The sequence below is a fragment of the Streptomyces sp. NPDC087901 genome (assembly GCF_044742205.1).
Taxonomy (GTDB): Bacteria; Actinomycetota; Actinomycetes; order Streptomycetales; family Streptomycetaceae; genus Streptomyces.
Map to the genome: position 1 here is coordinate 1 of NZ_JBIUUC010000021.1, position 57,139 is coordinate 57,139.

Consider the following 57,139-nt stretch of genomic DNA (forward strand, 5'->3'; position numbering starts at 1 on the left):
ACTCATCCGCCGCGGCGTCCACAGGTCCGTGAAAGCCCTGGAGGGCGACATCACTGCGTGGATCGACACCTGGAACGAGAACCCGCGGCCCTTCATCTGGACCAAGACAGCCGACGAGATCCTCAATTCTCTCGCCGACTACCTCACCAAGGTCGGAACCACCGGCCAGAAAACAGAGTAGAACTAACCCACAGGATTTCAGGCGCAGGACACTAGCGCTGTGACCGGAAACGATCACCGGGTTGGAGTCGAGGCCAGTCGTGCGGGTTGGATGTGACGACATGTCTGATCGGTACGGGGAGGCGGGATGGCGCATCCGGTTCGGGTCCGCAGGCTCACCGAGCTGGAGGGGCAGAAGCTGCAGCCGATTGTGCGGCGGGGCAGCGCCAGCGGTGCGCTTTCGCAGAGCGATGACTGCTGGCCTCGGCGGGAGGGAACACTGTGCCGGTGATCGCGAATCTTGTGCAGACGGACGAGGAACATCAAGCACCTGTCGGTGATCCCGCCACTGCCCACCACGCCTCGGCGACCGGTCCGGTAGCAACGGCTCGATTCTCGCCCACTGGGCGTCAGCCAACGATACACATCAACAAACGATCAGATGATCCAGCGGCAACGACCAGAGGATCCTCATTCGGGTCGGCGTGCGCCGCCATGGCGTCTTACCGGGGAGGCAAGTTGTGCCATGTGTGTCCGCAAGTGCCTTTGCAGTACGTCTGCCTGCGGCGGGTGTCGGCGATGGAGAACACCGAGACGAGGACACGGAACGCTTTGACGTGTTCGTCGGGCGGGAGGGCTGCGAACCCGTAGCGAGGTGGGTCCATAGAAATCATTACCGAGGGGTTGGCCGTGGGCTTCACGCCGGACCGGGCAACACCTTCATGCCCGTCTGCCACCGTGATGTGGGCCTGCATCACGTAGCCGGCGACTTCCTGCAGTACAGCCTGCCGTCCCGTCGGGGAAAGGGCGGAGAACCAGGATGTTCCCTCGTCCAACGTGCAGAGGTCTTGGGCGACCTCGTTGACGACTTGCTCGGCTACACGCCGAAGCGCTCGCCCATCCTCATTGTTGGTCCCCAACATCTGCCGATCATTCCACAACGCCTAGGTCGAGAATGAGCCTGAGGCGGGCGGTGCGACTCTTCGACTGACTCGCGCCATGATCCACAGGAAACGTCCTAGAGACGGTGTGCCGCAACAATCGCTGAACTGGCGGGTGTTGTGAGAACTTCAGTGGCGTCCAGGGCCGGATGAGTGAGGTAGAACAGGCGGAGATCGTCCACTTCGCCGCCGAAACGAGGCGGCCAATGGGGCGATGGAGTGAAGTCGTCCAGGATGAGAAGGCCACCGGGAGCCAGCAGCTCGACGACCTGCTCGGGGTCGTCACGCTTGCCTCCGCCGTCACAGAAGAAGACATCGAAGGGGGCGTGCTGCTCAAGCAGCCGCCAGTCCCCGGTGAGGATGCTGACGCGGTCGTCGTCCGCGAAGAGACCAGCCGCCCGACGCGCAAGCTCCTCGTCCCGTTCCACGGTGACCAACCGGGCACCGGCGCCAAGCCCGCTGTGCAGCCAGGCGGTACCCACACCCGAGCCGGTGCCGCTCTCCGCGATGACTCCGTGGGGTTTCGCAGCAGCGGCCAGCCTGAGCAACCTGCCCACCTCAGGGATGCAGCTCTTCTTAAAACCCGCCTCGGAGGCGACACGCTCCGCGGCTACCACGCAAGACGGAACCGCACGCTCTGCCATGAGCACGAATCTCCCTTCATCCTGGACGTGAAGCTATCCGCCAGCAGAAGCGTCCGTACGGAGTTTCCCCTGCCCAGACCCGGCGAACCCTCCCGGCCAGAGCACTAGCAGCGGTCAACTAGCCTGCGGCGTCGGTTCCCAGAGCGCGCATTCGCCGCCAGCATGGGTGCGTGATGCAGGAGTGCCACATCGTCCAGACCAGCCGCTTCGCGGACCGAGGAGAAGACGTCGTCTATGCGCCGGCACGGCATCCGACCCCGGCGCTCGGTCACCCACCACGCCGTGTGGGCCCCCCGGCGGGAAGCGCGGCCGCACCTCCTCCACCCACTGGTCCAACACAGGGACGACCCAATCCATCTCCGGCACCTTGACGACGTCGTCGCCCAGCTACCAGGCCGAGGGCCACGCGATCCGCAAGGAGGACATCACCCGGCTCTCCCCTCTCAAGCACTGCAATCATCCTGAACCTGCTTGGCCGCTACAGCTTCACCGCCTCGACCCCGGCCGCCGGTGCCCTGCGCCCGCTGAGCGACGCGGAGGCGCTCGAGCTGGACGAGGACGACGAAGGCGCGGACTGAACGCCCACATCGGGTGACGGGGGCGTTCGGGTGGCCGGGTGTTCGGAAATCGCAAGCGCCGGCAGGGAGCGGATATTCCAGGCTGCCCGATATGTTCGCCTAAGCCTTGATTGATGTAGCCGACCTGGCGGCCTGCTCGATCTTCTCGCAGTAGGCTGCACGGGCTTCCCCGTCGATCTGCTGCTCGTTTTCGGCGCGCATCCCGGTTCGGCCGTCGAGGCCCTCGCGCAGGATGTCGGCGTGCCCGGCATGCCGGTTGGTCTCGCCGAGGACGTGGACCATGACGGCGAACAGGTTCGTGTTGGCATGGGGATCCGGCCACCAGGGCACGTGGCCGGGGGCGTCGAGGGGAAGCTCGTTGATCGTCGCGTCCGAGTGTTCCCACGTGCTCCGGTAGAACTCGATGATCTGATCGCGGGTCTCGCCCTCAGTCGCCCACAGATCGCTGCCGTCGTGGTCCTGCCACCGGGACAGCGATTCCGGAGAAGGGCGGTCGAAGACCTCGCCGAAGTACCTGGCCTCGACGCTGGCCACGTGTTTGACCAGGCCGAGAAGGTTGGTCCCGGTCGCCGTCAAAGGTCTGCGGGCGTCGTATTCGGACAAGCCGTCGAGTTTCCAGAGCAGTGCCTCGCGGTCCCGCCGCAGTCTCCCGTGCAGGTTGTCCTTCGCGAATTCATCGATCATGCGGCATGAGCCTTCCATGGGCTGTTCGTGGTCTCAGGATCTCTTACGTGGTCCGCAACGGCTGGCAGAGCCGAGGTTAGGACCCCTGACGCAATGAGCTACCGGGAATGACTGTCTGTCAGAGAGGCGTGAGGATGGGGTGGGGGTGGGGGTGAGTGTGTGACGGCTCGCGGCCGACCCGGCCTGCGACGGCTACTGCGCTGGAGGACCACACGCATGCTGTTCGGTGCTGTTCTCCGATCCCGTTGGGTAGTTCGGGACGGGGACCGGGGAGATGGGCGGGTGCCAGGTGAGAATCCAGCCGGCGGTAAACACCGCCGCGCCGCCTGCCAGGGCGATTGCGCCGCCTGTTCCGAAGCCTGCGGCCACCGAGCCGAAGCAGGCCGGCCCGACGCCTTGCAGCGTCATGTTGCCGGAGCCGAGCAGACCGAAGGCCTGGCCCTGGCCATCCTGTGGCAGGGCGTCGAGGAACGGCCTTTGCAGGCCGAGACCGTAGGCGAATCCGAAGCCGCAGAGCAGCAGCAGACAGGACGAGACGCCCACTCCGGGCTCAGCAGCGAAGCCGACGAGCGGCAGTCCCATCAGCAAAATCAACGGGACTACCAGGCGCTCCCGGGTGGGTGGCCGTAGGAGCCGACCCACCAGCAGGTCACCGACCAGCATGCCGACCGGCAGACAGCCCATCAGCACCGCGTACCGGCCGGGCGCGAAGTGGTGGCCTCCCGCGTAGGCGACGAGCAGGCCTTCCGCGCCCGCCACGAATGCGGGCGGTAGCCACTGCGCCAGCATCAGTCGTCGCACCGTGCGTCCGCGCAGCAGGAGGCCGGCACCGTGCAGGCTTGCCCGGACGGTCCCGCCATCGCCCCGAGCGCTGTCGGGTGTGCTGCCGAACGCTCCCGGCTGCAGCCGGGGTAGCCGGATGCGGATAGCGAGCGCGCAGCCGAAGTAGAGGGCGGCGCTTACCGCGAGCGTCCGGTGCGGGCCGAGTACCGCGACGGCCGCACCTCCCAGCGCCAGACCGAACAATTGCGCGCCGGAGGCAGCGATGTTGTTCAGTGAACGGCCCAGTACATAGGCGTCCCCCTGCAGCCACTGCGCGACCAGCCGACTCGACGCGCCGCTGAACACCGGTGTGACGAGGGCGACCAGCGCCACGACACCGAGGCTTGCCGCGATCGGCATCCGCACCAGGGCGAGCAGCAGGGCGGCGGTGCACTCCAAGGCGTAGCCGCTGGCGATGAGCGCGCGGGGCGGCAACTGGTCGGCCAGTGAGCCCAGCAGCAGCGAGCCGAACAACTGCGGGAGAAAGCCGATGCCGAAGGCCAGCGCGCTCAACAGCGCGGAGCCGGTGGCCGTGAAGACCAGCACCGAGAACGTGGTGATCCGCAGCGAGCTCGCAGTGATCGCGACTGTGCGAGTCGAGAAGAGCAGCCGGAATCGCGGCTCGGCCAGCACCTCCCGGTAGGTGGCACGGTGGTTGCCCTGCGCGGGTCCGGCGGTTGGGGTCATGACGCCCAGCCTCGCCGTGCGCCCACACCACTCACCAATGATTCGTCGCTGGACGAATCGGAACAGACGTCCCGCGGTAGCATCGCAGGGTGCTCCGCTTCGAAGTCTCCATCGAGGACCTGCTGCGCAGCCGCTTCGCACTGTCGCCCGCGATGGACCTCTGCCTACTTCTACGCTCGCTCGCCGGCCAAAACCGGCCGCTGCCGCGAGCCTGGGCCACCCGGCTCCTGCCGACCTTCGAACGGCTTCGCCGCGAGACCGAACTGAACGCCGCCCTCGCCCTGCACACCCCGCAATCCGGACCGAACTTCGTCGCCCCGCCCCCGCGCGGCCTCAACCAGACCTGGGCAGAGGACCTGGCCATGATCCGGGCCACACCGCTGGAAGCGGCACGCCACGAATTCGCCACCACCGCGACCGGCCCGTCCGCCCATGACCCCCGCGTACGCGCAGTGCTGGACTCCACGGACGCCGTCTCCAGGATCGCCGAGGCGATGGACCGGGCGTGGCACGAACTGCTCGCCACGGACTGGCCGCACCTGCGTGCGATCTGTGAGCGCGATGTCGTGCACCGGGTGGGTGTGATCGGCGAACACGGATGGGCCACGACCATCGAGAGCCTGCACCCGAGCATCGCCTGGCGCGCAGGCGGTATCGAGATCGGCTTCTTCCCTCCAGTCGGAAACGTCCGCCTCGCCGGCGACGGGCTGCTGCTGATCCCTTCGGTCTTTGTCGGGAATGTCGCCGCCCACCTGGAAGACCCCTGGCCCAGGACCTTGGTCTATCCTGCCCGCGGCACCGCCGCCCTATGGGGCGAACAGGCGACCGTCCCCCAACCGGACGCGCTGACCGCTCTGGTCGGCCGGGCCCGAGCCCGGCTGCTGGTGGCGCTGGACGCACCGGCCAGTACCAGCCACCTCGCCCGAAGCCTCGCCATGGCACCCGGCGCGGTTGGAGACCACCTCGCCATCCTGCGAGACGCGGGGCTGCTCGTCAGGGCCCGGTCCGGACGGTCGGTGCTCTACCGGCGCACCCCGCTCGGCGAGGCGCTGGTCGCCGGTTCGGGCTGAGGGCTCAGATCAGCACTGTTTTCTTGAGGGGCCGCCAGCAGATGATGTTGGCAAGGCTTAGCACGTTGTCTCCATGCCGTAGCTGCCCGGCTTGATCGAAGGTTGTTCAAGACTATGCGAGCCAGGATGTGAGGTTCTGCGTCCCCGCCCGGAGGGCTGCGGAGCCACTGTCAGGGGGTGAGCTTGTTCCTCTTCGACGGACACCAATGGTGTGGTGGTCAGGCTGCGAGTGCGGTTTCGTACCCGGCGGGGCGGAGGTAGCCGAGGCTGGCTGCTGTGCAGTCTGTGCACGTTGTACCAGCGTTCGGCGAAAGCGAAGATCGCGGTTGCCGTCGTCTGCGGTGCCGGCCCTGCAGCCCGGCGGCCCGCATCAGCCGTGCGACACGGCGGCGGCCGCACCCGGCCGCCTCGCGCTTGAGCACGGCATGCACGCGCGGGGCCGCGTAAGTTCCGCGCGATCTCGCATGGAGCTGGATAACCCGTTCGGTCAGCTCGGCGTCCCGCCCCGTACCGCGGTCTCGGTCAGTTGGAAGTCTGTGGAGACCTGCCCGACCGAGCGGTCGCCCCGCTGGCACAGCCCCACGATCTCGGCCTTGAACTCTGACGTGAACGAACGGCGAGGGCGGCGAGGCTTCTTCTTCCCCATGCTCTCCACTCTGACGGACATCCTCCCGGGGCAGAGCCCCTGATCTCGGATGTCCGTCAAAGTGGATCAAGCCCACCTGCTTCTCGGAGTGGGCCAGCACGAGTACGCCGTCCAGGTCCGCGATCACCTGCCCTGCGGCATCCGGTGCTGCGGTCTCGGCCGTGTTCCAGACGCGCTCGCGCACTTCGGCCCGCGCGGCCCGTATTGCGGAGAGGGCCTTCAGCCCGGCGGCGAGAGTCTCGATGAGGCGGGAGACGGTCGGGTCGGAGGCCACCGGCCCGAACACGGCCGGCTCGGCCCGCAGCATCCCGACATCCGCGAGGCAGTCTCCACCCAGCGCGACCGCGAGGACCAGGTCCAGCAGGGCCCTGCCCGGATCATGCACGGTACTCGGGCGCTGCCATGGCGCCAGCGCTGCCGATATCACCCGGCCCAACCCGGCCTTGCGGACCATCTCGACCAGCAGTACGCCCCCTGCCTGGTACGGACAAGCGGGACTGCGGCGACACCACCGCCCGACCGCCACCCTCGCCTCGAACACGCGCGGACGACCCGATGGGCCTCTTCACTCGAGGAGCGCTTCTTTCCACGCGCCGAAACGGACGATGCACGAGTCCCATCGCTGCAGTTCAGGAGCACTCTTCGCGATTCCGGTCACATCTCGGGCACCCCCACGCGAAAGCCCGAGGCTAGTGCTTGTAGATGTTGACGGTGTTGTTGATGTCGCCCACGGAGAAGGTGATCAGGCCACCACAGGCGAGGAGGCAGAACCCGGGGGTCGGATCGGGGGGCGTCGGAGTCGAGGTGACCTGGACGGTCACGGTGTTGTGGGAGGCATCGCACTCCGCGTTGCCGTTGTAGGTGGCGGTGATGGTGTGCGAGCCAGCGGTGGTGAACGAAGCGGTCTGGCCGGCCAGGCCGTTGGCGTTCACTGGCACGGTGGCGAGCAGGACGTCGCCGTCGAAGAACGTCACGCCGAGCCCACCGGTGGGGTCGGCGGGACAGTCGACCGTGGCCGTCAGTTGCACCGAAGTGCCTACCTCGGCGGTCTGCGGAGTGGCCGTCACCGTGGTGCCTGACGATACGGCCCAGGCGGGCGAGGCCATCCCCAGTACGGCGGCCAGGGCTGTGGCGACGACCAGTCTCCCTCTGCGCGGTGTGATGCTCACCGGTTCGGCTCCTTGTTCTGTTGCCGGGCCCGCAGATCGCGGACACCGTGGAGCTTCACGCTATGGCGGTTCTTTTGCCCCGCAGGGAGGCCGCGCCCACAAGTAGCCTGGTTGGGCCAGCAGCGCGGAGACGGCCGTCGGGCGACTGAACGGGCGGGCGGCACAAGGAGTTGTACGAGCGGCTTTTACGTCGGCTCCCTGTCGTCCGGGTCTCAGATGCCGGGCGCGGCGACCCGGGTGTAGGCCGGCCCGGAGCTGCTGCCGCCCGCCGTCGTGACGCCTACCGCGACCGGACCGGGAGGACCTGCGGGCGCGATTGCGGAGATCTGTGCGTTTGACGCGACGGTGAAGGACACGGCCGTTCCGCCGAAGGTGACGGCCGAGGCGGCGGCCAGGTTCGTGCCGGTGAGGGTGACCACGGTGCCCGCGGACGTCGGACCGGTCGTGGGCGCCAGCGCGGTCAGGGTTGGCGCGGCGACGTATGTGAAGGCGACGGGATTGCTCGTGCCGCCCGGGGTGATCACCGTGATGGGGGAACTCCCCGTCCCCGGCGGGGCGGTGGCCGTGATCTGCGTCGCCGACACCACGGTGAAGGACGCGGCGTTGGTGCTGCCGAACCGTACTGCACTGGCGTTGAGCAGGTCGCTCCCGGTCAGTGTGACCACCACACCACCGGTTGTCGGGCCCAGAGCGGGGCCGGCACCGGTGAGCGCAGGAGGCGCGGCGTAGAAGAAGAAGGCGTCCGGAGTGCTGGTGCCCCCCGGGGTAGTGACGGTCACGGCGGCGGCCCCGGCAATCCCGGCGGGTGTCACGGCAGTGATCTGAGTGGCTGAGTTCACCGTGTACGAAGTCGCCGGGATCCCGGCGAAGGTGACCGCCGTGGCCCCGGTGAACCCGGTTCCCGTGAGCGTGACACCGGTGCCGCCCGACGTCGGGCCGCTGCTGGGCGCCACACCCGTGACCACCGGCACCTGCGCCACGACATAGGTGTACGTCACCGAGTTGCTGTTACCGGTCGGATGGACGACGGTCACCGCCGCGGCACCCGCAGTGCGGGGCGGGCTCACAGCAGTGATCTGGGTGGCCGAGTTGATGGTGAAGGACGTCGCGTTGGTACTGCCGAACCGTACGGCGGTGGACCCCGTCATCCCGGTGCCGGTAAGGGTGACGGTGGTGCCCCCGGTGGTGGGTCCTTGCGTGGGATTGATGGTGCTGATCGTGGGCGGCATGAGGGTGCTCCTATGGCAGCCTGGGCGGAGCCCGGGATGATGCGCATATCCGGACCGGGCCGGGATGAACCGTCGTGCTTGCGGCGTCGGCGGAAGAGCGCCGTCTGCACTCCGAGGATCAGGCGGCCGGCCGGGATGGGGGCCTTGGCCACCGCTCGGCGAGCGGGGGCCAAGGCAGGCTGCCGCCCGGTGAGGACCGGGCGGCAGTGCGGACGACGGTCAGATACCGGGAGCCGCAACGTAGGTGAACGCGCCGGCGGCCGTGTCGGAACCGGCCGGGTTGGTCACCACCACATCGACCGCGCCGGCGGTGCCGGGCGGAGTCACCGCCGAGACCGTGGTGGAGTTCACCAGGGTGAACGGTGCAGGGGTGCCGTCGAAGGTGACCGACCCGGTGGTGCCGAGGTCGGTGCCGGTGATGGTGACCCCGGTACCGCCGGACGTCGGTCCGGAGGTGGGCGTCACAGCGGTCACTGTGGGGACGTCCACGTAGGTGTAGGACAGACCGTTGTTCGTTCCACCCGCAGTGGTCACGCTCACTCCGACGGGGCCGGCTGCAGCGCCCGCCGGCACGGCGACGGTGAGCTGGGTGTCGGAGACGACCGTCGGTGTGGCGGTGTTGGCGCCGAACGACACACCGGTGGCAGTCGCCAGACCGACACCGTTGATCGTGGCCGTGTTGCCGCCCGCCAGGGGGCCTGATGTCGGACCGAGCGAGGACTTGAACGGGGCTCCGACGTAGAAGAACGGAAGCGGGTTGCTCGTACCACCCCCGGTGGTCACGGTCACCCCGACGCTGCCGGCGCCCGAGGGCGACACGGCCGTGACCTGGGTCGGCGAAACGTTGGTGACGGCGGTGGCCGGCTTGGTGCCGAAGGTGACGGCGGTGGTGCCGGAGAGGTTCGTGCCGGTGATGGTCACCGGTGTGCCACCGCCGGTGGATCCCTGGTTGGGAGAGATAGGCATGGAGGGACTCCTCGCTGACAGGACAGGGACAGAGGACACAGCGGAACCTGGGGACCTGCGGCCACCCCTCGCGGAAGAACCTCACGAGAGGACGGACAGCTGAATCGTGCCGCCCGGTAAAGGGAGTTCCTTCGTGGGCACAAAGAAATAACCGGCAGACGCCGCCCTATACCGTGATCCCCGGATATGGGATGGGCGGCCCACCGGTTCGCTGCTTCAAGTACCCCACAGGGAGTTATCTCTGGCAAGGTGTCAGACACGGTACTTGGGTCGCTGGGCGGGATTCGGCGGGCGCTCGCGTACCACCGGCGCACGCCATGGCCCCCGCCCCGTCGGCGCAAAAAAGACCAGTCGGCACCGCGTAAGCGGTACCGACTGGCGATCCAACCCCGTTCGGGTGCCCATCGTGATCCCGGCGGACCCGCACCCTCCCCACGTGTGGAGGGAACAGCTCACCCCGGCACCACGCTTCCCGAGCGGTCCGGGCTGCCCAGGCTGGAGTGCGTCCAGTAACGCAGGAGCCCGGCATATGCCACAAGTCTCCGGTCACCGTGTCACCCGATCGGAGTATCGCGCGCGATTGGCGCACGTATAGCAGGGGATTTTTGCGTACGGCTACAGCGGACACCCACGCTGATTCCGGCTTTGGTTTCATGCGAGTGGATCCGGCCATAGGCCCGCTGTAGGCCCGCATTCGAGATACCTCTGTTCCGCAGTGGTGACCTGTGCGTTATTGCGCTGTCCCACTCGTGGGCCACTCCTCGACCATCCAGCTGGGCTCCTGACGCGAACCGGGTGCCGCCCCATTGCTGTTGGCCCGGTCGGTGAGCGGGTCAACAGCAGCCCCCGGTGTGAAGAATGGGCCTGATGAGCGGGACCTTGCGCATTCACTTCACCGACACGGACTTCCGGCTTGTGCAGTTGGCCGGCACCCTCGATCCGGTGTGGGAAGCGATCCTGGCCCTGCACGTGTCGGACATCCCGGCGAGTGAGGATCCGCTGCAGCTTCGCGCTTGGCGCAACCGGACACTGAGGAACGTCACCGGGTGACCAGTCAGGCAGATCAACAGCACCGTTCCGGCCTGCGAGACCACCGAGCGGCCACCGCCCTGGACACGAATAGGACCCGGCAAGGGCAACCGCATCACACTTTTGCCGGCCGCTCCTTCACCTACGACGCGGACGGCCGGCTCGCCACCGACGGCACCCGCGCCTACACCTGGAACGCACGCGGCAATCTCTCCGGCCTGACCAGGACCGGGCCAGAGCAGCACCTTCGGCTACGACGCCCTGGGCACCCGCTCCACGAAGACCGTCGGGGGGCGGACAAGTTCCTCACCGACGGCACCAATCCGCTCGTCGAACAGAACGCATCGGGCGACACCGCCGCGACCGTAGCCACCTCCGGCCTCGAGGATTTCCTCACCCGGACCGAGAACGGCACCACCCAGGTCTACCTGACCGACGCACTCGGCTCGGTGATCCTTGCGCAGGGCTGCGTTTTCCGCTTTCAGCGGGGCCGGTGGCTGGTCCGGTTCCTGCGTCCGGCGCCCCCGGGGCCGACTCACCGCGGCATCCCTCACCCAGTTCCGCAGGGGCTGCGGGTTGATCCCCAGATCGGCGGCGATCGAGCTGGGATCGCTTCGGGCCGCGACTCGTACAGCGCGACCGCGTCGGCCTTGGACTGAGGCGGGTAGTCCTTCATGACCACGAGATGTCCGTACTCAGATCGTCAGGATCCAGCGTCTCGTGTGTCCAATACCCGGGGTCAAGGCCCGGGTGCCTGTCCGTGGGGGCCAGACCGGGGGCCTGTGGCCGGCTTCCATCTGGAAGCTGATACTGGGGCGCTCCTGTCCGGGAGCCCGCAGCCGGACCCACCCGGGTTCGCGTTCCGCCTCCTCCCATCCCAGCAGAGCGCGATAGAAGTCGGCTAGGGCGTGTCCGGCGGATCTTGACCGGGTCCGCGATGCCTGGCACAACGCCTCGCGGCGTTACCGCAACGCTCCGCGATGCGGGCTCTCCAGCGGCCTTGCGATGCACTGCACCAGACACCGCGCCCTCTCCGCCGGCTCGCCTGGCCTTTGTGCTGCGCTTCAGCAGGCGTCGTCGAGAACGGTGGCGATCTGGTCGAGTACGTGGTGGGGCGGCGTGTAGGGCACGCGCAGATGGTTGACGAGGGTGGCGTCGGCCGCGAAGCGTGGCCCTGCGGCGAGTGCGACCCCGTTCCGGCCTGCTCGTTCGACGACCGTGTCGGCGAGGGTGGTGGTCAGTCGCAGCCACAGGGCGAGTCCGCCGGGCGGGAGGGTGAAGTGCCAGCGGTCCTCGGCGGCGGTGACGAGCAGGTTGCTGAGGTGGTCGCGCTGTCGCCGCAGTTCACGCCTGCGCTGGTGGAGCAACGGTTCCAGGTCGCCGAGCAGCTCGGCCGCGACGAGCTGCTGCACGGGGGGCGGGGACAGTGGTCCGGCCAGCGGGTGGGCCTGGAGTTTCCTGATGAGTGAGGCGGAGGCTCGGATCCAGCCGATGCGCAGTCCGCCCCAGATGGACTTGCTGGTCGAACCGATCATCAGTGCTCCCCGCATGCGGGGAGCGGAAACGGGCCTGTCACCGAGGTCGAGATCGCGCATGGTCTCGTCCACCACGAGGGTCACCTCGTGCTCCGCAGCGAGCCGGCTCACGGTTCGGCGGGCCTCCGGGGACATCAGCGCTCCGGTCGGATTGTGGAAGTCGGGCACCAGGTACGCGAGGTTTCCGCGCGCGGCGGCGAGGGCGTCCCTGAGTTGGTCCAGGTCCCAGCTTTCGGTGGTGACCCGGCAGCCGACCAGCTTCGTGCCGGGTGCCCGCAGGGCCCGTAGCGCGTCGAAGTACGTGGGGATCTCCACCACCGCCACGCGAGGCCGGAAGTGCGCCGCGAGGAGGGCGAGTGCGGCTCTGGCGCCGTTGGTGACAAGGACTTGCTCGGGTCGTGTCGCGGTGCCCTCACGGCTGTACCGGGCGGCGATGGCGGTGCGCAGCTCCGTGATGCCCGGTCCGGGCTCACCGTGGTTGGCGAGCAGGGGGCCCGCCCGCTCGACGGCTCGCCTCGTCGCCTCCAGGTAGAGCTCCTGGGGCGCGGCGGGCACGGCGCGGCGCAGGTCGATCAGGTCTCCGGCCTCGCCCGTGGCAGAGAGGGGGGCGATGCGCTGCGTGGCGGCGGCAGGGAGCTGCACGGTGCTGGCGCTGCCGTGCCGGGTGTCGACCCATCCGGCATCGCGCAGCCGGTCCAGGGCGGCCGTTACCGTGCCGCGGCTCACGCCCAGGGCTGCTGCCAGACGGCGTTCGGCGGGCAGCTCGCTCCCGGGGCGGATGCGGCCGTCGATCAGCGCGGCCCGTATCGCGTCGGCCAGCGCTGTGCTGAGCGGTGCCGTGGTGCTCCGCCAGGGGCCCAGGGCCTGGACCAGCTGGTCGTCTCCTATGCGCACTGGTCCAGTTTCCCACAATTGGACCAGTAAGCGGATGGGTGGGCTCCGTACGGTCGTGACTACGCGACGAAGGAGACGTACCGTGCACCCGCTGCTTGCCGCCGACCGCGACGCCCTGCCGTACCTGTTGGAGATGGTTCGTCAACACGCTGTCGGCCTGCTCGAAGGTATTTCCGAACGAGAGGTAGTCCCCTCAGGGCCGCTGCCGGATCCGGGCCCCCTGCCCGAGCAGGGGGCGGGGCTCCAGGCGGCGGTGGACGATTTCGCCGCCCGGTGGGAGCCGGCCCTCTCGGCGAGCGCCGGACCGCGCTATCTGGGATTCGTCACTGGGGGTGTGACGCCGGCCGCGCTGGCCGGAGACTGGCTGACCGCGACCTGGGACCAGAACGCGATGTCGTCCCTGGACGGGGCCGGACAGCACCTGGAGCGCGAGACGATCGGCTGGCTGCGGAACTTGTTCGGTCTCTCCGAGGACCACCATGGAACCTTCGTCAGCGGCGCCACCATGTCCAACACCGTCGGCTTCGCCGTCGCCCGCGAATGGCTCGGCGAACAGCAGGGCATCTCCCCGGCTGAGCAGGGCACGGGTGCGCTCCGGCCGGTACGGGTGCTCTCAGGAGCGGCACACTCCAGCGTGCCCAAGGGGCTGTCGATGCTCGGTCTGGGACGCCGGTCCCTGGTCCGGGTGCCGACCAGCCCCGGGCGGGAAGCAGTCGACCTGGCGGCCCTGGAGCACACGCTCGCCGAAGGCGAGAGCAACGGCCCGTGCATCGTGGTCGCCAACGCGGGGACGGTCAACACCGTGGACTTCGACGACCTGCGTGCCATCGCCGCGCTGCGCGAGCGCTACTCGTTCTGGCTGCACGTCGACGCGGCTTTCGGCGCCTTCGCGGCCCTGTCCCCCGGCCACGCCCACTTGGTGGACGGCCTCGACCTGGCCGACTCGATCTGCATCGACCTGCACAAGTGGCTGAACGTCCCCTACGACAGCGCCGTGCAGTTCACCCGCCGCCCCGACCTGCAGACGCGCGTCTTCCAGAACGCGGCGGCCTACCTCGGCCCGCTCGGGAACACCCCCGACATGGCCCACCTCACACCGGAGAACTCCCGCCGCCTGCGCGCTCTCGCGGCATGGTTCACCCTGCGGGCCTACGGCCGGGACGGCCACCGCGAGATCACCGAACGGTGCGCCGCCTGCGCCCGCACGTTGGGCGACGCCGTCGCGAGCGCACCCGGCCTGCGGCTCCTGGCACCGGTCCACCTCAACGTCGTCTGCTTCACCCTCGCCGAGAACCCCACCACGGAACGGCTCGCCGCCCTCGCCGCGCGGCTGTCCGACGAGGTCTTCCTCACCCCCACCGTTTTCGACGGCGTGCCCGCGCTGCGGGCGGCCTTCAGCAACTGGCGGACCACCGAAGCCGACGCCCGCCGGGTGGCCGCGGCACTGCACGCCGCACTGCCCTCCCTGTGAGAGAACTCCGCACCTCGGACCGGCGTTCCGTGCCGAACACCGGCCCGGGGTTCCCCGTATGGAACAGCGCACTCGAAGGACGCCACCACCCATGAGCAACGCCAAGGAAACAGTCCGCCAGTTCCTCCTGCAAGTACGCTCAGGACTCCACCCCGACCGAGCCGCTCACTTCATGGCCGACCGCGTCCGGGCCCATCAGATCGTCTCGGAGTCACCGGCAGTGGTGGAGCGAACGCCACCGCAGTACACCGAGCACATCCGGGAAATGCTCGCGGCATACGGCCCCTTCACGTTGACCGTGCACGAGCTCATCGCCGAAGACGACCGGGTCTACGCCCGCTGGACCCAGAACGGGCGGCACGTCGGCACCGTGGACCACTATCCGCCGACCGGCGCACCAGTCACGGCGATGACCAGTGCGGTCTACCGCGTCGAGAACGGACGCATCGTCGAGTACTGGATACAGATCGACCGGCAGGGAATCACCGCTCAACTGCGGCAAGCGGCAAGCGGACACTGACCCCGCACCGTTACGACCTCGTGCATGGTTAAGGGGGTGTCCGGTGGATCACTGGCGGAGCCACAGCCGGATCGCTGCGGCGGTGACGGTGCCGTGGAAGACGTAGGCACGTTTGTCGTAACGGGTCGCGACCGCGCCGGAGTTCTTGATCCGGTTGATCGTCCGCTCGACCTCGTTGCGGCGCCGGTAGCGGTCGCGGTCGAAGCCGGTTGGCCTGCCGCCTTCCCTGCCTCTGCGCCGGCGGTTTGCCCGCTGGTCCCTCGGTTCCGGGATCGTGTGCCGGATGTTGCGTCTTCGCAGGTAACGCCGATTTCGGCGGGAGCTGTACGCCTTGTCGCCGCTGACGTGGTCCGGTCGAGTCCGGGGCCGTCCGCCCAGCGGACGGGGAACCCGGATCCGGTCCAGGACTTCCACCATCTGCGGGGCGTCGCCCCACTGGCCCGGCGTGAGCAGGAGGGCCATGGGGCGGCAGCCGCCTTCGCCGGCGAGGTGGATCTTGCTGGTCAGGCCGCCCCGGGACCGTCCGAGTCCCTCGTCGGGGCGGTGGTGCCGAGGCGTCGTCCTACTTTTCGGGATCCGCGGACGGGCTTTGCGGGCGCCAGCCGCGTGCTGATGGGCCCGGCATGACGTCGAGTCGACGCCGACCATCGACCAGTCGATGGACGCCGACCATCGACCAGTCGATCCGCCCCGCGAGGTCGGCCTCGGCCTGGACCGCGTGCAGGGCCCGGTCCCAGGTACCGTCCGCCGACCAGCGGCGATGCCGTTCATAGACGGTCTTCCACGAGCCATAACGATCCGGCAGATCACGCCACGGGATGCCGGTCCGGACCCGAAACAGGATCCCGTTCACCACGACGCGATGGTCGTTCCACCGGCCACCCCGGCCACCCAGAGGTGGCAGATGAGGCTCCAGTAACGACCATTCGCGGTTCGTCAGATCCCCCCGACCCATGCCCAAACCAACGAGCAACCGGTCAGAAGGTCACATGATCCGCCGGACAGTGCCTAGTGCGCGCGGATCGGGCGTACCGAGAACAATGGCACCGAGCGTCGTTGTCATGTCCCTCACCTTGCCCCGCCGCACGATCCCATGCATCTGACGTAGCCGTACGGGGCGCCGGGCCCCGCAGGGGCCAGGTGGTGTGGACGTGGTCGCGTTCTCTGGAGCGGGCGTGGGCGCCGGGCAGCAGGGTATCCGGGTGTATTCCTCCCGCTGCAACCGCAGCGAACGCGGCTGTCTCATTGCGGCCTGAACCGATGGAAGACCTGGGACCGGATGACATTGGCGCACGGCATATACATGGCAGCAGGCATCGGCACCCTCTTGGCTGCTGCCCTCCCCCCGGTGGCCCGTCGGCGTCCCTTTTCCCTGCCCATGGTGTTCCTCGTCGCGGGCGCGGCGGTCGCCCTCCTGCCGCTCGACGTGCCCGTCGTGGACCCCGTACGTGACCGGGTCTGGGTCGAGCATGTGACGGAGGTCTGCGTGATCGTGTCGCTGATGGGCGCGGGGCTGGCGATCGACAGGCCGTTCGGATGGCGGGCGTGGTCAGGAGCCTGGCGCCTCCTGGGACTGGCCCTTCCGCTCACCATCGCCGCCATGGGGGTGCTGGGCTGGTGGCTCATGAACTGGCCTCCGGCAGTGGCCCTGCTGCTGGCGGCGGCGCTGGCGCCGACCGATCCCGTGCTGGCCGCGGAAGTGCGGGTGGGGGAGCCCACGAGTGGCGAGGACGAGGAGGACGAGGAGGAGGTGCGCTTCACGCTGACGTCCGAGGCCGGTCTCAACGACGGGCTGGCCCTGCCGTTCGTACTCGCCGCCGTCGCCCTGGCGATCGCGGCCGGCGAGGGCTGGTCCGCGGACTGGATCGGCCACTGGCTGCTGGCCGACGTACTGCTGCGAGCAGCCGTCGGGCTGATCGCGGGAGTGGCCGTCGGCCGTTTCCTCGGCTGGCTGTTCTTCCACTCCCTCCACGTCCGCCTCTCGCAACAGACGGAAGGCTTCACCGCGCTCGGCGCCACCTTCACTGCCTACGGGATCACCGAGTTGGCCCACGGATACGGCTTCCTCGCGGTATTCGTCGCGGCCTGCACCATCCGGGCCGCCGAACGCAATCACGGGTACCACCAGGTGCTCCACGGCTTCAGCGAACAGATCGAGCGCCTGCTGACCGCTGTGCTGCTCTTCCTCCTCGGCGGTTACCTGGTCGCCGACGGCCTGTCGGTCCTCAGCCCGCGGGGCGCTCTCCTGGCGATGGCCCTCATCGTCGTGGTCCGTCCGCTCGCCGGTGCTGCCGCCCAGGTGGGGCTTCCGTCCCCGCGGCGCGAGCGCGCGGTCACAGCCCTGTTCGGCGTCCGTGGGATCGGGTCGCTCTTCTATCTCGCGTACGCACTCGGGGACGGGCCGTTCGCCCGGTACGCCGACGAGCTGTGGGCCATCACGACGTTCACCATCCTTGCCTCCGTGCTCCTGCACGGCGCGACAGCCACGCCCGTGATCAGTCACCTGGACCAGCGGCGTTCCCGGATTCCCTGACGAGCTCGTGGATGGCGGTGGCGCGTCGAGGTCAACCTCGTCCCACCTCGTTGATCACGTCGGGTGGGGCAGGGGACAGGGGATCGTGCTGCACTCGTCCACAGTCGACGGATCGCCGGGCTGGCGCCCGAAGTGATCGCTGCACTCGTGGCCGACGTCGGCCGTTGTGGCGGGAACGGCAAGGGGAGGGGGTGGTCGCGCGTCCTGGCCGCGACCCCGTGGGGGCCAGGACGGAACATGAACTGGTGTCCCTTGAACGGCTGTTGGCGGCGGTGATTTCGCGGGCCTCGACGCGCCGTCGCCGACCATGCACGTGTTCGTGGTCTTCACCGGCCCACGCGAGGATCTCGCCCCCTGGCCCTGCCATCGCCCGCCCGGACGGCTCCGCATCTACCGCTTACCGCGAGGCCCTCCACGCCTACCTGAGAGGAACTGATGCCGAATCTGCCGCGCAGGGGCCATGCTTCAGGCGGAGCAGGCCAAGACTGCGTTTCGCCATGCCGCCGGCCGCGCCCGCTGTCCAGCTCGTGGAGGGTGATGCGGAGAGCTTCAACTGGCCCTGGCCGGCGCGCTTGAAGCCCACCGTGCCAACTCCCGGCCGCCACCCGCCGGGGCACCCGTTGCGGCGCCCCGGCGGGTGCGGGCCGCCCGTCACCCCGTCGACTCATCCGGGGTGGGGTGTTCCTGGTGGATGCCGGCATTGCGGGCGCTGCCGCGGCCCGAGCCCGCTTCATCAGGGTCGGGCTTATCGGCCTCCGACTCTCCTGCGCGCTCTTCGGAACCTGGCGGGAGAATCACATCAAGGGCGTCCTCGCCGCTCTGCACCTGCTGGTCGGGTACGTCGGCAGGTATCGGCGGCGGACTGCCCTTCGCTCCGGTGTACGCGGTGCCCTCGGGCCTGCGGTCGGTCATGTCGCTGCTCCCGTCAGTACGCGCCGGCCCCAGTGCGGGGCGGGCTGGTGATGCACCTCGCGTACCCCCTGCACCCGGTACGACGCACGGCCCCAGGCTGTGCGCTGTTCCGGGCCACGGAGGCGCCGTAGTAGGCAGGCACCATTCGACGTCGTCCGCGCGTCCCGCGCATCCGCTGACACGTTCCCTTCGGAGGTATCGGCGGCACGGCCGCGAACGTACCCCGGGACGGCAGGGCCTGCGGTGCCGCTCGTCCCGGCAGAATCCGGACGGCAGGGGCCCTGCGGGGCCACTTCTCCCGGCAGAGTGGTGTGCCGTAGCTCAGCCGGACGCCGTCACCGGGCAGCCAGGAGGCACCGCGCCGAACCTGCGCACGGGCTCAGCGCGCCGACGAACCCATCTGGGGCGCCGCTGGACGTGGCCCGGGGCACCAGCGCCTCGGGATCGCATACGGACGGCTCCGGGCCGGTGGTGCAGACCTCGATCTCGGACTTGACACCGGTGACTCGCAGGGTCTGACATTTTGTTGCGTTCCCCACCAGGTATTCCACCAACGTGGACTTGCCGACCCCGGGCTCTTGGTCGTCGGAGGTGAGAAGCGCGACCTTGCCGTCCTTGGCGGCCTGGACGAGTTGCTGCCCGACCGCGGAATCCGGGACGACGGCGATCGGCCGTTGGCATTCGGGTGATCGCGGATTGCACCTCGCTGATCGTCTTGTTGGCCTCGCTGCCCAGGTCTACCGCCCTGGGTTCGATGCCTGCCGCAATGTGAAGGTCAACCAGGTCAGCAACTTCACCGACACGGGCTGATGGGGGCAAGAGCTCCTCCGGCTCCTCCACGGCGCCCCACCAGCGAGCGCGGCACCTGGCGAAGGTGGCCAAGTGCCGCGCTCCGCAACTTGGTTGCTACCTGCCGAACTTTTGTGCCGGCATCATCTACTTCCGTACGCCCACCGCGCGGATGATCTCCTGCTTGACCGAGCCGCCCCGGTCGTCGGTGGCCGAGGCCCGCACGGCGATGTACTGCGCGTCGTTCGGCACCCGCACCGAGCCGGACCAGGCGGCGGACTTGCCGCGTACGCGGCCGAGTGCGACGGACGCCCACGTCGCGCCGTCGTCGAAGGAGACCTCCAGCGTGGAGCCGGTGATCCTCCCGGTGTCCGGAGCGCCCTTGACGTACTCGGAAAAGATCCCGAGGTCCAGACGCCTTCCGGCCCGCACATCGCCGTGCAGGTCGGTGTCGACATCGAACCCGAGATTGAGCATCGGCAGATACGTCCATCGGTCGGCCGGTGTGGCGGCCGACTTGAAGGTCCATTCGGAGTGGCCCTTCGTGGCGAGGTGCCACACCTCCGGGTCGAAGGTGGTGTCGGTGACAACCCTGAAGTCCTGTTCTGTCGGCTTGACGTTCCGGGCGTACGCTCCCGAGCTTGCCTTCCGGTCGACCCGCACCCCGTCCACGTACGCCTCGGTGAACTGGGTCAGCGAGTTCGAGTTCCACACATCGCCGAAGCCGGTGTGGTCCGGTCCCGAGTCGCCCCAACCCGGCGTATTGAACTCCAGGTTGTTGCCTGCGCGCTGCTGGCCCCAGCCGAGGCCAGTGCCCAGCCACGGCTTCCAGACCGGCTTGAACCAGTCCACTGCGGAGCGCGTGCCGCCGCGGTGGCGCACGACGCCCTCACGTTCCTCGATGACGCCCGGGCCGCTGGAAACGGACTGGTGCCACCCCCGGCCGGGGCCGGCGCTGATGTAGTCGGTGCGCTCCGCGGGGAGCTTGATCTTCTCCGGAATGCCCATGCCGACGGGGAAGGTGTCGGTGATCGAGTAGCGGAACTCGCCGCCGTCGGCTTCCTGCGGCGCGTGAAACTTGCTGTTGACGACCGCCAGTTCACGCTTGCTCGGGCGGTACGTCAGGTCAGCGGGGATCGCCCCCGGGTATCCTTCGGTGAGGTCGTACACATACGGCGTGTACTGGGTGCCCGTCAGTACCGCGTCCCGGCCGAGTCGCGCGGCCTCGATCATCCGCGTCCCGTCCGCAGCGTTCACCGTCGCGATGTACAGCGGACGTGTGCCCGGGTCGGACCCGGCGAAGTTGGCCAACAGCCGCCCGGGAGTGTCGTCGGTGACGAACAGGGCCGAGGCACCCGCGTCCTGTGCGTTCTGGGCCAGTTCGGCGGGGGTGATCGCGTCGGTGCGGCGCACGACCAGCGACTTGCCCTTGAAGGCCTTGCCTGCATAGTCGGCGGCGCTTCCGGTGCCCGCGTCCATGAGGGGCATCCGCTTGCGCCCGCCAACTACATGATCCACGCTGACCATTTGGACCGGCAGGACGGCTGGCGCGAGCAGTTGTGGACCCCGCCGGCTCACCGAGGACCGATTCGAGGTGACCTGCTTGCCCTTCTTCTCACCAACTTCGAAGGGCAAGCAGGCGCCCCAGCCCGAGAAGCGGGCAAGGTCAGGGCCGCGCGGTCCGGAACGCGAGATATCGACTGAAGGCTTCATGGCTGTCGGGGGTGAAGCGCCACTCCAGCAGAGCCGACCGCAGATCCGGCTCGGTCAGCCAGCCATGCCAGGCGACCTCATCAGGGTCGGCGGCCACGGTGTCAGGCACCACGGTTTCGTGCACGCCGAGCCAGTGAGGGCTCAAACCGTTGCGGTTGATGAACGTGAACAGCAAGCGTGGCAGCACACGGATGCCCAGCTCTTCGGTCAGCTCCCGCGCGGCGGCCTGTTCATAGGATTCGCCGACATCCACGGCGCCACCGACCACGACCTCGTAGAGCCCGGGGAAGCGCGACAGCTGTTCCGACCGCCGGTGAACGAGGATCCGGCCATGCTCATCGCGACACACCGTCACGGCGACCCGGTGCAGCCAACCCTCCCGTATTGCCTGCCGGCGGCTGACCACCACCCCCAGCACTCGATCCTGATCGTCGACACGGTCCACCAGTTCGTCCACGACGGACACCCTGGCAGAGCCCACTGACAACGCCGCTTCCCGGAGCCCGTGGAGGCCGATCCGGGGAGAACCCGCACCAGGGGGTCGGACGCGGATGACGACAGTTGTCGTGCAGGCTCACAGGCCTTGACCGCGACACCGGCCTGCGGGTCGGTCAGCGTGCAACTGCGCGCAACTGGCTTTCTCCGGAGGCGATCACGGCGCTACTTTTCCCGGCACGGACCCGAACTCGGGCGGAGGGAACTGCCCCGCGGCCACATGGCCGAGCACAACGAGGATATCGCCGCATGACCGGCCTGCAGATCGATGACGGCCCCCCGGGCACCGACGCTCTGCCCAGCACTTGCGGGCATTGGAAGGCATCACCGAGGCGGACGAGACCGCGCTGGTCGCCACTGTGCTCCGCGACGACGACACGACGATGGCGGAGAGCGCAGTAAAGAACCACCTGGAGCGCCGGGCCGCAGAGCTGCTGGCTGGCCCCCGGTTCACCACCTGGGCCCAGAACATGGCCACGGTCATCGAGGCCCGCGGCTTCCTCACCCGCCTACGTGAGTGGATCCTGCTCGGGGCGATTGCTCTGGACGAGCCATGGGCCGCCGAGGACGGGCGACGACACCGGCTCCCTCACCGCCGAGCAGATCGCCGCACTGCCCACCGTCGACATGGTCAACTACCGCTTCGAGCCCTCCATCCTGCGGGCCGCCCCCGGCCAGCCGGTCGCCTTCACCTTCACCAACGACACCGACGACGCCCACGCCTTCGCCGTCGAAAAGCTGGGCATCGACATCGAGGTCCCCAGCGGCCGCACCCGGACCGTCGTCGTCCAGGCGCCCCCGGCCAGTACGCCATGCACTGCTCGGTCGGCAGCCACAGCGCCGACGGCATGAAGGGGCAGCTCGTCATCACCGGCGAAGGGACCACCTCCGCCCCGAACATCTCCGGCACCGAAGCCGCCACCGCCTCCGACGCCCACCACCACGATGGCTGACCTCGTGTCGCGGCGCTCCCTGATCATCGGAGGCGTCGTCGCCACCGCCGGAGCGTTCGTCCCCCTCGTACGCACCCTCACCTCAGCCGACGCACCGGCCGACGGACCGCCGCTCCCCGAACTCCCCGAACTCGATCTCAAAACCCCTCAAGGCGAGCCCGCCACCAGGACAGGCGCCCTCACCGCCGGCAGTGCGGGGGCCGGGCGGCTGGCCTACAACGGCACCGGACCCGGCCCCGGGCCGCTGCTGCGCCTGCGCGAAGGCGACCGGGTCAGGCTGGCCTTCCGCAACGACCTCGACGCCCCCTCCAGCCTGCACCTGCACGGCGTCCCCATGCCGCCCGCCACCGACGCCCCCCTGACTCACCTCGCACCCGGCCAGTCCGATGTCCGCGAGTTCACCCTGCCGCCCGGGTCGGCCAGCACCTACTGGTACCACCCCCACGCCCACGGCGACGTCGAACGGCAACTCCTGGCCGGCCTCGCAGGGCCCGTCGTCGTCACCGGCCCCCTCGACGACCAGCCCGCACTGCGGGACGCCGACGACCGCCTGCTGATGTTCACCCGCACCGGCCGCGACGTCCTCGTCAACGGCGCCACCCGGCCGGTCATCACGGCCCGCGCCGGGCGGACACGCCTGAGACTCCTGAACGCCACCGTCGGCGACCACCTGCTCCTGGCCCTCACCCGCGACGACAAGCCCACCACCGCCCACCTCATTGCCCCCGACAGCGGACTGCTCGAACGGCCCGTCCCGCTCACCGAGATCCTCCTCGCACCCGGCGAACGCGCCGAGATCCTCGTGGAGACCACCACGCCCGGCCGCCTGACCCTGCGTGCCCTGCCGTACTTCGTCTACGGCTCTGGCGGGCAGCAGAGCACCGACCGCCCGATGGCCGGCATCGACGTACCCGCAGACCTCCGACCCCTGGAACTTCCCACCTCACTGCTGCCCGTGGAGAAAGTCGACCCCGCAACCGCCGTCCGCACCCGCAGGCTCCTCCTGGACGCAGACGGCGACGGCTTCTACACCATCGACGGCCGCACCTTCGCCCACGACCGCGTCGACCTGCGCGCCGCCCGGGGGACCCTGGAGATCTGGGAGGTGGAGAACACCCACAGCATGGATCACCCCTTCCACCTCCACAGCTACGCCGTCCAAGTACTCGACAGGGACGGGAAGGCAGAGCCCTTCCGCGCCTGGCGCGACACCATCAACATCCCCACGGGCACCACCGTCCGCCTCGCCGTGCCCTTCCGGGGGGAAGGGGGCCGCACCGTCTACCACTGCCACATCGCCGCGCACGAGGACCTCGGCATGATGGGCATCCTCGAAGTCACCGAGGGAAATGCCCGGTCGGATGAAGGGCCCGCATCCGGCAGGTGATCCTCCGAGCCGCGGCAGCCCTGTCCACCCGCCGACCGTCGCCCGTGCCGGGAACCCGGACGGCCAGGAGGGCACGGGCCAAGGACTTCCGGCACCGCCCGGCGCTCAGGGCCCTGGACGGTGAGAACGAATCGTTCTGCCGCCGCGGCCGCCGCTGCCGCGGGAGGCGGACGACCGCCTGGTCCTGGCCGCGGACCTGCCCTGTTGGCTGCGGCCCAGCGCGCACACCTCGCCGCGGCGGATCCTGTGTCATACCTACGGTCGGGGCAAGGACCAGCACATTCCCGTGCCCGGCCGGCCGTACTCGGTGATCTGCGTGCTGGAGACTGGCCGCAGTTCCTGACCGCGCCGCTGGACGCCCTGCGTCTGGCATCGGGTGACGATGCCGTCACGGTCACCGCCGGGCAGATGCGCGGGCGACCTGCCAGGTGCCTCGGACGGGGTCGAGTGTCGCTGTGTAGTCGACGTGGCTGGGCGGTTTTTGGCCGAGACGCCACCGCTGCGGCATGGCTGACAGGTGGATGGTTGCCAGAGTTCCTGATGCGGCCCCAACAACTCCAATCCAGTGGGGGCTTTCGAGGATCAGCTGGCCTGTGGTCGCAATGTCGGGTTCGGGGATCGTCACTGACGAGGTTGCACCGGTACTGACGAGTGCAGAGCCAGCCTGCAAGGCCAGCAGACGGCTGAGGACCGATGCGGGCATCGTCGCATCTGTGGATTCGGCCGCCAGATAGCAGTCGTCATGCCCGGAGTACCAGAAGCGCGAGCCCGTGATGCGGGGCAGGACCGGCTCGTCGAGGTCCGCCGTTCCAATGACCAGGGCGATCTCGTCAAGCTGGGCCGGGGCCGGCACTGTCGGCACGTCGACCAGAGACAGCTCGTAGGGAGACCAGTTGCCATCCAGGAACCGCGGCAGGCTGTTGCGGTGCATCACCAGGATCTCCTCACCGAGTCCTGGACCGGAAGAGGCCCATGCCTCAACCCGGTGAACGGTGAAGTCGACCCCCTGTTCCGCCGCGATCAACGACGGCTGCCACTCCTGGAAGTCCTCATGCAGGAAGCTGTTCGTCGCAAGGTCCACGACGAGGACCGTGTCGTTCGCCGAACGCAGGAGCACATCGATCAACTCGCTCGCCTGGGCTGCCGAAGCGCTGATCTGCCATGATCCGTCGACCTCACGAACGCTGAAGCTCAGCGGAAACGGCAATCCCTTTATCCCGACGCTGTTGACGTTGAAGGCCCCGTTGCGCTCGACCTTGATCATTGCAACATCCCCCTATGAACTCGCACGCCACCGTGACCTGCGCGGATCATCATCCACCGTCGACCGGGGCAGGCCGCGTCGAGAGCACCGAAGCAGGGGCTGAGCATGTCAGATCCTCGTGCTGCCGGCGGGAGCCTCTCCGGGCAGCTCGCATGCGGCGACATAATCGGTCCAGCGCCCGCAAGCACGCCCGCGCCGACATTGCCTCGAAGCCGAGGGATTCAAGGAAATCTGTTTCCAGGACGGCGGAGGCCGGGCCATGGGCCTCTCGGACGTCGAAATCAACGACATCGACTACCTCGACCGTGATTTCTGACAGGGGAAAACGTGACACGTTCTGGATCACGCAAGGGCGACAGGAGGCGAGCGCTGCGGCTGGCGGTTGCACAGAGCACGGTCCCGGAGGATCCGACCGACTCGGAGAACCTGCGGGCGAGCGGTGACGAACTCCGGCGCCTGATGCGCGAGGCCAGTGCCGCCGGCGCCCGGCTGGTGCAGTTCCCGGAGGGAGCGATCACCTACCCCGGCAAGCACATCATGTCCTCAGGGCCTTCCGGCACGCTTGCCGCTGCGGACTGGACACGCATCGACTGGAACGTTATGCGCGCCGAAGCGCAATCCGTCGCCGATCTGGCCGGCGAACTCGGCCTGTGGGTGGTCTTCGGTTCCGTCCATCCCCTGACGCCGCCACACCGCCCCCACAACAGCCTGTACGTCGTTTCCGACGAAGGCGTCCTTGTCGCCCGTTACGACAAGCGCTTCCTCTCGCACACGGAACTCTCCTACCTCTACACGCCGGGTACGGCACCCCTCGTCTTCGAGGTCGACGGCATCCGGTTCGGCACCGCCCTGTGCATCGAGGCCAACTTCCCCGAACTCTTCCAGCAGTACGAACAACTCGACGTCGACTGCATGCTGATCTCCGTCATGGTCGACGACGCCGCCCGCGCCGCCCTCGCCCAGGCCTACGCAACCCTCTTCAACTACTGGGTCGGCTACTCCCTGCCCGCACAGTTCGCCACCACCGCGCCCGCCACCATCACCGCCCCCGGCGGCCGCCAGCTTGCCCGCAGCCACACCGAAAACCGCCCCGGCCTGGCCATCGCCGACATCGACCTGGACACCCCGGACCCCGACATCGACACCGCCCTGCGCCACGCCCGGCCCTGGCGACGGACCGCCCGAGCAGGTCTGTACGACAACCACACCGTGACCGCGGACCCCAGAAGTGACGCCCGGACCAGCTTCTGACAGGAAGGATCACCCCACACCACTCCACCGCCACTGCCTCAGCCGTACCGTCAGGTGACGACCCGCCACCTCCGCCCAGCGGAAGCCGCACAGCGACGTGGACAGGTCCTCGGTGGGCTGGAGGTCGGCGTAGGCTCCATGCTCTACCTCGGCTGCGGCCGCACGGAGCTCCCCCTGCGTGCGGAGTCCGACGCGGGTCTGGTGCTCCTGGGCGGTGAGTTCTTCGGGGAGGAGATCGTCACGTGGTGGAACTTCGTGGCCAGAACCCAGGACGATATCACGAAGGCCCGTGAGGACTGGACAGAATGGTGATCGGTTCGGCACCGTACGCGGCTATGACGGTGCACCGCTCCCGGCTCCCGCACTGCCCGCTGTGCCCCTGAAGCCGCGTGGACGTGTGCGCTGAGCTGCGGGTTCTTACGGGTTCGTGGCTTTCGAGGTGTGCCCGATCATGCAGCGTCGTTGCTGTGGCGGGAGAGGTCTGGAAGCGGCTGAGAGTGCCTCAGAGGGAGGCCTTCCGGTGGGCCGGCGTTCCCATCTGTGCCCGCGTCTGACCTTGTGTGTCAGGACGGATGCTGACTTAATGCTGACTTTTCTGACTGGGCGTCAGGCCGGTTCGGCTGCTGGTTGAGGCGATCGGAGATTCGGGGCGCCTCGCGGGTGAGAGGTCTGGTCGACGATTGGCGGCGTTGCGGTCCGGATCGTCGTCCAGGCGGAGGAAGCACAGGTCCGCCAGGACGCCGAGGCCAGCAGCGCGCAGGTGGGCCCGCAGGCGGTCGCGGCGGGCGGCGGTGATGCCGTGGGCGCGGCCGGGCCGACTGATCTTCAAGCCCGTCCAGCTTCGTACGCCGCGCGGCGATCCGCTGCAGCACTGGGGGCTCCATCATGGGCCGGAGTACGGAGCGGCACCTGCGGCGACGGACAGGAATCCGCAATCCCACCCCTGCACAACGGCCTACACCCAGACTGCCGCCCGCGACCAGCACGAACACCCCGACCTGGCGTCACACCAGTACCCTGAACAGCTCCTTCAAGATGGCGCAGTTTCATTCCTCCCAGGCCACCTCATACGTCAGGGTCCGTCGTATCGTCGACGTTCCGGTCAGCGTTCTGGTACATCCGCTGGACCTTGCGCCAGGCGATGATGATTTCTGGCAGCTGGTCGAGCAGTCCCCGGGCGACGAATAGGAAGATGCTCAGCACGCCGGAGGCGGCCAGCAGCCAGAGAATGATGGAGTCCACCCGTTCGAGTCCCTCGTGATCCAGGGTCGAACATGGGTGACGTCCACTCAGTTCGACCACCGACTTGTGTGGTCAGAACTGAGGTCTACGCCGACAGTAAAGCTCAGGTACTGCTATCCCATGGGTAATGCGAGCACGCCCTGAGGCAGCCGCAGTGAGCGGTGAGGTAGCAGGTGGCCGGGTCGTTGTTCACGGCTCGAACAGCTGCCCCTCGATGTGTCGGCTCGTGGGGAGTTGATCCTGCGCTGCTCCTGAAACTACCTCCTGATCAGGACATGGCAGCTAGAAAGGCCACGCGGGACATGCCACCTGGCGATGAGGTACAGGGGGCCACCGCTGCCGAGCGCCGACCAGACCGGGCCTGCAACGGCAGAGGAGGACCCGTTCTGCCCAGTGAACTCCGTGCCGGCGTTCGCCCGTACAGGTCAGGGCCTATACGCCGTCATGGAACCGGCGAGCGTGAGCAGGTTCCGGCCGTGAGGCGTTAGAGCGGTGCCGGCTCCTGCGAAGTGGGCTGATATCCCGGGTGCCATGGGATTGCGGGAGCCCCACCGCAGCGAGGGCTTGCTCGGCCGTCTGAACGCCCCATCATGGCCGCAATTCTGGTGCTGGCCTTCACGAGCTTGTCCCTGAGCTGGGCGGCGAACTGGCGCAGGCGACCCAGTTCAGGATTCTCGGAGGTTGTCTCTTCGTGCAGGCCCTGGGCAGCGACGTGTTCCGGCTCCTCGCGGTCCGTGTTGGCAACTGCCTTGTGTGGTGTGCTGCTGGCTGCTGGGGGCGTTCGTGTGGTACGGCTCCGTTCAGCTTCTGTGTCAGCGCCTCCCCATAGGGGTCTCGGACCGCTTTCATCGTTGGTACGAGCTGATCACACGGTATCCGAACGGCCCCTGCATCGAGCCTGATTCACGTCAGTGCCGATGTAGCGACCCGCCGGTCCGAACGCTTCATTGCAACCGTCGGGTGAGTCCTGCAGGGGCTGAGCGCGATCTGGGGGAAGGCGACCATGAAGAGAATAAGAAGCCTGGATAGCGTCATCACTACCCCCGGGCACCGAATCAGCCTGATGCAGGCATCCAGCGACTGGATGGACGCCGAAAACGCTCGGGCGCAGAGGTGGCACCGCGGGCCCTCCACGCTGGAACGCCCGTCGCGTAGCGGACAGCTTCGGCGGCTCCGTCAGCAGTTCCGTCGCGAGGCCGCCGAAAGGCACGAGCGTCTCGCCGGCGATCGCCAAATCCGTGTGCTCGCTTACAGCTTGCTTCTGGGCCGGGGCGCGAGCCCGGATGAGGACTGGAACACCCTCCAGGTCGAGGCCGAGCGGCGCGGATACGCGATAGGGGCACGGCTCCACGACGTGGCCGTCCCTGTGACCACGACGTACTTCCCCGGCTCGCGCACCAGCCGTGGTGTCTACACGCCACCTTGGAAGCGCCCTGGCTGGGGTGAGGTAGAGCGACTGATCCGAGGTGGCTTCGCGGACGGCGTGATCGTCCTCGACCGGCACAACATCAGCTCCGACGATGACGAATACCAGACCGTCATCAAGGAGTTGGGCGAGCGGTACCAGGCGTTCGTACACCTCGTGATCCCCGAGGAGCCCACTGCGCCGGCTTGAAGGCGTCCGCTGCGCTGGATGGACGCGAAGGGCTGGGGCTGGAGACAGATCAGCGCCCAGGTCCTCCTCATCGCCACCGTGTTCGCCGTGCTCGCCATCACTTACCACTACGCCTGATCAGGGGGACCAGCATGACGTTCGAGGGGCACACCGACCGGGCGCCGCGAGTCCTACCCCGCCGCGAGCAGGGCGAGGCCCTTCTCGCCATCCAGGAGGCTTCCCCGGAACCGCCCAGCGATGCCGGGCTGGACCTCTTCGCAGTCCCGGCCGGAGCGGTGCGGGGCGGCGGCTTCGACCTCTTCCGCTTCCACCGCCTCCCCTGCCTGTCTGCCTCCGGGAGCCCGGTGTCGCCCAGCTCCGCCGGAGACCCTCAGGACGCGGCATGACGACGGCCGTGGACCACCTCAACTCCGTCCAGTGGGATACCTGGTACCGCGAGGGCCGCGCCGTGGACCGCCTCGTGACCGCCTCCGAGGCCGACCGATTCCTCCAGCGCATCACCCCGTCCGCCGGGTCGTCCGTGCTCGACGTCGGTTGCGGCATCGGCCGTTTCAGCAGGCAGCTCGTTGACTGGGGGTACGACGTGCTGGGCCTGGACTTTTCGTCGGCGGCGATCCAGACCGCTCGAAGGCAAGGCACCGAAGGTCGGCTGCGTTACGGCGTCCATGACGTCGACGCGGACGCGATCCCGCCCCAGCTGCAGCCCGCCTCGCTAGATCTCATCGTCTGCCGCAACGTTCTGCCGTTCATCGATCATCAGCGCTTCATGGTCGACGCACGACGTTGGCTCCGGCCCGGCGGGCAGTTGTACGTCCTCGTCCGCGTCTGGTCCGAGCGCGGAGCCGAGCCGGACGGGAGGCAATGGCAACGCGGCTTCACCGAGGAACAGGTCCAGGCCCTCCAGAACGGGTGGGCCGAGCAGGAACGCTGCTGGCTCGGCAGGCACACCGCTCTGTTCTTGTCCGGCGAGCGCAGCCGGACTCTGTGACACCGCACGGTCGCCCACCAGCCCGCCACCTCACACCCTTCCATCGAGGAGATCCTGCCGTGACGACCAGCCCGATTCCTCCACCCTCGGCCAGCACTACGTCGACGAAGCGAAGGTCTGCCAGCACGCCGCCACGTGCCCTTCTCCTCGACCTCGACGGCGTCCTGCTCGACACCCGGCCGGTCATGGAGAAGGCGTGGCATGAGGTCCAGGCAGCTCATGGCCTCGATATGCCGTTCGCCTCGTACGAGCGCCACTTGGGCCGCCCGTATGGAGCAGTTCCCCCTACGCGGGGGACCGCGCGACGTGACCGGGACGCGGGCCGGTACCCGGCCGCGTCCCCACAGGAAAGGACTTTCCCCATGGAGTACGTAACCCTGAACAACGGCGTCGAGATGCCGCTCCTCGGCTTCGGCGTCTACCAGATCCCCGCCGAGGACACCGAACACGCGGTCTCCGACGCACTCGCCGCCGGCTACCGACTGCTGGACACGGCCGCCGCGTACGGCAACGAGGAAGCCGTCGGCCGCGCCGTCAAGTCCAGTGGCATCGCGCGCGAAGACCTGTTCATCACCACCAAGCTCTGGGTGCAGGACGCGCCCGCCGAGGAAAACACCGGGCGCGCGTTCGAGACCTCGCTGACCAAGCTGGGCCTGGACCACCTCGACCTGTACCTGATGCACCAGCCGTTCGGAGACGTCTACGGGCAGTGGCGCGCCATGGAAGCCCTCAACCGCGAGGGCCGCGCGAAGGCGATCGGTGTCGCCAACTTCTACCCCGACCGGCTGCTCGACCTGATCGTCAACAACGAGATCGCCCCGGCGGTGAACCAGATCGAGACCCACCCGTTCTTCGCACGCGCCGACTACCAGGGCCTCATGCGCGAACACGGGGTGCAGATCCAGTCATGGGGCGGCTTCGCCGAGGGGCGGAACGACCTGTTCACCAACCCGCTGCTGGCGGACATCGGCAAGGAGCACGGCAAGTCGGTGGCGCAGGTGGTGCTGCACTGGCTGAACCAGCGGGGTGTGGTCGCCATCCCCAAGTCGGTGCGTGCCGAGCGGATGGTGGAGAACCTCGACGTCTTCGACTTCCGGCTCACCGACGAGCAGCTGGCGCGGATCGCCACGCTCGACACCGGCGCCTCGCTGTTCTTCGACCACCGAGACCCCGAGATCGTCGCCTGGCTCGCCAGGCGTCGCCCGGACGCCTGAGCCGTCCGGGCGCGGACCGGTCCACGTGCAAGTCAGCCGTCGGACGACCGGATTGGAGGGCACGGGAAAGATCTTCCCGGAATGTGCGTGCCCCGAACGAAAAAGTGTGGCGTCATGTGTCATGTACTGAACATTTACGCATCGCTGTGATGCGTCAAGGAGAAGGGCGCCGACGCCATGAGAAGAACCGCCTCCCGGGGCCTCGTCCGTCTGAGCCTCGCACTGGGTGCCGCCGTGGCGTCGACCGCGCTGGTCACGACGGCGAGTGCGGCCTTACCGGTGACCGCCGGGTCCACGGGGACGCCCGTCGCTCCTCGGACCGGCACCGAACGCGGCTGTGTCGTCGTGTACTTCGACCTGGGCGAGACCCTGGTCCACACGGCCGACGACGACACCACGGGCTACCGGCAGGACGCGGCCGCCCACCTGGCCGCACTGCGCAAACGCCACATCAAGGTCGGGCTGATCACCAACGTGCCGTCCTCCTGGGGCACGACCGACGCCGCGCGCGCGGCCGTGCTCAAGAAGGAGGTCGACAGCACCTGGACGGGCAGCACGCCCTTCGCCTGGGACGACTTCGGTGACCGGATCCTGACCCCGCGCACCGAGGCCGAGCGCAAGCCGGCGCCCGCCCTCTGGGACCGCGCCCGGGACGCGTCCGGTGGCTGCCGTCTCGTCTACCAGGCCGAGACGGCCGAGGAGACCGACACCGCCGCCTCGCTCGGCTACGTGGCGTACCGGATCGGACAGCCCGCCCGGCCCGCCTTCCTGCCGGCCCCGCTGATCGAGCTGCTCGCCCACCTGCCCGGCTGACGCCCGCCGGCGACGCGCGCCTTCCTAGGAAGGCGTGTCCGCCTGCCGGCGCCCCCATCCGGCCGGACGGCCCGCACCGTCGGCGACGGCATCCAGCCGTACGCCCGGGGCCGTCCGGTCGGAGGGACGCTTCACCACCCCGCTGCGCAGCACCAGTTGGAAGACCCCGAGCAGCACCGCGGTCGCCAGGGCGCTGTGCCAGAGCAGGGCATCCAGGCGCCCGGCGGAGAGGTACGCGCCCGCGGCCACCGCGGCCAGTGCGCACACCGCGCGGTCCACGATGCTCTCCACCGAGAGCAGGGTGGCCCGTGGTGCGTGGGCGGGCACGGCGTCGTTCACCAGCTTGCGCTGGACCGGGTAGGCGAAGCCGGTGGCGGCGGCGAACAGGCAGAGCAGGGCGACCGCCGCCCAGGGCCCGCCCAGGGTGAGCCCGGCCAGGGTGCCCGCGAGCGCCAGGCTCAGGACCGATACCCAGGCCACCGGCGTCACCCGGCGGCTCAGCCACTGGGGCCTGGCCGATGCCACGGCCTCCGCCACCGTCATGGCGGCCAGCACCCCGCCGTGCGAGGACTCACCGATGCCGTGGTCCAGCAGGATGGGCTGGAAGAGGTTGACCTGGCAGATCCGCGAGAGCGTGAACACCGCCACGCCCTGCACCATCACCAGGGCGAGCCACGGCGAGGAGGCGACGCAGCGCAGCGCGGAGCCCGCGTCGCGCAGGAACGCCCCGCCCCGGCGCCCGCCCCCCGCCCGTCCGCCGGCCTTCCCGGCCCCGGCCGCGTCCCCCGGGACGGTCAGCCGGGGCAGGGCCACCGCACAGGCCAGGGAGCCCGCCGCGCTGGCGGCGCTCAGCACGTACGGGGCCGTGTGGGCGAGGGCCATCAGCGGCCCGACCAGCGGCCAGCACACGACCTTGGCCGCCAGCCCCAGGGCCCGCGCCGTGCCCTCCGCCTTCAGGTAGTGCTCGTCGCACTTCTCCGCCCGCAGCCCGTCGTACAGATAGGCGCTCGCCGCTCCCGAGGTGAGCGAGCGGCCCGCGGCGATCGCGAGGAAGTGGAGCAGGAATCCGGTGTACGAGGCGCTGAACACCGGTGCCAGGTTCGCCGCCGTCATCACGACGGCCCCGGCCCGCAGACAGTTGCGGGTGCCGATCCGGTCGGCGATGAGCCCGGTCGGGATCTCGAACAGGCAGAACGCCACGTAGTAGATGCTCTGGATGCCGAAGATCTGCCCGTCCGAGAGCCCGGCCGCCTTCTGGTAGGCGTAGAACACCGGCATCCACCACAGCAGGTTGAACAGCAGCTGGAAGCCGTAGTTCAGGCGGATGATCCGGCGGGCCGTGTCGGTCAGGGCGCCGCCGGTCCGGCCGGTGGAGGGAGCCCAGGGGAGGCGGGCCCTCACAGCGCGTAGGGGCGGATCTGGACCAGGCGGAGCTCGCCCCGGTCGCTCATCAGCCACTCGATGTCCAGCGGCCGGTCCACGTCGTCCGCGCTGAAGTGGGACTGCAGGAGCCGTCCCGTCAGCGACAGGTCGGCGAGCCGGGCGCGGGTGGCGGCGGGCAGCCCCTCACCCCAGGAGCCGAGGGCCACGGTGCGGCCCCCGCCCTCCACCGTGTTGTACAGGTACTGCTGCGGCAGCACGGAGCCCTCGACGACCTGCTCGGGGGAGCCGGGGGAGCAGTTGAGGTAGACGTTGCGGAAGTCCTCGCGCCGGGTCGGGTTGCAGGTCACCAGGACGCCGCCGAGGGAGGCGGGGACGTACTCCTGGATGATCACTCCCATGTACGTGTCGTCCAGGGAGATGCCGACCTGGTGACGCAGCCGGACGCTGCGCGGTGACAGCAGCGAGGCCCACACCTGCCTTACGGCATCGAGGAGTTCGGCGGTGCCGCGCACGGTGGTGACGGAGTCGTAGACACCGGCCGCGGAGAAGCCGGGGAGGTCCTCGGCGTTGGAGGAGGAGCGCACCACCAGGCGGCTGCCCGCGGCCAGTGGCGCGGGGAACGCCTGCCTGATCTGCCGGGTGACGGTCTCGGGCATGGGCGTGTGGCGGATCAGGTGCTGGAGCTGGAGACAGAGCGCGTCCAGCATGTCGGTGGCGTCGAGTTCCAGCGCCATCTTCAGCTTGCCGATGCCCTGCTGGAGCGCCGGAGAGGAGGTGAGGAAGGCGTGCTGGAGCGCGAAGGGCAGCGCGACGCCGTCCGGCGCACCGACCGTCGTCGCGACGAACGCGGCTGCTGCCGAACGCAGTTCGGCTGCGGAGGGCGCGTGCAGACCGAGCCGGACGGAGAGGTGCCCGTAGAGGTCGTCACGCGGCGGGCGGGGACGTCCGTAGAAGGCGGTGAGATCGGCCGTGCGGCTGTCCAGGACGTGGTGCAGCTCGCCGAGATTGGCCGCCTTCGTGCCGTACCGGTCGCGGTCGTCGCTGCGCAGCCGGTGCAGGGACAGCACGGGCGCGTCCTCCAGCAGGGGCGGCTCCAGACGGATGCGCTGCCGGTGCCAGGCCGGGGCCTGCAGGGCGGGCTCCCGGTCCAGCCGCTCCAGACTGATCTCGTCCTCGCGCACCCGGTAGCGGACCCACGCACCGTCCAGGCCGTCCCTCTCGACGAGCTGTTCCAGGTCGCGGACGATGGCGTTGGGGATGCCCCAGCCGGAGGCGAGGACGTTGGTGTGCGAAAGAGGCGTGATCTGTGCCGTGTTGAGGAATCCGGCCACGCGCGGTACGTCGTCCGGCAGGCAGGGCATGGCGACGATGTCGGCCCAGCCGAGCCCGGCCTCGGCGGCGGCGTACTCCTCACGGGTCCGGAAGAAGCGCAGCCGCCCGGTGGCGTTGCCGGGGTTCAGAGGTGTCCGGTTCCGCGTGCCGAAGAGCTCGTGGCCGAGGATGCGCGGTACCCGCGGCTCGCTGATCGCCGTCAGCTCCTCTTCCTGGCCGTGGTTCGCGGGCTTGAGCAGCAGCGGCAGCCTGCCGTCGACGCGCTCCCGGACGAACTCGTAGAAGGACTCCAGCAGTGCGCCGTGCATGGTGTCGGCCTCGGTCGTCTCCAGGACGAGGAAGACCCGTTCGCGGCCCTCCGCCTCCTGCTCCGTGTGCAGGGACAGCACCCCGAGGAGGAAGCGGCGCCCGGGGTCGGTGTACACGGAGGCGTTGAACGCGTCCAGGCCGGCGTCCAGCTCGGACAGTTCCATGCCCAGGACCTGGGTGGCGATGTAGTTGACGTGGAAGGGGTGCGCGGCGGTGTCGAGCAGGTGCCAGGTGTCCTCGGTGCGGTCGACGACGACCTTGAGGTACGGGTGACCTGCCAGCACCCCCGAAAGGGTCCGGAACAGCGGCAGCGAGAGGTTCCCGCCGACGACCGTACGGTCCGTCGCCGGTTCCGGTGCGCCGGTGGAGAGCGTGGCGGTCATATGGCGGCTCCCTCGGGCAGCGCGGCGGGCAGTACCCGGGGCAGGGCGTCGACCAGGGCCTCGAAGTCGCGGAGCACGGTGCGCGGGTCGGCGGCGGAGAGCAGGCACAGTGCCGCCATGGTGTTGGCCCCGGCGGCCGGGTCATAGACCGGTACGACGCTGCCGTCGGCGAGCGAGCTCTCCGTGACCACGGACAACTCGCTGCCGCGGCTGAGCGGGACGCTCGCGGAGACCACCGGGAAGTCCCAGACCCGCAGGTCCTGCCAGGCTTCGCCGCTGCCGTCGACCGCGAGGACGACGAGGGAGCCGGCCGCGCCGCTGGCCTGCGCGGGGGTACGCGCCTGCTGAGGCCAGTCGACCGGGCGGCCGAGGAGGTGGTCGACCAGCATGCCGACGAGGTCGAGGTGGAAGACCTCCTCGATCTGCGGGACGGTCATCGCGCCGCCCAGCCGGGCCGCCGTCTCGATCAGCCACATGCGGCCGTCCGCCCCGAGCTTGATCTCGGTGTGCGTACCGCAGTTGCTGAGCCCGAGGGCGTCCACGGCCTCCCGGGCGAGGGCCACGACACGCTCCTGGGCCTCTGGCGGCAGCAGGGCGGGGGTGATGCCCGCGCGTTCGGTGAACGGTTCGACCGTGGGCATCCGGCCGCTGAGGCAGACCGGGTGGAAGACGCCGTCGGCCACGACGCCCTCGACGCTGACGTAGTCGCCCCAGCCGGGCTCGTCGAACCAGTCGGTGGCCAGTCCGGTGACGATCTCCTCGACGACGAAGTCCGCCTGGGCCTCGGCCACGTGGAGTTCCGCGTAACCCAACTGGGCTGATTCGGCCATTACTTCCCGCGAGCGGGACCAGGCGGCGGAGGCCTCGTGGGGGGAACGGATGATCTGGTGCGCGGTGGAGCCCGCGCTCCAGGCCGCCTTGAGCAGCAGTGGGAAGGTCAGTGCTTCGGTGGCCGCGTGGAGGTCCGCCTCCGTGGCGACGGGGCGGAACTCCGGTTGTGGCAGCCCGTGTTCCTGCCAGGTGCGGCGCATCAGCCGCTTGTCGCGGGCCAGGGCCGAGGCGCTGCCGGCCCCGGCGAGTCCGAGTTCCTCGCAGGCCTCGGCGACTGCCACCACCGCGTACTCGGAGAAGGTGAGCACCGCCTCCGCCCTGACGGCCCGCGCCCGAGAGACGATCAGGGAGACCAGGTTCGCCCGCTCCGCGTCGGCCGGCGTCTCGACCGAGGCGCACAGCCGCGCGGCGGAGCCGGCGACCGAGGGCGGCAGGGCGCTGAGCGCCAGCAGGTGCACCTGCGACCTCGCGGCCGCCCGGGAAAGGACGTGACCGAGCGGCGGACCACCCTTGGCATGCACCAACAGCACCTTGTTCACTGAAGTTCGTCTCCGTTCGTTCGTGTGGTCAGAAGTCGCGGCCGGGCGGTTCGCCCCGTACCCGCTGCGGGGCCCGGCCCCGGAGCCGTGCGTCCGGGAAACATCGGAAGGAGACCTCGCCCGTGACATGGCGTGTCTGCCCGCACACACAAGGGAATCAGGCGAGAGGGGGCCGGAATGACGGTGAAGGCGTGTACCGGTCAGGCAAATGCCAGAGTTGCAGGCCGCGTAGAAAGATCGTGAGAGTTCCGGGGAGGCCCGCCGGCGCGTCACGGGTGAGGCGCCCGCACTCCTCAGGTCGGCCGAGAACCGAGCATGCGCCGTATCGGGACGGGATACACATTGCGATGGCGACCCGTGTCAGTCAGTCGACCGAGGATGGAACATCACTGTGGACGATCACGCCCTCAAGGCACTGCTTGAACATCTACCCGTGTCCTGGTGGGAGGTTGACGGGCAGTGGCGCGTTCTGGAACGAGGTGGCGGCGCCTTCGCCGACCTGGGTACGGCGCAGCGGTTCCTCGACCGGTTGCGGCAGGAACTGTCGGATCCGGGCTCCTCGACCGCGGACGGTCACCGGCGGACCCGGTTCGACGGCCGCACCTTCGACGTGACCTGGTCACTGGACGGGGCACGTGGCCAGGGCCGCAGGCGCGGGCTCGCGGTGGAGGCCGACACGCGGCCCGAAGTGCCGCGCCGTTACGCCGCGTTCGCGGACTTCGCCGACCTCGCGCCCGCCGCCGCCTTCATCCGGGACCGGGAGGGACGCTATCTGTGGGCTAACCACGCCTACGCGCACCTCTACGGCACGACCCCGCAGGAGGTCGTCGGCAAACACATCGAGGACTTCGACTCCCCGGCCGACGCCGTGCAGTTCCGCGCGCTCGACCAGGAGATCCTCGCGCGCGGCAGGCCGGTCCGCCACACGCTCGGCTATCAGCGCGCGGACGGCACCACCGGGCAGGCGGCGGGCCACCGCTTCCCCGTGGAGGAGAACGCGCAGACCTGCGTCGCCGGGATCTACGTGGACATCACGGAACACACCCGCGCGATGGTCCAGCGCCGGGAGGCCGAGGAGAACCTGCAGGCGCTGCGCGACCACAGCGGGCTGCCGTGCGCGCTGCTGTCGGCCAACGGGCGGGTCGTGCAGGCGAGTGCGGCAGCCGCTGAGCTGTTCCGGACGAGCCTGGCCGATCTCGTCGGCCGCCGTGCGCACACCCTGCTCGCGCCCGCGCCCGCGCCCGACCTCGGCCAGCTGCACCGGAGATGGAACGGGCTGATAGCCCGCAGGGTGAGACGGGTGGAGACGTCCGCCGTGTTCGTCGACCTCCAGGGGCGGCAGCGCCGCGTACAGCTCCACCTGACGACGGTCGGGCGCTCCGCGGCGCGGGCCCGGCACGTGTGGGCCGTCGTCACCCACCAGAGCCTTGCCCACGCGGCCCATCCGCCGCTCACCGCCGCGCAGGTCCGCATTCTGTCCCTCCTCGCCGAGGGCAGCAGCAACGGCGAGATCGCCACGTCGCTGAGGCTGTCCCGGCAGACGGTCGACTACCACCTCAGCCGGCTCCGGGAGATCCTCGGGGCCGCGACCAGGCCGGCCCTCGTCGCCCGCGCCTACGTACTGGGCATTCTGGCGCCCCGGGCCTGGCCCCCGCGCTCCGTCACGGCCACCCACCCCCTCAGTTCCACCTGAGCCGCCGCTGCCCCGGAACCGTATCGGGCCATCCGCGCGGGAGAGCCGCCGTCCGCCCTGCTCCGGTGGCGGTCCCGTGACGCGCCGGCCGGGGCGTCAACCCTGTTGCGCCGGGCCCGAATTCGGGCAGGGGTGACGGTGCGATCAGGGTGCCGACGGGGTGAATGGTGCTCACAGGCGAGCCCGGGGTGCGCAAAAATACTTCAAAGTGCCCTTGATCCGTCAACTTTGAGCAAATAGCGTCTGGGTATTCCGATTGTGGGGACAGCGTCCCTCCGCGGAACGAACTCTGTCGGCTTCACGGCTTCACCCGCACGGCGAGGCTGCGGCCCCCACCCCCAGGAAGGCTCCGCGTGCGCAGACGTTCCCTCCTCACGGCGGCTGCCGCCACGACGCTCGCGGCGGCCCCGCTCGCGTCCGGCTGCAGTTCCTCCTCGCCGCCGTCGCCCTTCTCCGGCGGCGGCTCCCGGCGCGGCCATCTCACGTACGGCGTCTGGGACGTCTACCAGCTGCCCGCCATGAACCGGGCGGCCCGGGAGTTCGAGCGCACCCGGCCGGGCGTGACCGTCGACGTCCAGCTCACCCCCAACGGGACGTACTGGACCAAACTGCGCACCGCGTGCACAGGTGGCGCCGCGCCGGACGTCTTCTGGATGAACGAGAGCCCAAGTTGGGCGGCGATACCAACGGCCTGATGCGGTTCACCTCCGCTCGCGCGGAGAGCACCACCGAAGGCACGGCTGCGTCTCGAAAATCAGCGGCTCACCTCCGCTCGAGCGGAGGTGAACCGAACCCGGTGTTCACGCCTCCGCCTGGCCCCCCGTGCTCTCCGCGCGAGCGGAGGTGAACCGGAGAGCTTCGCGTTTCGAGGGCTCACGTCATGGTGCTCTCCGCGCGAGCGGAGGTGAACCGTCCCTGGCCCCCATCGCTAAGAACTACAACCTGCGCTCTCCGCGCGAGCGGAGGTGAACCGCGGCGAGGGGTTAGCCCCGCAACTCCCGCCACGTGCTCTCCGCGCGAGCGGAGGAACCGACGGTGCTGTCGGTGCTGGTGCTCTCCTTGCGAGCAGTGGTATGTCGCACGCCCCACGTACACGAGATCGCACCCAGCGGCCGGTGCTCTGGATGCGTTAAGCCCCGCCGCTTCGTGCGCTGATGCTTGACGAAGCCGGGCTCGTTGTTCTCTGGTCGGTGAGACTCCTCCTGTGTTGATTACCTTGGTGGACGGTGATGGGCGAAGAGGGCGGCCGGGCAGGAGTCGCGCCGGGGGAATCTAAGGGCGGGTGCCGATGGGTGGTGCGGGTGTCTGTGTAGATCTGGGTCGGCTTTGGACTCGGCCGGCATGCTCCGGGCGGTCGCGATTCCTGCCCGGCCAGGCGCTGATCGCTGCTGACATTCAAGCGAAGGCGCCCTGGAACGAGCCAGTCGCGCCTGCTTCCCAGGACCTCGGCATCCACAAGGAAGCATTCCGTCTGGGTCCGTCAGATCGAGGGACCGCGGCAGCCGGCGACATTTCTCATCACCACCGAGCGAGCCGAAGGTGCATCGTCCGCAGGACAGACCCGGCAAGTTCCGTCGAAGAAGGAGTCCTTCATCCAATTCGCCCCTTACCTGTCGACGCGGGCCTAACGCGTCGGCTACGGGACAGCCGGGAAGTTGAGTGATCACTCTTTAGGCGAAGCTGTCTGCGCCATGACCGATCCAGGGGGAAGCGCGGTGTTGTGAAAATCAATCGCGTCACGACACCGGGACGGGTGTGCGAGTTGAGTAACTCAAGCCCCCCTGCCTCTGCAGAAGTGGCGATGAAGCGGTGCAGCGCCTCGCCTCCACCAACCGGCGCGCGAGTCTGAGGCCATGTATCCGCAGGTGCCCCAGACTCTCGTGCGCCTGCCTCTGGTGAGATCGAGGCTCTGCACCGCTTCCTGCACCTCGAAGGGCGCTCCTGTCGCCGATCGGGCTGAGTTCAGCCGACGGCGTCAGTGGGCACGACGAGCGTGGACGCCGTTCGCCTCGAAGTCGTAGATGCTCCGATTGATCCGCAGACCGTCGACAGCACCGACCCACGCGTTGTCGCGACCCTTGCCCACCGCGGCGGTGAGGATGGTCGCCCCTGGACCACCGTCGTCGAGCGAAGCCTTCACCTGCGCGAAGGTGCACTCGGCGGCCTGAGTACAGGCGGTCTCATTGCCTGTTAGGTACCAGTAGCCGGTCGAGGTGGCATCAAGGAACCGGCTCCAGCGATTCGTGTCGGCCGCCGGGACTGCGTCCGGTACCCACACCAACGTGGAGTAGTGATCGGTGGAATGCAGGCTCACGTTCGGATCGATCTCGAACCTGATGTTCGGCAGGTTCTCGGCGCCCCCTGAGTCGACGTTCTCACCGGTCTGGAAGACGCGGAACCCGACGTCCTTCAGACCCAGCACCGGATCGCCGTAGAAGTCGACCTCGTTACCGAAGTCGACCTTCTCGGTGCTGTCCCCCACCTCGATTCCCAGACTGCCCCTTCCGTAGGGCGGCCTGGCGGAGGGGCCCTGCACGCCGAACGAGCCGTACGGCCCGTCCCTCAGATCGGCGACTGGAGAGCCGATCGTGTTGCGGGTGATCACGCCCCAGTGTTCTGAGCTCACCCGGTTTTCGTCGCTGGCAGCTGACACCGGCCCTGCGACCGTCGAGGCGACGATCGCGGCCAGTGCTGCGACTACGAGAGTCTTACCTCGGCGCACGCCTGAACGAGCGTTCACACTCACTCCATTCGGGTAGTTGAAGGGCCAAACATTTGCCCGGCCCAAGACCAGCCGCGCACCGGTGCCCGGTCGGCGCGACCATGCCACCGTACCTAACTCTGAGTAGTGAACCTGTCGCGACATACCCGTTATGTAGGGCTAATCATGCCTGTAGTTCATCAGATATTGTGAGTCGGCGTCACCTTCCGTAGTGGCTGAGCGAGGGTGCGTTGACCGCTGGGGCTGAGCTCCCTGCCTGTGGTTTCCGTAAGCGGGCGCAAGGCAGGCTGGCCACCGCACTCCTGCACCTCGCCGGTCGGCTACCCTCCGCTGCCCTGCGACATCCTGGTGCCAGGAGCGGGGGACTGCGCGGGAGGCTCCTCAACAGCTCTGCATCTGGACCGGCTGTGAGCTGGAGCTACGCGTCCGTGCGACCCCTGGCGACCCTGCTGCGTGGCAATCAGCAATCGCCGGCCGCCGGATAGACGGTCTGAACCTGAGCGAGCCGTCGCCAGATGTCTCCCAGCGTCCCCGTTCACCGCGTTGCGTCCACGACTGTTCGGGTTCGCATTCGTCGTCATGTGCGGCCGAGCTGGTGCCGCACCGGCTTCGGGCGGGTCATGATCAGCGTTCGAGTTCGGTATCGATGCGAGGGTCCGTGCGGACCCACACCTCGCCGGCGGCTCCACGCGGGGACTGCGGCGCCCAGCTTCCCGGGTTGCTTCCGATCACGGCCAGCGTGCCCTTCAGTGGCGCCTGCGACCCGACGCGCCTCGTCCTTCATCACGCAACAACGTGAGGTTGGAAAGGCTCACGGTGGCCTCGCAAGCGGGAAGGGCGGACAGGAGTCTCAGGTCAACTGCACATGACCCCGGAGAGAACTTCTCAACGGCGCGGCTTGCCGACCCTTGCCGCCCATCTGGGCACCGCTGAACGTGATCCGCGGCACCAGCGCCTGGGGATCGCATACGGACGGGTCCGGGCCCGGTGGTGCAGACCTCGATCTCGGACTTGGCACCGGTAACTCGCAGGGTCTGACCTCCTTTTGCGTTCCCTACCGGATACTCCAGCAACGCGGACTACCCGACCCGGGCTCCTGGTCGTCGGAGGTGAGCAGCGCGACCTTGTCGTCCCTGGCGGTCCTAACGAGTTGCGGCCCGACCGCGGAATCCGGGACGACGGCGATCAGCCTTTGGTCTTCTGGGCGATCGCGGGCCAGCGGGGCCGGACAGAACATCTTCTCCGGCCCCCATATTCGTCCGTACGGCGCTACACAGCTACGACCACCGCATCCCGGACCCCGGACAGCTGCTCCACCCGCTCCGGCGTCAGCGGCGAGGCCCGGTTCCGCTGATTCCCGACCCCCCGCACCGAGCTCAGTGCCACGCTTCAGCGGGGGCCTTGGCGCGGGTGCTGACGCCCTCGGAGCCCTCGCCTCCGTGCTCTTTCCGTTCTCGTCCTTGCTGACGGGCTTGTGACTTGGCGGTGGGGAGTGAGCGGGTGGGCGGCAGCCGGACTGCTTGTTGATGTCCTGGCCGTGGGCGTGACGGGGGACCGTCACGCACGAGTACCCCATCGGCCGGGGCCGCTCACCAAATGAGATGACTTCTCAGCACGGTGTCTCCATGCCGTAAATGCCCGGCTTCATCGAATGTTGTTCGTTGTTCAAACTATGCGGGCCAAGATGTGAGGTTCTGCGTCCCCGCCCGGAGGGCTGCGGAGCCACTGTCAGGGGGTGAGCTTGGGCCTTGACCTGGTCAGGGCCTGCCGGTTTCCGTCCTCACCCAGGCGGGCAGCCATCGGCTCCACCCACTTGTGCCCGCCGTCCAGCAGCAGGCCCCGCGGGCCGGGTCGCGGAGTTCACCACCGACATCAAGTACGTCTGCGCCCCGTACGGCGACGTGGACAGGGGGGCCCGCCAGGTCGCGCGGCGTGCCGGGGTCGGACCTGCCACCTTGTACCGTCGCTTCCCGACCGAGCAGATGCCGGTCGCCGAGGCCTTCGCGGACCAGCTGAATGCATGTCGCGCCGTTGTCGACACCGGTCAGGGTGTCGGCTTGGCGGTGCGTATGCGAAGGCATGGCCTTCGCAGCGCGGACGCCCGGTGCGTCGAGGAGACCCCGCCACCGATTGCTGCTGGGGCCGGGGCAGGGCGCCTTCTCCCTGTGCTCGCTGCACAGCAGGGAGCGACTGGAGAACGGATCGGCGGGCATACAACGCTCACTGTTCGACGGCGTTCGCCACAGACCAGGCCGTCACGGGTCGGGAGTGTCAGGATGTTCATATGGAGGCGCTGAAGAGGAACCGGGTATCGGTGACGGGCCGGGAGAGCGGCCCGGTGGTGATGCTCGCCCACGGGTTCGGATGCGATCAGCACCTGTGGCGTCTCGTCGCGCCCGAGCTGGAGAAACGCTTCCGGGTGGTCCTCTTCGATCATGTGGGGGCGGGGCGTTCCGACGTGTCCGCCTGGAGTTCCGAGCGGTACTCGACGCTGGACGGCTATGCCCAGGACGTGATCGAGATCTGCCAGGAGCTCGATCTCGGACCCGTGACCTTCGTCGGGCATTCGGTCAGTTCCATGATCGGTGTTCTTGCCGCGTCGCAGAAGCCCGAGCTTTTCGACAAGCTGATCCTCCTCACCCCGTCGCCGTCGTACATCGATGATGGTGACTACCGCGGCGGGTTCAGCGAACAGGACATCGAAGAACTGCTGGATTCACTGGACAGCAACTACCTGGGCTGGTCCGCGACCATGGCACCGGTCATCATGGGAAACCCGGAGCGCCCCGAACTGGGCGAAGAGCAGACCAACACCTTCTGCCGAATGGATCCGGAGATCGCCCGGGTATTTGCGCGAGCAACGTTCCTGTCCGACAATCGAGCGGATCTCGCCAAAGTGACCGTTCCGACGTTCATCGCGCAGAGCGCGCGCGACACGATCGCCCCGCGTGAGGTGGGCGCCTTCGTCCACGCGCAGATCCCCGGCAGCCAGCTGGTCACTCTGGACTCAACAGGCCACTGCCCCCAGCTGAGCGCCCCCAAGGAGACGGCCGAGGCGATCATCGCCTTCGTCCAGGGGCCGTGACGGTGCACCCGGGCGGCGATGAGACCAACGGGTTGTGGGCGGCGGGGGACCATGACCAGGAACAGCTGTCGTTCGCTGCCCTGCTGGAGGACAGCGCGGAGGACCTGTACGAGAACGCGCCGTGCGGCTACCTCTCCACCTTGCTGGACGGCCGGATTGCCAAGGTCAACCGAACCCTGTTGAACTGGCTCGGCTACCGCCGCGAGGAACTGGTCGGCCACAAACAGTTCTCCGACCTGCTGACCATCGGCGGCAGGCTGTACCACGAGACGCACTTCTCGCCGCTGCTGCACATGCAGGGGGAGGTCAGCGGCATCGCCCTGGAGCTCAAGGCTGCGGACGGCAGCCGGCTGCCCGTCCTGGTCACCTCCACTGTCAAGCAGGACAGCGGCGGCGAGCCATTGCTGATCCGCACCACTCTCCTGGACGCCCGGGACAGACGTGCCTATGAGCGGGAACTACTGCGAGCCCGGCGGGAGGCCGAGCTCGAACGCGAACGCCTGCAGCGCCTTGCCACGACCCTGCAGCGCACCCTGATCCCACCGACTCTCGAGCCGGTTCCGGGCCTGGACGTGGCCGCGCACTATCACTTCGCGTCCTCCGACGAGGTGGGCGGGGATTTCTACGACCTGTTCCCGCTGGCCGCCGGACGCTGGGGGTTCTTCATGGGGGACGTGCGCGGCAAGGGTGCGGGCGCGGCCGTGGTGACCTCGTTGGTGCGGTACACACTGAGAGCCGCAGCGGTCTTTGATCCAGCACCGGCCACAGTCCTGGCCAACCTCAACACCGCGCTCAACCACGAGTTCCAGGAAGACGAACCGCGCTTTTGCACCGTGATCTTCGGCCTGCTCACACCCAAGGAGGAGGACATGGGATTCCATGTCGTCCTCGCCAGTGGCGGCCACCCACCTGCCGTGCTGCTGCGTGCCGAGGACGGCGCCGACTATGTGCCCACGCCGGGCGGTCAGTTGGTCGGGGTCGTACCGGACGCGCAGTTCAGCACAGCCACCGTGGATCTGAGTCCCGGTGACACTCTGCTGCTCTACACCGACGGTCTGACTGAGGCGCGTACCCCGAATGCAGGTGAACGCTACGGCGACGAAGCGCTCCTGGACTTCGCACGGGGCCTGGCACCCACCTCGGCTCCCGGTGCCGTCGAGGCTCTCACCGCACTTCTGGACTCGTTCGGCGAGGGGCTCGACGATGACACCGCGCTCCTGGCGATGGGCGCGCCCCGGGGCGGGCTGTCCGGCCGGTGGTGAGTAGACCGGAGCCGTGAGGAAAAGAATCAGGAACCGGCCAGTGTGAGTTTCCCCTGCCGACTTCGCGCTTTGTCGACCTCGCGCAGGTCGCTTTGGCCGACCGGCAGGCCGTCGGCTGGCCGCCGTGCAGCCCACGGTGGCACCGGCCGCCGACTTCCACCCCCACCGTTCTGGCGCTGGGCGGCGCGTGGAACCGGTCACCGTCGCGGCGATGCTCGTCCTGGCGGTGGGCAAGGCCGGCCCGCCCCGGGCCGCCCGCTTCACCATGGGGCGAAGGTACTAATAGGACCGTGTCTTATGTGGGGCTGGCTCGGACGGCTCGTCATGGGGCGGGGTCCGTGAAGTTGGATTGTTCCGGACGGGCTGTGGGAGATCGCGGAGCCGCTGATCCCGCCGTCGAAGGTGCGGCCGCAGGGCGGCGGGACGCAGGACACGCCTGATGAGTCGCTGTTCGCCGCGATCATCTACGTCCCGGTCAGCGGATGCGCCTGGCGGGCCCTGCCGCCGCGCTTCGGGATATCCAAGTCGACGGCCCACCGCAGGTTCCTGATCTGGTCAAGAGCCGGCGTCTGGGGGCCGACTGCACGAGGAGATCCTGCACCGCCTGGACGACGCCGGCCTGCTCGACCTGTCCCGCGCCGTGCTCGACTCCGCCCACGTGAGGGCTAGAAAAGGGGGCGAACTCACAGGTCCGAGCCCCGAGGACCGGGGCAAGTCGGGTTCGAAGATGCACATCTTGTCGGACACGAACGGGCTGCCTCTCCTCGTCGGCCTCTCCGCAGCGAACACCCACGACAGCCTCACACGACCCCCACCGCGGCCGCTACTTCAAGCCCCAGCGCCTGCATTCGGACTGCTGGACGGTCTGCCGGTGCAGGTCGTCGGCCGTCTCCGTTCCGACCGCGTGATGCGACGGCCGACGCCGCCTCGGATCTACGACCCGAGAGGTGGCCGACCGCCCAAGCACGGCGGCGAGTGCGTCTTCGGCGACCCTGTCACCTGGGGAGCCGAGCAGGTCGTGACGTCTCTGCAGGCCTGTGCGAGCGCAGAGCTGGTCGGTGAGTTCGCGCCGTGACGGCCGGGTTCGCTGCACGTTCGGCGGTCAGGGCGCGCGTTTTGCTGGCTGCGCGGCGGCCGCTTACTGCGACGGCCCGGGCGGAGAGGGCAGCGAGGCCGTGTACCGAAAGTCGATCTTGGGCGATGGATGATCACGGTTCATGGCGCGGGGAGATCTCACGGACGAACAGTGGCCGATGTTGGAGCCGTTGTTGCCGAAGGGGACGAGGGCGGGGCGACAGCCCACTTGGCCCCGGCGGCAACTGATCGACGGGATACGGTTCCGGATCCGGACAGGAGTTCCGTGGCGGGACGTGCCCGGCGAGTACGGGCCGTGGGGCCGGATCTACGATCTGTTCCGCCGATGGCAGCGGGACGGCACCTGGCACCGGGTCCTCACACAGCTCCAGGCCCTGGCCGATGCGCGGGGTGCGATCGTGCGGGACCTGAGCGTCGATTCCACGGTGTGCCGCGCCCATCAGCATGCGGCTGGGGCACGAAACCAGGGTGACCTGCAGAAGGAACAGCTGGGCGGCATCTTCACCGAACCCGCTGATCACGGCCTGGGACGCTCGCGCGGCGGATTCACCACCAAGCTCCATCTGGCAGTCGAGCAGGGGCAGAGCCCATGTCGATCGTGGTGACGGCCGGGCAACGGGGGGAATCTCCGCAGTTCGAACCCGTGCTGGAGAGGGTCCGCGTGCCCCGCATCGGGCCGGGCCGGCCGCGCGTCCGTCCCGATCGAGTACGCGCTGACAAGGCGTACGCCTCCCGTAAGAACCGCACCTACCTGCGTAAGCGCAGCCTCCGCTGCACCATCCCGGACAAGACCGACCAGGCCCTCCACCGGAGGAAGCGGGGCTCGCGCGGTGGCCGTCCGCCGAAGTTCGACAAGATTGACTATCGGGACCGGCCCGCGGTCGAGTGCGGCATCAATCGCCTCAAGCGCCACCGGGCCGTGGCCACGAGGTACGACAAGCTGGCGGTCCGCCACGAGGCAACCGTGCTGGTCGCGGCCATCAACGAGTGGCCGTGACCGCACGTTCGCACCCGGCTCTTCGTTAACCCTTTGCCGAGGAGTCGACGGGCGAGCGCGGGGCTACTCCTGCAGGAACGCCTGATCGCGCTGACGCCTGACGCACTGAGCGGGCAGGCGCTGGGCCTTCACAGCTCCGGGATGCTCACCATGCAGGGGGTTGGTGCGGCAGTGGCCGGGTCGGTGGCCGAACTGACGTCACCGGCCACCGGGATAGTGGTGACGGCGATGGCCTCGCTGACCGTGACCTTGATGGTGGCACTTGGGCTACGCGGAGGCCCGGCGGCGGGCGAGGCAATGGATCCGGAGCAAGGAGCCATCACTGCCGGGCAGTAATGCTTCGGCCCGGCGAACGTGGCCTCGACATCGCGTACGCGCGGCTTCCATGCGGACCTCCAGGCGTCGTCACCCTGCACGTACCCAGCGGGCCGCTAGCGGTCTCCGGCCCGGACATCGACCACAGAGACGGCCCGCACATCACGGTCCCCGTCCGGCCCGGGGGAGTATGTACTGGAGGAGGCGGAGGCCGGACACACCTGCTGCTGAGAGTGGGAGAGGGGCGAGGTCACGCGCACCCACACCATGGCTGTCCGCCTGCTCGTCAGAGAGGTTCCCGCCGCGACCTGGGAGATGGCGCTCAGGCCCGACGACGGCCTCCGGCTTTCCATCGACAACCAGGTCTCCGGTTTCGACACCGAAGGCGCCACCGGCTGCTTCGCCGATGCCGGAGCCGGGCACCTCCTCGCGCTCTTCGGCAAAGGGCTGATCCGGGCAGACCCGAACCTGGACCTGGACGTCTACGAGGACATCAGCGACTCCATGTACTTGCTGCGTACCCGGGACCAAGTCTCCGGCGGCTGGTTGCGTAGGTTCTGGGCGAGTTCTGGCACATGTTCCGTGAGGGCGAACGGCGCTTAACAGCATCGGCAGGCCGTGCTGTTCAGTCGGCCCAGCCCTCAGTGTTCGAGTACGACTCGTAGGAGTATCGCGTGTCGCGGTCCCACTCCTCCCCGGTGATGCGTTTGTATGCCCGGTCCGGTGTGTAGAGCAGGCTCTCGGCCCAGATGAGGTCGGTGGCGTACGGAGTGAAGGCCGCAGGGTCTTCGAGGACGCTGTCGAATTCGGTGCGGCCGGCAGCAACGACCGCGGCACGAGTGTAGAGAAAGGCGTCTCCGCCCAGGTCGTGTCCGTGCTCCTTGCGGTCCAGCCGGTAGAGCGCCCATGACAGTTGTTCGGCAAAGCCGATGGCCAGCGACAACGGAGACTGGGCAAGCCGCTCGGTGAGGGTGTCTGCAAGGAGGTCGGCGTCCGGGTCAGGTTCCGTGGGCCTGCAGTCCTCGATGAGCTGCCAGAAGGCGTCTTCGTTCATGCTGGTGAGCATGCCGCAGGGGTCTGACAGTCCTGGCTCCCGGGTCACCTGTTTGCTGCTGCTGTGAGAGGACGCGTTTGTGGAGCACTGCCGTGTCCATGCCGGTCGCGGACACGCCCACCGGCCAAGGCCCTTCTGCGCCGGCCTGGTGCGGGGAAACTGCTTCCTATTCGGGCCGGCCGTCGGCGAGCCACTGGGCGAGGCCACGCAGCCCGACTGCCCACCGCCCGAGGTCGGTGACCTCGGCGTGCCCGGTGACGACGGTCAGCAACTCGGCCACCGCCTCGTCCGCCTGCCGGGCGTCGTTGAGGGTCAGCGCGCGGAAGACGCGTACGGAGTCCGAGTCGGGGAACTCCCTGCGGGCGCGGTCGAGCACCGCCAGCGACTCGCCCAGCTCGCCCAGCCACCTCAGGGTGCTGGCGTACTGGCACAGGCACCGGCGCAGCACGTCACCGTCGAGGCCAAGAGCGAGCGCCCGCTCGTAGTAGCCACGGGCGGTTTTCTCCTGGCCCGCCGTGTCGTAGGCGCCACCCACCTCGTATACGAGGACTGGGTGGTCAGGGTGTTCGGCAAGCAGCGCCTGGAAGTAGGCGATCGTCGGCACCATGTTCGCCCGGTCGCGCCGGTCGTAGCCACGCTGGATCGCCTCGGCCAGTTCGGGCGTCACGTCGGTCATCACTGCTGCGCCCCCATGCGTGCGAGTCCGAAGATCGGCTCACGATAACGCAGCCTCGTCCGCAGGCGCCTGTCTGTGGGAGGCCCGGCGTTCGCAGCGTTGGCGTCTGTGATTGATGGGGCCATGTTCCTCGGCAGATGCGGATGCCTACCTCATCGAGGGCCGGGCTGCTGTCAGCTACCGATTGTGACGAGTGACGCCCCGGGTCCCGGGTCTGCCGGTCCGTCAACCGAGAGACTCCGGGGCATGGACGTCCTCTAGGAGGCGCGACTACGAACCCACCCCATCGCTCCGAAGCCATGATCAAAGTGGCCATGGTCGACCTCATGAGCCGACGGCTCACCCGCGATCCACGCCGAACTGGCGCGACTCCTGAGTCAGGAGGCAGAATCCTGAGCGGGGCAATGCCAGTCAGCCGAGTCGATCGTGTTCCCCTCTGTGTCACTGAGGTGAAAGCAGTTGCCGTTGACCCACACGGTGACCGATTCGGGCCGATGGTCCACCTGGAAATGGTTCGTCCCTACGCAGAGTCCCAGACCATGAACCATCCGATGCAGTCGAGTGCGTGACGACGATCCACGTCTGCAACGGGAGCACCTGATGCGTCTCCGCCCAGGGCTCCACGGTCAGCTTCAGCGCTGCCTCACCACCATTGCTGATCAGTATCCGCCCTGTTCCCACACTGCCCATTTCCGGCCCCCCTTGCCTCCACGGACGATCCCGCACGTAGCCGCAGACCCCTACGGGCCCACATGACCCGATCGTCACACACGCACGACCACCTGAAGCCGCCTCGCCGCCCGAGCTATCGAACAGCCCTGGCGGAACAAAACGCTCTTTCACCGGTCACCCGCGGTGACGGACCATGGAACTTGAGCCAGAACCTCAACTCGTGAACAAAGCCCCAGGGGAGTTACAGGCCGAGCAGGCGCGCTTTCTGCTGATCGAACTCGGTAGGGGTCGGGATCCCCTGGTTTCGCAGGCTGGCCAGCTTGGCCAGCTCGTCGGCGGACGGGGCGAGCGATGCGGACGGGGCGAGCGATGCGAGCGATGCGGACGGGGCGGACGGGGCGGTGCGGGTCTGCTGGGAGTGCGTGCTGGGCGGTTGGACTTTCCCGTACGACCTGTTGGAGGTTCACCGCGAAGCCGTACGAAGTCCTTCCCCGCGTCACCCGGCTTGATTAGCTTCCCGGCTGTACGACTGGACTCGGGAGGCTCAACTTGACCACGGACATTTCACGGCGACGGCTCTTCGCGCTCGGCGGTGGTGCGCTCGGCGCTGCGGCGGCGGGGTCGCTGCTGCCGCCTTCGCTGCAGGCCGCAATTGCCGCGCAGCCGGCACACTCGGCGGAGTCCGGAGGCCGTGGCGGGCTCGGAGCCATCAAGCACGTGGTGATCCTGATGCAGGAGAACCGTTCCTTCGACCACTACTTCGGGACGCTCCGGGGTGTACGCGGCTTCGGTGACCGCAACGCCGTCGAGCTGCCCTCGGGCAAGCCGGTCTTCGAGCAGCCCGCACCGCTGGGCACCTCCGTGCTGCCGTTCCCGGTGCGCGGCGCCGCCGAGACGCAGAAGAAGGACCTCCAGTACATCGGTGCGCTCGACCACTCCTGGAGTGGCGGCGGCAAGGCGTGGGCCGGCGGGTGGATGAACGGCTGGGTGACCGCGAAGACGGCCGCCACCATGGCGTACTACGACCGCCGAGACATCCCGCTGCACTACGAACTGGCCGACACCTTCACTGTCTGCGACGCCTACCACTCCTCCATCCACTCCTCGACCAGCCCCAACCGCAACCACCTGTGGAGCGGGAAGACGGGCAACGAGCCGAACGGCAAGCGGGCCGTCGGCAACGACGCGTACGACGAGGGCACCCACCCCGGATACGACTGGGGCACCTACGCGGAGCGGCTGGAGAAGGCCGGGCGCAGCTGGCGCACGTACACCGAGTGGGAGAACTTCACCGACAACCAGATCGAGTTCTTCGCCACTTTCAAGGCCATCGCCCGCAAGGCGCTGTCGAAGACCGGCGGACACACGTACATGGAGTCGTTCTACTCCGCCGTGCGGGACGCGGACGCAGTGGAGCGGGAGCGGCTGTTCGGTCTGCTGGAGGAGGGCGTCGCCACCCTGGACAAGGCCGAACGCCGCCTCTTCGAGCGGGCGTTGCGCCGGGTGGAGACCGGCACGCTGGCCGACGAGTTCGCCAAGGACGTGGCGGCGGGCACGCTGCCGGAGGTCTCCTATCTGGTGCCCTCCGCTGTCGACTCGGAGCACCCGAGCGTCTCCTCGCCGATCCACAGCGCGACGATCGTCTACAAGGTCCTGGACGCGCTGGGCAAGCACCCCGACGTGTGGCGGCACACCGCCGTCATCATCAACTACGACGAGAACGACGGCTTCTTCGACCACGTGCCGCCGCCTGTCGCCTCGCCCGAGGTGACCGAGGAGCAGTGGGAGGGCAAGCCCACCGGTCTCGGCATGCGGGTGCCGATGCTCGTCGTGTCGCCATGGACCATCGGCGGCTACGTCTGCTCCGAGGTCTTCGACCACACCTCCGTGATCCGCTTCCTGGAGCGCTGGACCGGGGTGGAAGAACCGAACATAGGCGACTGGCGGCGCACCGTCACCGGCGACCTGACCTCCGCCTTCGACTTCTCGCGAGGACGTCGCCGACCCGAGGCGGAGCAGCCGGGCGCCATTCCGCCGTTCAGCGGCCGCTGGTCGCCGAGGCCGCCGCTCGTGCAGCACATGCCCGTGCAGGAGCCGGGCGCGCGTCCGGCCCGTGCACTGCCGTACCAGCCGGACGCGCAGGCGAAGGTGGTGGATGGCGCGGTGCGGGTGGCCCTCAGCAACACGGGGCGCTCGTCGGCGCACTTCGCGCTGTATCCGTACGCGGGCGAGTTCCCCGTACCGCAGCACCGGGACGTGAAGGGCACGGCAAAGTGGACGGTGCCCGTCACCGGTGCGGCGTACCGGTTCACGGTGACAGGGCCGAACGGCTTCCGCCGCGAGTTCGCCGGGTCCACGAAGGACGGTTCCCCGGCCGAGGTCGCGTCGCGGGTCGACGCCCGGGAGCGCGATCTGCATCTCACGCTGCGCAACACGGGGCGGACTACGCTCACCTTCACCGTGCGGCCGCGGGGGTACGTCGACGAGGCGGACCTGCGTGACTGGACCAGGACCGTCAAGGTCAAGCCGGGGCGCAGCCGCACCGTGGTGCACTCGGCGGCCGATGCGCACGGCTGGTACGACCTGGACGTCACCGTCGACGGGGACGACGCCTTCCGGCGCCGGCTGATGGGGCACATCGAGAACGGCCGGGCGAGCATCTCCGGCTGACCCGGTTCCGGGTGGTGGGGCACCCCTCGCCACCGGCGGCTCGCCGTTCCAGCGTCAGGACGGCGAGCCTGATATTGAACGGCGCCCGGCCCGCACGAGTAGGCCCGGCAGGTGGCCGCTTCGTTTCCCTCGGCCGCCTGCCGGGCGCAGGAAGTTGCAAGGGGTGACGCGGAACTCGTGGACAACGGACAGCTTCCTGCTCTGTCCATAGCTTCGGCTCACCCGCCCACACCGGGGCAGCCGGCGCAGGGTCGGACGGGGGCGGCGAGCATCGGTTCCAGCATCGGTTCCGGCAGTGTCCACGTCACAGCCCAAGCCTTCCACCCAGCCCGCCTGCCCGTCGGCAGACCGAGTGCGCGTGCGCACCCGACTACCGGCCCGACCACGGCAGGTCAGCGCAATACAACACATCGCCGGGGGCTGTGTGCTGAGCTCCTGAGCGCAGCCGGACACCGGGCTGCCCAAATCCCGTTTCGTACGGTCTGATGTCGCGGCCGCCCACCGTCCGTAACGGATCCCACCGAACCCGGCGGGCCGCCGGTACGGCCGAAAGATCTGAACCAGTACCGGGAATCAGGCCGCGACGAGCTCCTGCTCGCGGTCCGACGTCTTGACCTTGGGCTTCTTGTTCGGCAGCGAGAGCCGGAAGACCTTGTGCCACGCGGAGACCACCTGCTTGGGCAGCGGCCCGGTGACGTACTCCAGCTCGTACTTTTCGAACAGCGCGCGCACCTTCACCGCGACCTCGGCGTACCGGTTGCTCGGCAGGTCCGGGAACAGGTGGTGCTCGATCTGGTGCGACAGATTGCCGGTCATGAAGTGCATGGCCCTGCTGCCGCTGATGTTCGCCGAGCCCATCATCTGGCGCAGGTACCACTGGCCGCGCGTCTCGCCCTTGATCGACCGGCGCTCGAAGACCTGCACGCCCTCGGGGAAGTGCCCGCACATGATCACCGAGTGGGACCAGATGTTGCGGATCAGGTTCGCGGTGAACGTGGCGGCGAGCGTGGTGAGGAACGACGGGCCCGACAGCAGCGGGTGGATCACGTAGTCCTTGAGCACCTGCTTGCGGATCTTGCGGCCCACGGCCTTGGCCCGCGCGCGGAACTCCGGGTTCTTGCGGCGGCGCTTGTGCAGGTTCTTGCCGAGCTCCAGGTCGTACGCTGCGATGCCGTACTCGAAGAAGCAGGCGTTGATGAAGTTCCACAGCGGCTGGCCGAGGTGGAACGGGTGCCATTTCTGGTCTTCGTCGACGCGCATGATGCCGTAGCCGAGGTCGTTGTCCTTGCCGATCACGTTGGTGTAGGTGTGGTGCAGCTCGTTGTGCGAGTGCTTCCACTGCTCGGACGGAGAGACGTGATCCCACTCCCAGGTGGTGGAGTGAATCTTCGGGTCTCGCATCCAGTCCCACTGGCCGTGCAGGACGTTGTGGCCGATCTCCATGTTGTCCATGATCTTCGCCACGGACAGACCGGCGGTGCCGAGCAGCCACGCGGGCGGGAAGATCGAGAACAGCAGCACGCCCCTGCTGACCAGCTCGAGCTTGCGCTGCGCCGAGATGACCTTACGGATGTAGGCGGCGTCCTTCTCGCCGCGGCCGGCGATCACCTCGTCGCGGATCGCGTCCAGCTCACGGCCAAGCTCCTCGATCTGCTCCGCAGTCAGGTGGGTGGTGGGGTCGATGGCGGTCAAGATGCTCCTACCGTTCGATGTCGCAGGGGCCCGCCGCGGCGGACACGCAGGTCTGGATGAGGACGCCCGGCTCGGCCTCGGTGATCTCTCCGGTGCGCAGGTCGCGGACGGCGCCCGCCTTGAGCGGCGTGATGCAGCCGAAGCAGATGCCCATGCGGCACCCTGAGGGCATGAGAACGCCGGCCTCCTCGCCGACGTCCAGCAACGGCGTGGCGCCGTCCGCGTCGACGGTCTTGCCGGTGGCGCTGAACGTGACCTCGCCGCCGTCTCCGGCGACGACGATGCTTGGGCGGAAGCGTTCGGTGTGCAGGCGCTTTGGTACGCCGTGCTCGGCCCAGTGCTCTGCGGCGGCGTCGAGCAGGCCCGCGGGCCCACAAGCCCAGGTCTCACGCTCGGCCCAGTCGGGCACGAGTTCGTCGAGACGGCCGATATCGAGCATGCCGTCTGTGGCGGTGTGCACTTCGGTGAGCCGCAGCTTCTTGTGGGCGGCCAGGTCGTGCAGTTCGTTGCGGAAGATCACGTCCCGCGGCTGTGGCGCGCAGTGGACCATGACGACGTCGTCCAACTCGATGTCGCGCAGCATGCCCATCACGGGCGTGATGCCGCTGCCGGCCGTGAGGTAGAGCACCTTGGCGGGCTTGGCCTGCGGCAGCACGAAGTCACCGGTCGGCTGGTCGAGCTGGACTATCGTGCCCGGTTTCGCCCTGCGGACCAGGTGGTTGCTGACCTTGCCGTCCGGGATCGCCTTCACAGTGATCGTGACGCGGCCGTCCTGACGGTTTGTCGGCGACGTGATGGAGTATGCACGCCACAGGCGCACCCCGTCGACGTCGACCCCGATCCGTACGTACTGACCGGCTGTGTGGCCGCGCCAGCCCCGTCCCGGCCTGATCACGATAGTCGCGGCGTCACCCGTCTCGGGGTGCACGGCCTCGATGCGCCCACGGAGGTCAGCGCTCGCACGCAGCGGGCTGACCAGGTCGAGGTAGTCCGACGGCAGCAGCGGCGTCGTGACCATCTCCAGCAAATTCCACGCCCTGCTGCGGAGGGCTGCACTCGTCATGACTCCAGCTTGCTGCGCCTCAAGGCGTAAAGTCCTGACCGCAGGATGTAAATCTGGTCGGCTGAATTGTTCGCAGGGAACAAAACGTGAACCATGCAATCCGGAGGGCCAGCGAACTGGCCCTCAATGAAACGACGGTCACCGCCCTTCGGGCCGCGCTGAAGACCACCGCCGACGAGGTCGTCCAAGCGATCATCGACGAGGTCCCTCCCTACGCCAACGCCCTTTCGGGCCGCATGGGCGGCACCATCCGCCGAGCCGTCCGCACCGCCCTGGGGCACTACCTGGACCTCGCGAGCGGGAACGCCACAGGCGGCGACGCCGGTGACGCAGCCTACGAGCTGGGCCGCGGCGAGGTGCGTGACGGCCGTTCGATGGACGCCCTACTCAGCGCCTACCGCGTCGGCGCCCGCGTGGCTTGGCGATGCCTGGCAGCGGGTGCCGTACCCGCAGGTCTGCCCGCCGCCGACGTCGCCAAGTTCGCCGAGCTGACCTTCGCCTACATTGACGAGCTCTCCGCCGCGAGCGCCGCGGGCCACGCCGACGAACTGGCCGCCCGAGGCAGGGCCCACGAGCGCCACCTGGAGCACCTGGCCCGCGACCTTCTCGCCGACGCCAGCCCGGACGTGCTGCTGGCCTCTGCTCAACGGGCCGGGTGGCAGCCTCCGGTTTCGCTGACCGCGGTCCTGCTGCCCGCCGCCCAGGCCCGGCCTGCCTACCGTGCGCTCGACCCGAGCACCCTCGTCCTCGACGATCTGCCGGACGCCACCGGTGTGCTGCTCGTCCCCGATGCCAACCGATCACATCTCTTGCGGCAGCTAACCGACCGCACGGCCGTGGCTGGCCCGGCCCGGCCATGGACTCGTGCGTCCGCCTCGTACGCACGAGCCATACGCGCGCGCTCCCTCTCCTCTGATATTCGCGACACCGAGGACCATTTGCCCGAGCTGGTGCTGAGCGCCGACATGGACGCGTTCGCAGACCTGCGCGCCCGAGTCCTCGCGCCGTTGCGGACCTTGCCTGTCGCGACCGCACGGCGGCTGGAGGAGACGTTGCGGGCGTGGCTGCTGCACCAGGGCAGGCGGGACGAGGTGGCGGCGGCGTTGTTCGTCCATCCCCAGACCGTCCGGTACCGGATGTCGCAGCTGCGGGA

The 57,139-nt window shown here is 68.7% G+C and carries 46 protein-coding genes and 12 pseudogenes (1 of these 58 cut by a window edge); 32 read left to right on the plus strand and 26 right to left on the minus strand.

Annotated elements, in window-relative coordinates; genetic code table 11:
• Positions 1-181: pseudogene (locus tag ACIOEW_RS37815) on the plus strand (IS630 family transposase); the annotation flags it as partial.
• Between the two features lie 126 nt (positions 182-307).
• A pseudogene (locus ACIOEW_RS37820) lies at positions 308-480 on the plus strand (IS630 family transposase); the annotation flags it as partial.
• A gap of 182 nt (positions 481-662) precedes the next feature.
• On the opposite strand, the gene ACIOEW_RS37825 reads toward ACIOEW_RS37820, so the two are convergent.
• Both ACIOEW_RS37825 and ACIOEW_RS37830 read right to left on the minus strand, forming a co-directional pair.
• Positions 663-1,082, minus strand: coding sequence for a DUF5958 family protein (locus ACIOEW_RS37825; RefSeq protein WP_401969799.1), 420 nt, complete (start codon positions 1,080-1,082; stop codon positions 663-665).
• Between the two features lie 95 nt (positions 1,083-1,177).
• The gene (locus ACIOEW_RS37830) at positions 1,178-1,750 is read right to left on the minus strand and encodes an O-methyltransferase (protein ID WP_401969802.1); all 573 of its coding nucleotides are present in this window, start codon (positions 1,748-1,750) and stop codon (positions 1,178-1,180) included.
• A gap of 354 nt (positions 1,751-2,104) precedes the next feature.
• Here ACIOEW_RS37830 and ACIOEW_RS37835 point away from each other — a divergent pair.
• Positions 2,105-2,322, plus strand: a pseudogene (locus tag ACIOEW_RS37835) (Tn3 family transposase); the annotation flags it as partial.
• 99 nt (positions 2,323-2,421) lie between these two features.
• On the opposite strand, the gene ACIOEW_RS37840 reads toward ACIOEW_RS37835, so the two are convergent.
• Complete coding sequence (locus tag ACIOEW_RS37840) at positions 2,422-3,006, minus strand: DinB family protein (protein WP_401969804.1); 585 nt, start codon at positions 3,004-3,006, stop codon at positions 2,422-2,424.
• A gap of 192 nt (positions 3,007-3,198) precedes the next feature.
• Positions 3,199-4,515 (minus strand): MFS transporter, encoded by a 1,317-nt coding sequence (locus ACIOEW_RS37845; RefSeq protein ID WP_401969807.1) that lies wholly within the window; start codon positions 4,513-4,515, stop codon positions 3,199-3,201.
• Between the two features lie 89 nt (positions 4,516-4,604).
• On the opposite strand from ACIOEW_RS37845, the gene ACIOEW_RS37850 reads away from it, so the two are divergent.
• On the plus strand, positions 4,605-5,585 hold the full coding sequence (locus ACIOEW_RS37850; RefSeq protein WP_401969810.1) for an ArsR/SmtB family transcription factor: 981 nt from the start codon (positions 4,605-4,607) through the stop codon (positions 5,583-5,585).
• 218 nt (positions 5,586-5,803) lie between these two features.
• On the opposite strand, the gene ACIOEW_RS37855 is transcribed toward ACIOEW_RS37850, so the two are convergent.
• The 6 genes and pseudogenes from ACIOEW_RS37855 to ACIOEW_RS37880 form a co-directional block, all read right to left on the minus strand.
• Positions 5,804-6,076 (minus strand): IS3 family transposase, encoded by a 273-nt coding sequence (locus tag ACIOEW_RS37855; protein WP_401969912.1) that lies wholly within the window; start codon positions 6,074-6,076, stop codon positions 5,804-5,806.
• A complete protein-coding gene (locus tag ACIOEW_RS37860) occupies positions 6,073-6,231 on the minus strand; it encodes a transposase (RefSeq protein ID WP_362547535.1) in 159 nt (52 codons plus the stop codon). The genes ACIOEW_RS37855 and ACIOEW_RS37860 overlap by 4 nt, the downstream gene beginning before the upstream one ends.
• A gap of 76 nt (positions 6,232-6,307) precedes the next feature.
• Positions 6,308-6,800, minus strand: a pseudogene (locus ACIOEW_RS37865) (transposase); the annotation flags it as partial.
• Positions 6,801-6,920: 120 nt separating this feature from the next.
• Positions 6,921-7,400 carry an Ig-like domain-containing protein gene (locus ACIOEW_RS37870; protein ID WP_401969813.1) on the minus strand — a complete coding sequence of 160 codons (480 nt, stop codon included), beginning with the start codon at positions 7,398-7,400 and terminating at the stop codon, positions 6,921-6,923.
• 212 nt (positions 7,401-7,612) lie between these two features.
• Positions 7,613-8,629, minus strand: a complete 1,017-nt coding sequence (locus tag ACIOEW_RS37875) for an IPT/TIG domain-containing protein (protein ID WP_362547402.1) — start codon at positions 8,627-8,629, stop codon at positions 7,613-7,615.
• Between the two features lie 219 nt (positions 8,630-8,848).
• Complete coding sequence (locus tag ACIOEW_RS37880; protein ID WP_362547405.1) at positions 8,849-9,595, minus strand: IPT/TIG domain-containing protein; 747 nt, start codon at positions 9,593-9,595, stop codon at positions 8,849-8,851.
• A gap of 867 nt (positions 9,596-10,462) precedes the next feature.
• On the opposite strand from ACIOEW_RS37880, the gene ACIOEW_RS37885 reads away from it, so the two are divergent.
• Complete coding sequence (locus ACIOEW_RS37885; protein WP_401969816.1) at positions 10,463-10,645, plus strand: hypothetical protein; 183 nt, start codon at positions 10,463-10,465, stop codon at positions 10,643-10,645.
• Between the two features lie 230 nt (positions 10,646-10,875).
• Here ACIOEW_RS37885 and ACIOEW_RS37890 read toward each other — a convergent pair whose 3' ends face one another.
• Together ACIOEW_RS37890 and ACIOEW_RS37895 are read right to left on the minus strand one after the other, a co-directional pair.
• Positions 10,876-11,178 carry a hypothetical protein gene (locus ACIOEW_RS37890; protein WP_401969818.1) on the minus strand — a complete coding sequence of 101 codons (303 nt, stop codon included), beginning with the start codon at positions 11,176-11,178 and terminating at the stop codon, positions 10,876-10,878.
• Positions 11,179-11,688: 510 nt separating this feature from the next.
• A complete protein-coding gene (locus tag ACIOEW_RS37895) occupies positions 11,689-13,053 on the minus strand; it encodes a PLP-dependent aminotransferase family protein (RefSeq protein ID WP_401969820.1) in 1,365 nt (454 codons plus the stop codon).
• Between the two features lie 82 nt (positions 13,054-13,135).
• Here ACIOEW_RS37895 and ACIOEW_RS37900 point away from each other — a divergent pair, with 82 nt between their 5' ends.
• On the plus strand, positions 13,136-14,524 hold the full coding sequence (locus tag ACIOEW_RS37900; RefSeq protein ID WP_401969822.1) for a pyridoxal phosphate-dependent decarboxylase family protein: 1,389 nt from the start codon (positions 13,136-13,138) through the stop codon (positions 14,522-14,524).
• Positions 14,525-14,615: 91 nt separating this feature from the next.
• Complete coding sequence (locus ACIOEW_RS37905; RefSeq protein WP_401969824.1) at positions 14,616-15,044, plus strand: ester cyclase; 429 nt, start codon at positions 14,616-14,618, stop codon at positions 15,042-15,044.
• Positions 15,045-15,092: 48 nt separating this feature from the next.
• Here the strand turns inward: ACIOEW_RS37905 and ACIOEW_RS37910 are convergent.
• Positions 15,093-15,999: pseudogene (locus ACIOEW_RS37910) on the minus strand (IS5 family transposase).
• Positions 16,000-16,323: 324 nt separating this feature from the next.
• Here ACIOEW_RS37910 and ACIOEW_RS37915 point away from each other — a divergent pair.
• Positions 16,324-17,577: a cation:proton antiporter gene (locus ACIOEW_RS37915; protein WP_401969826.1), complete on the plus strand. Its 1,254-nt coding sequence runs from the start codon at positions 16,324-16,326 to the stop codon at positions 17,575-17,577.
• 651 nt (positions 17,578-18,228) lie between these two features.
• Here ACIOEW_RS37915 and ACIOEW_RS37920 read toward each other — a convergent pair.
• The 3 genes from ACIOEW_RS37920 to ACIOEW_RS37930 form a co-directional block, all read right to left on the minus strand.
• Complete coding sequence (locus ACIOEW_RS37920) at positions 18,229-18,489, minus strand: hypothetical protein (RefSeq protein ID WP_362547417.1); 261 nt, start codon at positions 18,487-18,489, stop codon at positions 18,229-18,231.
• Positions 18,490-19,425: 936 nt separating this feature from the next.
• On the minus strand, positions 19,426-20,796 hold the full coding sequence (locus ACIOEW_RS37925; RefSeq protein ID WP_401969829.1) for a PA domain-containing protein: 1,371 nt from the start codon (positions 20,794-20,796) through the stop codon (positions 19,426-19,428).
• 148 nt (positions 20,797-20,944) lie between these two features.
• Positions 20,945-21,457, minus strand: a complete 513-nt coding sequence (locus tag ACIOEW_RS37930; protein WP_401969832.1) for an NUDIX domain-containing protein — start codon at positions 21,455-21,457, stop codon at positions 20,945-20,947.
• A gap of 566 nt (positions 21,458-22,023) precedes the next feature.
• Here ACIOEW_RS37930 and ACIOEW_RS37935 point away from each other — a divergent pair.
• The 3 genes and pseudogenes from ACIOEW_RS37935 to ACIOEW_RS37945 form a co-directional block, all read left to right on the plus strand.
• A complete protein-coding gene (locus ACIOEW_RS37935; protein WP_401969834.1) occupies positions 22,024-22,338 on the plus strand; it encodes a cupredoxin domain-containing protein in 315 nt (104 codons plus the stop codon).
• 93 nt (positions 22,339-22,431) lie between these two features.
• Positions 22,432-23,826 carry a multicopper oxidase family protein gene (locus ACIOEW_RS37940; protein WP_401969836.1) on the plus strand — a complete coding sequence of 465 codons (1,395 nt, stop codon included), beginning with the start codon at positions 22,432-22,434 and terminating at the stop codon, positions 23,824-23,826.
• A 151-nt stretch (positions 23,827-23,977) separates the two neighbouring features.
• Positions 23,978-24,273: pseudogene (locus tag ACIOEW_RS37945) on the plus strand (transposase); the annotation flags it as partial.
• Here ACIOEW_RS37945 and ACIOEW_RS37950 read toward each other — a convergent pair.
• Entirely contained in the window at positions 24,221-25,090 is an 870-nt protein-coding gene (locus ACIOEW_RS37950) for a hypothetical protein (RefSeq protein WP_401969838.1), read from the minus strand. The pseudogene ACIOEW_RS37945 and the gene ACIOEW_RS37950 overlap by 53 nt on opposite strands.
• A gap of 211 nt (positions 25,091-25,301) precedes the next feature.
• On the opposite strand from ACIOEW_RS37950, the pseudogene ACIOEW_RS37955 reads away from it, so the two are divergent.
• The 3 genes and pseudogenes from ACIOEW_RS37955 to ACIOEW_RS37965 form a co-directional block, all read left to right on the plus strand.
• Positions 25,302-25,406 (plus strand): annotated as a pseudogene (locus ACIOEW_RS37955) (XRE family transcriptional regulator); the annotation flags it as partial.
• An 11-nt stretch (positions 25,407-25,417) separates the two neighbouring features.
• Complete coding sequence (locus ACIOEW_RS37960; protein ID WP_401969840.1) at positions 25,418-26,341, plus strand: carbon-nitrogen hydrolase family protein; 924 nt, start codon at positions 25,418-25,420, stop codon at positions 26,339-26,341.
• 114 nt (positions 26,342-26,455) lie between these two features.
• Positions 26,456-26,747, plus strand: a pseudogene (locus tag ACIOEW_RS37965) (pirin-like C-terminal cupin domain-containing protein); the annotation flags it as partial.
• 659 nt (positions 26,748-27,406) lie between these two features.
• Here the strand turns inward: ACIOEW_RS37965 and ACIOEW_RS37970 are convergent.
• Positions 27,407-27,583 carry a hypothetical protein gene (locus tag ACIOEW_RS37970; protein ID WP_285572472.1) on the minus strand — a complete coding sequence of 59 codons (177 nt, stop codon included), beginning with the start codon at positions 27,581-27,583 and terminating at the stop codon, positions 27,407-27,409.
• A gap of 1,003 nt (positions 27,584-28,586) precedes the next feature.
• On the opposite strand from ACIOEW_RS37970, the gene ACIOEW_RS37975 reads away from it, so the two are divergent.
• From ACIOEW_RS37975 to ACIOEW_RS37995, 5 genes are all read left to right on the plus strand, one after another.
• Positions 28,587-29,198 carry a hypothetical protein gene (locus ACIOEW_RS37975; protein WP_363065419.1) on the plus strand — a complete coding sequence of 204 codons (612 nt, stop codon included), beginning with the start codon at positions 28,587-28,589 and terminating at the stop codon, positions 29,196-29,198.
• Between the two features lie 131 nt (positions 29,199-29,329).
• Entirely contained in the window at positions 29,330-29,584 is a 255-nt protein-coding gene (locus tag ACIOEW_RS37980; RefSeq protein ID WP_401969842.1) for a hypothetical protein, read from the plus strand.
• Complete coding sequence (locus tag ACIOEW_RS37985) at positions 29,581-30,186, plus strand: class I SAM-dependent methyltransferase (RefSeq protein WP_401969843.1); 606 nt, start codon at positions 29,581-29,583, stop codon at positions 30,184-30,186. The genes ACIOEW_RS37980 and ACIOEW_RS37985 overlap by 4 nt, the downstream gene beginning before the upstream one ends.
• A gap of 362 nt (positions 30,187-30,548) precedes the next feature.
• Positions 30,549-31,400 carry an aldo/keto reductase gene (locus ACIOEW_RS37990; RefSeq protein ID WP_401969846.1) on the plus strand — a complete coding sequence of 284 codons (852 nt, stop codon included), beginning with the start codon at positions 30,549-30,551 and terminating at the stop codon, positions 31,398-31,400.
• A gap of 177 nt (positions 31,401-31,577) precedes the next feature.
• Positions 31,578-32,213: a hypothetical protein gene (locus tag ACIOEW_RS37995; RefSeq protein ID WP_401969849.1), complete on the plus strand. Its 636-nt coding sequence runs from the start codon at positions 31,578-31,580 to the stop codon at positions 32,211-32,213.
• 24 nt (positions 32,214-32,237) lie between these two features.
• On the opposite strand, the gene ACIOEW_RS38000 is transcribed toward ACIOEW_RS37995, so the two are convergent.
• The 3 genes from ACIOEW_RS38000 to ACIOEW_RS38010 are packed head-to-tail and all read right to left on the minus strand — an operon-like array spanning position 32,238 to position 36,990.
• Positions 32,238-33,614, minus strand: coding sequence for an MFS transporter (locus tag ACIOEW_RS38000; RefSeq protein ID WP_401969852.1), 1,377 nt, complete (start codon positions 33,612-33,614; stop codon positions 32,238-32,240).
• On the minus strand, positions 33,611-35,620 hold the full coding sequence (locus ACIOEW_RS38005) for a PEP/pyruvate-binding domain-containing protein (RefSeq protein WP_362547434.1): 2,010 nt from the start codon (positions 35,618-35,620) through the stop codon (positions 33,611-33,613). Before ACIOEW_RS38005 ends, ACIOEW_RS38000 begins: the two co-directional genes overlap by 4 nt.
• Positions 35,617-36,990 carry an acetyl-CoA carboxylase biotin carboxylase subunit family protein gene (locus ACIOEW_RS38010; RefSeq protein WP_401969854.1) on the minus strand — a complete coding sequence of 458 codons (1,374 nt, stop codon included), beginning with the start codon at positions 36,988-36,990 and terminating at the stop codon, positions 35,617-35,619. The genes ACIOEW_RS38005 and ACIOEW_RS38010 overlap by 4 nt, the downstream gene beginning before the upstream one ends.
• Before the next feature lie 433 nt (positions 36,991-37,423).
• Here ACIOEW_RS38010 and ACIOEW_RS38015 point away from each other — a divergent pair, with 433 nt between their 5' ends.
• Together ACIOEW_RS38015 and ACIOEW_RS38020 are read left to right on the plus strand one after the other, a co-directional pair.
• Entirely contained in the window at positions 37,424-38,683 is a 1,260-nt protein-coding gene (locus ACIOEW_RS38015; RefSeq protein ID WP_362547440.1) for a PAS domain S-box protein, read from the plus strand.
• Between the two features lie 353 nt (positions 38,684-39,036).
• Entirely contained in the window at positions 39,037-39,378 is a 342-nt protein-coding gene (locus tag ACIOEW_RS38020) for an extracellular solute-binding protein (RefSeq protein WP_401969856.1), read from the plus strand.
• A gap of 1,280 nt (positions 39,379-40,658) precedes the next feature.
• On the opposite strand, the gene ACIOEW_RS38025 is transcribed toward ACIOEW_RS38020, so the two are convergent.
• Entirely contained in the window at positions 40,659-41,309 is a 651-nt protein-coding gene (locus tag ACIOEW_RS38025; protein WP_362547446.1) for a hypothetical protein, read from the minus strand.
• A gap of 2,012 nt (positions 41,310-43,321) precedes the next feature.
• On the opposite strand from ACIOEW_RS38025, the pseudogene ACIOEW_RS38030 reads away from it, so the two are divergent.
• The 8 genes and pseudogenes from ACIOEW_RS38030 to ACIOEW_RS38065 form a co-directional block, all read left to right on the plus strand.
• Positions 43,322-43,450: pseudogene (locus ACIOEW_RS38030) on the plus strand (TetR family transcriptional regulator); the annotation flags it as partial.
• A gap of 239 nt (positions 43,451-43,689) precedes the next feature.
• Positions 43,690-44,490 carry an alpha/beta fold hydrolase gene (locus ACIOEW_RS38035; RefSeq protein ID WP_401969859.1) on the plus strand — a complete coding sequence of 267 codons (801 nt, stop codon included), beginning with the start codon at positions 43,690-43,692 and terminating at the stop codon, positions 44,488-44,490.
• 32 nt (positions 44,491-44,522) lie between these two features.
• Positions 44,523-45,752 (plus strand): PP2C family protein-serine/threonine phosphatase, encoded by a 1,230-nt coding sequence (locus ACIOEW_RS38040; RefSeq protein ID WP_401969915.1) that lies wholly within the window; start codon positions 44,523-44,525, stop codon positions 45,750-45,752.
• Positions 45,753-45,876: 124 nt separating this feature from the next.
• Positions 45,877-46,035: a hypothetical protein gene (locus ACIOEW_RS38045; RefSeq protein ID WP_401969861.1), complete on the plus strand. Its 159-nt coding sequence runs from the start codon at positions 45,877-45,879 to the stop codon at positions 46,033-46,035.
• 65 nt (positions 46,036-46,100) lie between these two features.
• Positions 46,101-46,606: pseudogene (locus tag ACIOEW_RS38050) on the plus strand (IS5 family transposase); the annotation flags it as partial.
• A pseudogene (locus tag ACIOEW_RS38055) lies at positions 46,591-46,779 on the plus strand (transposase); the annotation flags it as partial. The pseudogenes ACIOEW_RS38050 and ACIOEW_RS38055, both read left to right, overlap by 16 nt.
• Positions 46,780-46,969: 190 nt before the next feature.
• A protein-coding gene (locus tag ACIOEW_RS38060; RefSeq protein ID WP_401969863.1) for an IS5 family transposase occupies positions 46,970-47,844 on the plus strand; the annotation gives its coding sequence in 2 pieces (ribosomal slippage) (positions 46,970-47,423 and positions 47,423-47,844; 876 coding nt in all).
• A gap of 582 nt (positions 47,845-48,426) precedes the next feature.
• Positions 48,427-48,762, plus strand: a complete 336-nt coding sequence (locus ACIOEW_RS38065; protein ID WP_362547455.1) for a DUF4241 domain-containing protein — start codon at positions 48,427-48,429, stop codon at positions 48,760-48,762.
• A 22-nt stretch (positions 48,763-48,784) separates the two neighbouring features.
• Here the strand turns inward: ACIOEW_RS38065 and ACIOEW_RS38070 are convergent, their stop codons facing one another.
• Positions 48,785-49,213, minus strand: a complete 429-nt coding sequence (locus ACIOEW_RS38070) for a DUF4240 domain-containing protein (RefSeq protein ID WP_362547458.1) — start codon at positions 49,211-49,213, stop codon at positions 48,785-48,787.
• Positions 49,214-49,379: 166 nt separating this feature from the next.
• Positions 49,380-49,889 (minus strand): tetratricopeptide repeat protein, encoded by a 510-nt coding sequence (locus ACIOEW_RS38075; RefSeq protein WP_362547461.1) that lies wholly within the window; start codon positions 49,887-49,889, stop codon positions 49,380-49,382.
• Positions 49,890-50,167: 278 nt separating this feature from the next.
• Here ACIOEW_RS38075 and ACIOEW_RS38080 point away from each other — a divergent pair.
• Positions 50,168-50,265, plus strand: a pseudogene (locus ACIOEW_RS38080) (IS5/IS1182 family transposase); the annotation flags it as partial.
• An 845-nt stretch (positions 50,266-51,110) separates the two neighbouring features.
• Positions 51,111-53,231 (plus strand): phosphocholine-specific phospholipase C, encoded by a 2,121-nt coding sequence (locus ACIOEW_RS38085; RefSeq protein WP_401969866.1) that lies wholly within the window; start codon positions 51,111-51,113, stop codon positions 53,229-53,231.
• A 573-nt stretch (positions 53,232-53,804) separates the two neighbouring features.
• Here ACIOEW_RS38085 and ACIOEW_RS38090 read toward each other — a convergent pair.
• Both ACIOEW_RS38090 and ACIOEW_RS38095 read right to left on the minus strand, forming a co-directional pair.
• Positions 53,805-54,923 carry an acyl-CoA desaturase gene (locus tag ACIOEW_RS38090; RefSeq protein ID WP_362547467.1) on the minus strand — a complete coding sequence of 373 codons (1,119 nt, stop codon included), beginning with the start codon at positions 54,921-54,923 and terminating at the stop codon, positions 53,805-53,807.
• Between the two features lie 7 nt (positions 54,924-54,930).
• Positions 54,931-55,986: a ferredoxin reductase gene (locus tag ACIOEW_RS38095; protein WP_401969868.1), complete on the minus strand. Its 1,056-nt coding sequence runs from the start codon at positions 55,984-55,986 to the stop codon at positions 54,931-54,933.
• An 86-nt stretch (positions 55,987-56,072) separates the two neighbouring features.
• Here ACIOEW_RS38095 and ACIOEW_RS38100 point away from each other — a divergent pair, with 86 nt between their 5' ends.
• Positions 56,073-57,139, plus strand: partial view of a PucR family transcriptional regulator gene (locus ACIOEW_RS38100; RefSeq protein WP_401969870.1) — the 5' portion only. 73 nt of this gene lie beyond the right edge of the window; 1,067 of the gene's 1,140 nt are visible here — the first part of the coding sequence; its start codon is at positions 56,073-56,075; its stop codon lies beyond the right edge, outside the window.

What these genes read in the sequence shown, in the direction of transcription:
- ACIOEW_RS37825 (WP_401969799.1), bottom strand. Translation starts at nt 1,082, where the DNA reads ATGTTGGGGACCAACAATGAGGATGGGCGAGCGCTTCGGCGTGTAGCC.
- ACIOEW_RS37840 (WP_401969804.1), bottom strand. Translation starts at nt 3,006, where the DNA reads ATGATCGATGAATTCGCGAAGGACAACCTGCACGGGAGACTGCGGCGG.
- ACIOEW_RS37845 (WP_401969807.1), bottom strand. Translation starts at nt 4,515, where the DNA reads ATGACCCCAACCGCCGGACCCGCGCAGGGCAACCACCGTGCCACCTAC.
- ACIOEW_RS37860 (WP_362547535.1), bottom strand. Translation starts at nt 6,231, where the DNA reads ATGGGGAAGAAGAAGCCTCGCCGCCCTCGCCGTTCGTTCACGTCAGAG.
- ACIOEW_RS37875 (WP_362547402.1), bottom strand. Translation starts at nt 8,629, where the DNA reads ATGCCGCCCACGATCAGCACCATCAATCCCACGCAAGGACCCACCACC.
- ACIOEW_RS37880 (WP_362547405.1), bottom strand. Translation starts at nt 9,595, where the DNA reads ATGCCTATCTCTCCCAACCAGGGATCCACCGGCGGTGGCACACCGGTG.
- ACIOEW_RS37885 (WP_401969816.1), top strand. Translation starts at nt 10,463, where the DNA reads ATGAGCGGGACCTTGCGCATTCACTTCACCGACACGGACTTCCGGCTT.
- ACIOEW_RS37905 (WP_401969824.1), top strand. Translation starts at nt 14,616, where the DNA reads ATGAGCAACGCCAAGGAAACAGTCCGCCAGTTCCTCCTGCAAGTACGC.
- ACIOEW_RS37915 (WP_401969826.1), top strand. Translation starts at nt 16,324, where the DNA reads ATGACATTGGCGCACGGCATATACATGGCAGCAGGCATCGGCACCCTC.
- ACIOEW_RS37920 (WP_362547417.1), bottom strand. Translation starts at nt 18,489, where the DNA reads ATGACCGACCGCAGGCCCGAGGGCACCGCGTACACCGGAGCGAAGGGC.
- ACIOEW_RS37940 (WP_401969836.1), top strand. Translation starts at nt 22,432, where the DNA reads ATGGCTGACCTCGTGTCGCGGCGCTCCCTGATCATCGGAGGCGTCGTC.
- ACIOEW_RS37950 (WP_401969838.1), bottom strand. Translation starts at nt 25,090, where the DNA reads ATGATCAAGGTCGAGCGCAACGGGGCCTTCAACGTCAACAGCGTCGGG.
- ACIOEW_RS37975 (WP_363065419.1), top strand. Translation starts at nt 28,587, where the DNA reads ATGAAGAGAATAAGAAGCCTGGATAGCGTCATCACTACCCCCGGGCAC.
- ACIOEW_RS37980 (WP_401969842.1), top strand. Translation starts at nt 29,330, where the DNA reads ATGACGTTCGAGGGGCACACCGACCGGGCGCCGCGAGTCCTACCCCGC.
- ACIOEW_RS37985 (WP_401969843.1), top strand. Translation starts at nt 29,581, where the DNA reads ATGACGACGGCCGTGGACCACCTCAACTCCGTCCAGTGGGATACCTGG.
- ACIOEW_RS37990 (WP_401969846.1), top strand. Translation starts at nt 30,549, where the DNA reads ATGGAGTACGTAACCCTGAACAACGGCGTCGAGATGCCGCTCCTCGGC.
- ACIOEW_RS37995 (WP_401969849.1), top strand. Translation starts at nt 31,578, where the DNA reads ATGAGAAGAACCGCCTCCCGGGGCCTCGTCCGTCTGAGCCTCGCACTG.
- ACIOEW_RS38005 (WP_362547434.1), bottom strand. Translation starts at nt 35,620, where the DNA reads ATGACCGCCACGCTCTCCACCGGCGCACCGGAACCGGCGACGGACCGT.
- ACIOEW_RS38035 (WP_401969859.1), top strand. Translation starts at nt 43,690, where the DNA reads ATGGAGGCGCTGAAGAGGAACCGGGTATCGGTGACGGGCCGGGAGAGC.
- ACIOEW_RS38065 (WP_362547455.1), top strand. Translation starts at nt 48,427, where the DNA reads ATGGCTGTCCGCCTGCTCGTCAGAGAGGTTCCCGCCGCGACCTGGGAG.
- ACIOEW_RS38070 (WP_362547458.1), bottom strand. Translation starts at nt 49,213, where the DNA reads ATGAACGAAGACGCCTTCTGGCAGCTCATCGAGGACTGCAGGCCCACG.
- ACIOEW_RS38075 (WP_362547461.1), bottom strand. Translation starts at nt 49,889, where the DNA reads ATGACCGACGTGACGCCCGAACTGGCCGAGGCGATCCAGCGTGGCTAC.
- ACIOEW_RS38095 (WP_401969868.1), bottom strand. Translation starts at nt 55,986, where the DNA reads ATGACGAGTGCAGCCCTCCGCAGCAGGGCGTGGAATTTGCTGGAGATG.